Origin of the sequence: Arthrobacter sp. ISL-65 (genome assembly GCF_018613795.1) — a bacterium.
In the GTDB taxonomy this organism is placed as follows: Bacteria; Actinomycetota; Actinomycetes; order Actinomycetales; family Micrococcaceae; genus Arthrobacter.
The window spans coordinates 57,672-111,847 of sequence record NZ_JAGGPN010000001.1 but is presented as its reverse complement, the minus strand read 5'-3'; the positions used below and the strand labels follow the sequence as shown (position 1 = coordinate 111,847).

49 protein-coding genes, 4 tRNA genes, 1 other RNA gene and 1 pseudogene (1 of these 55 only partly in view) are annotated in these 54,176 nt (G+C 66.1%); 33 read left to right on the top strand and 22 right to left on the bottom strand.

Annotated elements, in window-relative coordinates; translation table 11 throughout:
• Positions 1 to 6: 6 nt before the first annotated feature.
• Entirely contained in the window at positions 7 to 1,119 is a 1,113-nt protein-coding gene (locus tag J7I85_RS00535; RefSeq protein ID WP_214845250.1) for an L-idonate 5-dehydrogenase, read from the top strand.
• Between the two features lie 53 nt (positions 1,120 to 1,172).
• Here J7I85_RS00535 and J7I85_RS00530 read toward each other — a convergent pair whose 3' ends face one another.
• Positions 1,173 to 1,913, bottom strand: a complete 741-nt coding sequence (locus tag J7I85_RS00530) for a FadR/GntR family transcriptional regulator (RefSeq protein ID WP_214845206.1) — start codon at positions 1,911 to 1,913, stop codon at positions 1,173 to 1,175.
• Between the two features lie 243 nt (positions 1,914 to 2,156).
• Between J7I85_RS00530 and gndA the strand changes: the two genes are divergently transcribed.
• Together gndA and J7I85_RS00520 are read left to right on the top strand one after the other, a co-directional pair.
• Entirely contained in the window at positions 2,157 to 3,593 is a 1,437-nt protein-coding gene (gndA, locus tag J7I85_RS00525; protein WP_214845199.1) for an NADP-dependent phosphogluconate dehydrogenase, read from the top strand.
• 124 nt (positions 3,594 to 3,717) lie between these two features.
• Positions 3,718 to 4,551 (top strand): oxidoreductase, encoded by an 834-nt coding sequence (locus J7I85_RS00520; protein WP_214845197.1) that lies wholly within the window; start codon positions 3,718 to 3,720, stop codon positions 4,549 to 4,551.
• Between the two features lie 51 nt (positions 4,552 to 4,602).
• Here the strand turns inward: J7I85_RS00520 and epsC are convergent, their stop codons facing one another.
• The 3 genes from epsC to msrA all read right to left on the bottom strand — a co-directional run bounded on the left by epsC (position 4,603) and on the right by msrA (position 6,756).
• Positions 4,603 to 5,187 (bottom strand): serine O-acetyltransferase EpsC, encoded by a 585-nt coding sequence (gene epsC / locus J7I85_RS00515; RefSeq protein WP_214845195.1) that lies wholly within the window; start codon positions 5,185 to 5,187, stop codon positions 4,603 to 4,605.
• A gap of 41 nt (positions 5,188 to 5,228) precedes the next feature.
• The gene (cysK, locus tag J7I85_RS00510; protein ID WP_214845193.1) at positions 5,229 to 6,164 is read right to left on the bottom strand and encodes a cysteine synthase A; all 936 of its coding nucleotides are present in this window, start codon (positions 6,162 to 6,164) and stop codon (positions 5,229 to 5,231) included.
• A gap of 67 nt (positions 6,165 to 6,231) precedes the next feature.
• Complete coding sequence (msrA, locus tag J7I85_RS00505; protein ID WP_214845191.1) at positions 6,232 to 6,756, bottom strand: peptide-methionine (S)-S-oxide reductase MsrA; 525 nt, start codon at positions 6,754 to 6,756, stop codon at positions 6,232 to 6,234.
• 101 nt (positions 6,757 to 6,857) lie between these two features.
• Here msrA and J7I85_RS00500 point away from each other — a divergent pair, with 101 nt between their 5' ends.
• Positions 6,858 to 7,766, top strand: coding sequence for a Nif3-like dinuclear metal center hexameric protein (locus J7I85_RS00500; RefSeq protein WP_214845248.1), 909 nt, complete (start codon positions 6,858 to 6,860; stop codon positions 7,764 to 7,766).
• Between the two features lie 62 nt (positions 7,767 to 7,828).
• Complete coding sequence (locus J7I85_RS00495) at positions 7,829 to 8,566, top strand: zinc ribbon domain-containing protein (protein ID WP_214845189.1); 738 nt, start codon at positions 7,829 to 7,831, stop codon at positions 8,564 to 8,566.
• Between the two features lie 65 nt (positions 8,567 to 8,631).
• Here J7I85_RS00495 and J7I85_RS00490 read toward each other — a convergent pair whose 3' ends face one another.
• The gene (locus J7I85_RS00490) at positions 8,632 to 9,396 is read right to left on the bottom strand and encodes a YaaA family protein (protein ID WP_214845187.1); all 765 of its coding nucleotides are present in this window, start codon (positions 9,394 to 9,396) and stop codon (positions 8,632 to 8,634) included.
• 67 nt (positions 9,397 to 9,463) lie between these two features.
• A complete protein-coding gene (locus J7I85_RS00485; protein WP_251023742.1) occupies positions 9,464 to 10,195 on the bottom strand; it encodes an alpha/beta hydrolase family protein in 732 nt (243 codons plus the stop codon).
• A gap of 241 nt (positions 10,196 to 10,436) precedes the next feature.
• Here J7I85_RS00485 and rnpB point away from each other — a divergent pair.
• From rnpB to J7I85_RS00465, 4 genes are all read left to right on the top strand, one after another.
• Positions 10,437 to 10,828: RNase P RNA component class A (gene rnpB, locus J7I85_RS00480), an RNA gene on the top strand.
• Positions 10,829 to 11,293: 465 nt separating this feature from the next.
• Positions 11,294 to 12,787, top strand: coding sequence for a glyceraldehyde-3-phosphate dehydrogenase (locus J7I85_RS00475; RefSeq protein WP_214845185.1), 1,494 nt, complete (start codon positions 11,294 to 11,296; stop codon positions 12,785 to 12,787).
• Positions 12,788 to 12,902: 115 nt separating this feature from the next.
• A complete protein-coding gene (locus J7I85_RS00470) occupies positions 12,903 to 13,112 on the top strand; it encodes a hypothetical protein (RefSeq protein ID WP_102972241.1) in 210 nt (69 codons plus the stop codon).
• A gap of 130 nt (positions 13,113 to 13,242) precedes the next feature.
• Positions 13,243 to 14,040 (top strand): HNH endonuclease family protein, encoded by a 798-nt coding sequence (locus J7I85_RS00465; protein WP_214845183.1) that lies wholly within the window; start codon positions 13,243 to 13,245, stop codon positions 14,038 to 14,040.
• A gap of 27 nt (positions 14,041 to 14,067) precedes the next feature.
• On the opposite strand, the gene def is transcribed toward J7I85_RS00465, so the two are convergent.
• From def to orn, 3 genes are all read right to left on the bottom strand, one after another.
• Positions 14,068 to 14,640 (bottom strand): peptide deformylase, encoded by a 573-nt coding sequence (gene def, locus J7I85_RS00460; protein WP_214845181.1) that lies wholly within the window; start codon positions 14,638 to 14,640, stop codon positions 14,068 to 14,070.
• A 124-nt stretch (positions 14,641 to 14,764) separates the two neighbouring features.
• Positions 14,765 to 14,837 (bottom strand) — tRNA-His (locus J7I85_RS00455).
• 130 nt (positions 14,838 to 14,967) lie between these two features.
• The gene (gene orn, locus J7I85_RS00450; protein ID WP_214845179.1) at positions 14,968 to 15,639 is read right to left on the bottom strand and encodes an oligoribonuclease; all 672 of its coding nucleotides are present in this window, start codon (positions 15,637 to 15,639) and stop codon (positions 14,968 to 14,970) included.
• Positions 15,640 to 15,881: 242 nt separating this feature from the next.
• Between orn and mptB the strand changes: the two genes are divergently transcribed.
• Positions 15,882 to 17,438 carry a polyprenol phosphomannose-dependent alpha 1,6 mannosyltransferase MptB gene (mptB, locus tag J7I85_RS00445; protein ID WP_214845177.1) on the top strand — a complete coding sequence of 519 codons (1,557 nt, stop codon included), beginning with the start codon at positions 15,882 to 15,884 and terminating at the stop codon, positions 17,436 to 17,438.
• Here the strand turns inward: mptB and J7I85_RS00440 are convergent.
• Entirely contained in the window at positions 17,431 to 18,117 is a 687-nt protein-coding gene (locus J7I85_RS00440; protein ID WP_214845175.1) for a DNA alkylation repair protein, read from the bottom strand. The genes mptB and J7I85_RS00440 overlap by 8 nt on opposite strands.
• Before the next feature lie 144 nt (positions 18,118 to 18,261).
• Between J7I85_RS00440 and map the strand changes: the two are divergent.
• Positions 18,262 to 19,028, top strand: a pseudogene (gene map, locus J7I85_RS00435) (type I methionyl aminopeptidase).
• A gap of 15 nt (positions 19,029 to 19,043) precedes the next feature.
• On the opposite strand, the gene J7I85_RS00430 reads toward map, so the two are convergent.
• Positions 19,044 to 19,649 (bottom strand): GNAT family N-acetyltransferase, encoded by a 606-nt coding sequence (locus tag J7I85_RS00430; protein WP_214845173.1) that lies wholly within the window; start codon positions 19,647 to 19,649, stop codon positions 19,044 to 19,046.
• Positions 19,650 to 19,723: 74 nt separating this feature from the next.
• Positions 19,724 to 20,818 (bottom strand): LacI family DNA-binding transcriptional regulator, encoded by a 1,095-nt coding sequence (locus tag J7I85_RS00425; RefSeq protein WP_214845171.1) that lies wholly within the window; start codon positions 20,816 to 20,818, stop codon positions 19,724 to 19,726.
• A 175-nt stretch (positions 20,819 to 20,993) separates the two neighbouring features.
• On the opposite strand from J7I85_RS00425, the gene J7I85_RS00420 reads away from it, so the two are divergent.
• Genes J7I85_RS00420 through J7I85_RS00405 form a run of 4 tightly spaced genes read left to right on the top strand, consistent with a single transcriptional unit; the run spans position 20,994 to position 24,720 of the window.
• Positions 20,994 to 22,163 (top strand): Gfo/Idh/MocA family protein, encoded by a 1,170-nt coding sequence (locus J7I85_RS00420; RefSeq protein ID WP_214845164.1) that lies wholly within the window; start codon positions 20,994 to 20,996, stop codon positions 22,161 to 22,163.
• A complete protein-coding gene (locus tag J7I85_RS00415; protein ID WP_214845162.1) occupies positions 22,163 to 23,377 on the top strand; it encodes a dihydrodipicolinate synthase family protein in 1,215 nt (404 codons plus the stop codon). Before J7I85_RS00420 ends, J7I85_RS00415 begins: the two co-directional genes overlap by 1 nt.
• Positions 23,374 to 24,231 (top strand): sugar phosphate isomerase/epimerase, encoded by an 858-nt coding sequence (locus J7I85_RS00410; protein WP_214845154.1) that lies wholly within the window; start codon positions 23,374 to 23,376, stop codon positions 24,229 to 24,231. The genes J7I85_RS00415 and J7I85_RS00410 overlap by 4 nt, the downstream gene beginning before the upstream one ends.
• 57 nt (positions 24,232 to 24,288) lie before the next feature.
• Positions 24,289 to 24,720, top strand: coding sequence for an SRPBCC domain-containing protein (locus tag J7I85_RS00405; protein ID WP_214845152.1), 432 nt, complete (start codon positions 24,289 to 24,291; stop codon positions 24,718 to 24,720).
• A gap of 24 nt (positions 24,721 to 24,744) precedes the next feature.
• On the opposite strand, the gene J7I85_RS00400 is transcribed toward J7I85_RS00405, so the two are convergent.
• A complete protein-coding gene (locus tag J7I85_RS00400; protein ID WP_214845150.1) occupies positions 24,745 to 25,227 on the bottom strand; it encodes a lipopolysaccharide assembly LapA domain-containing protein in 483 nt (160 codons plus the stop codon).
• A gap of 440 nt (positions 25,228 to 25,667) precedes the next feature.
• Between J7I85_RS00400 and J7I85_RS00395 the strand changes: the two genes are divergently transcribed.
• A complete protein-coding gene (locus J7I85_RS00395; protein ID WP_251023740.1) occupies positions 25,668 to 26,513 on the top strand; it encodes a hypothetical protein in 846 nt (281 codons plus the stop codon).
• 99 nt (positions 26,514 to 26,612) lie between these two features.
• Here J7I85_RS00395 and J7I85_RS00390 read toward each other — a convergent pair.
• Positions 26,613 to 26,685, bottom strand: a tRNA-Arg gene (locus J7I85_RS00390).
• Between the two features lie 182 nt (positions 26,686 to 26,867).
• Here J7I85_RS00390 and J7I85_RS00385 point away from each other — a divergent pair.
• The 3 genes from J7I85_RS00385 (at position 26,868) to ettA (ending at position 29,787) form a co-directional block, all read left to right on the top strand.
• Entirely contained in the window at positions 26,868 to 27,437 is a 570-nt protein-coding gene (locus J7I85_RS00385) for a single-stranded DNA-binding protein (RefSeq protein WP_214845147.1), read from the top strand.
• 61 nt (positions 27,438 to 27,498) lie between these two features.
• Positions 27,499 to 28,059, top strand: a complete 561-nt coding sequence (locus J7I85_RS24750) for a hypothetical protein (RefSeq protein ID WP_251023752.1) — start codon at positions 27,499 to 27,501, stop codon at positions 28,057 to 28,059.
• Positions 28,060 to 28,104: 45 nt separating this feature from the next.
• Complete coding sequence (gene ettA / locus J7I85_RS00375) at positions 28,105 to 29,787, top strand: energy-dependent translational throttle protein EttA (RefSeq protein WP_214845145.1); 1,683 nt, start codon at positions 28,105 to 28,107, stop codon at positions 29,785 to 29,787.
• An 85-nt stretch (positions 29,788 to 29,872) separates the two neighbouring features.
• Here ettA and J7I85_RS00370 read toward each other — a convergent pair whose 3' ends face one another.
• A complete protein-coding gene (locus tag J7I85_RS00370) occupies positions 29,873 to 30,844 on the bottom strand; it encodes an acyl-CoA thioesterase II (protein WP_214845143.1) in 972 nt (323 codons plus the stop codon).
• 63 nt (positions 30,845 to 30,907) lie between these two features.
• Between J7I85_RS00370 and J7I85_RS00365 the strand changes: the two genes are divergently transcribed.
• Positions 30,908 to 31,570 (top strand): hypothetical protein, encoded by a 663-nt coding sequence (locus J7I85_RS00365; RefSeq protein WP_214845141.1) that lies wholly within the window; start codon positions 30,908 to 30,910, stop codon positions 31,568 to 31,570.
• 37 nt (positions 31,571 to 31,607) lie between these two features.
• On the opposite strand, the gene J7I85_RS00360 is transcribed toward J7I85_RS00365, so the two are convergent.
• From J7I85_RS00360 to pepN, 4 genes are all read right to left on the bottom strand, one after another.
• Positions 31,608 to 32,081 carry a globin gene (locus J7I85_RS00360; protein WP_285289479.1) on the bottom strand — a complete coding sequence of 158 codons (474 nt, stop codon included), beginning with the start codon at positions 32,079 to 32,081 and terminating at the stop codon, positions 31,608 to 31,610.
• A 2-nt stretch (positions 32,082 to 32,083) separates the two neighbouring features.
• Positions 32,084 to 32,746: a mechanosensitive ion channel family protein gene (locus J7I85_RS00355; protein WP_214845139.1), complete on the bottom strand. Its 663-nt coding sequence runs from the start codon at positions 32,744 to 32,746 to the stop codon at positions 32,084 to 32,086.
• A 107-nt stretch (positions 32,747 to 32,853) separates the two neighbouring features.
• Positions 32,854 to 33,333, bottom strand: a complete 480-nt coding sequence (locus J7I85_RS00350) for an OsmC family protein (protein WP_214845128.1) — start codon at positions 33,331 to 33,333, stop codon at positions 32,854 to 32,856.
• 3 nt (positions 33,334 to 33,336) lie between these two features.
• On the bottom strand, positions 33,337 to 35,889 hold the full coding sequence (gene pepN, locus J7I85_RS00345; protein ID WP_214845126.1) for an aminopeptidase N: 2,553 nt from the start codon (positions 35,887 to 35,889) through the stop codon (positions 33,337 to 33,339).
• Between the two features lie 220 nt (positions 35,890 to 36,109).
• Between pepN and J7I85_RS00340 the strand changes: the two genes are divergently transcribed.
• The 3 genes from J7I85_RS00340 to J7I85_RS00330 all read left to right on the top strand — a co-directional run bounded on the left by J7I85_RS00340 (position 36,110) and on the right by J7I85_RS00330 (position 38,665).
• Positions 36,110 to 37,126 carry a hypothetical protein gene (locus tag J7I85_RS00340; RefSeq protein ID WP_214845124.1) on the top strand — a complete coding sequence of 339 codons (1,017 nt, stop codon included), beginning with the start codon at positions 36,110 to 36,112 and terminating at the stop codon, positions 37,124 to 37,126.
• 124 nt (positions 37,127 to 37,250) lie between these two features.
• Entirely contained in the window at positions 37,251 to 37,745 is a 495-nt protein-coding gene (locus tag J7I85_RS00335) for a ribose-5-phosphate isomerase (RefSeq protein WP_214845122.1), read from the top strand.
• On the top strand, positions 37,745 to 38,665 hold the full coding sequence (locus J7I85_RS00330) for a DNA-formamidopyrimidine glycosylase family protein (protein WP_214845120.1): 921 nt from the start codon (positions 37,745 to 37,747) through the stop codon (positions 38,663 to 38,665). Before J7I85_RS00335 ends, J7I85_RS00330 begins: the two co-directional genes overlap by 1 nt.
• Positions 38,666 to 38,868: 203 nt before the next feature.
• Here the strand turns inward: J7I85_RS00330 and J7I85_RS00325 are convergent.
• Positions 38,869 to 38,942 (bottom strand) — tRNA-Gly (locus J7I85_RS00325).
• 139 nt (positions 38,943 to 39,081) lie between these two features.
• Between J7I85_RS00325 and J7I85_RS00320 the strand changes: the two genes are divergently transcribed.
• The 6 genes from J7I85_RS00320 to J7I85_RS00295 all read left to right on the top strand — a co-directional run bounded on the left by J7I85_RS00320 (position 39,082) and on the right by J7I85_RS00295 (position 44,400).
• A tRNA-Pro gene (locus tag J7I85_RS00320) sits at positions 39,082 to 39,156 on the top strand.
• 79 nt (positions 39,157 to 39,235) lie between these two features.
• The gene (gene tig, locus J7I85_RS00315; protein ID WP_214845112.1) at positions 39,236 to 40,627 is read left to right on the top strand and encodes a trigger factor; all 1,392 of its coding nucleotides are present in this window, start codon (positions 39,236 to 39,238) and stop codon (positions 40,625 to 40,627) included.
• A gap of 243 nt (positions 40,628 to 40,870) precedes the next feature.
• Positions 40,871 to 41,485, top strand: a complete 615-nt coding sequence (locus tag J7I85_RS00310; protein WP_214845228.1) for an ATP-dependent Clp protease proteolytic subunit — start codon at positions 40,871 to 40,873, stop codon at positions 41,483 to 41,485.
• Between the two features lie 38 nt (positions 41,486 to 41,523).
• On the top strand, positions 41,524 to 42,183 hold the full coding sequence (locus J7I85_RS00305) for an ATP-dependent Clp protease proteolytic subunit (protein ID WP_102972267.1): 660 nt from the start codon (positions 41,524 to 41,526) through the stop codon (positions 42,181 to 42,183).
• Positions 42,184 to 42,379: 196 nt separating this feature from the next.
• Complete coding sequence (gene clpX / locus J7I85_RS00300; RefSeq protein ID WP_214845110.1) at positions 42,380 to 43,666, top strand: ATP-dependent Clp protease ATP-binding subunit ClpX; 1,287 nt, start codon at positions 42,380 to 42,382, stop codon at positions 43,664 to 43,666.
• Positions 43,667 to 43,785: 119 nt separating this feature from the next.
• On the top strand, positions 43,786 to 44,400 hold the full coding sequence (locus J7I85_RS00295) for a DsbA family protein (protein ID WP_214845108.1): 615 nt from the start codon (positions 43,786 to 43,788) through the stop codon (positions 44,398 to 44,400).
• A 389-nt stretch (positions 44,401 to 44,789) separates the two neighbouring features.
• Here the strand turns inward: J7I85_RS00295 and valS are convergent, their stop codons facing one another.
• A complete protein-coding gene (gene valS / locus J7I85_RS00290; protein WP_214845106.1) occupies positions 44,790 to 47,411 on the bottom strand; it encodes a valine--tRNA ligase in 2,622 nt (873 codons plus the stop codon).
• 83 nt (positions 47,412 to 47,494) lie between these two features.
• Between valS and J7I85_RS00285 the strand changes: the two genes are divergently transcribed.
• Both J7I85_RS00285 and J7I85_RS00280 read left to right on the top strand, forming a co-directional pair.
• Complete coding sequence (locus tag J7I85_RS00285) at positions 47,495 to 47,869, top strand: DUF488 domain-containing protein (protein ID WP_214845099.1); 375 nt, start codon at positions 47,495 to 47,497, stop codon at positions 47,867 to 47,869.
• Between the two features lie 43 nt (positions 47,870 to 47,912).
• Complete coding sequence (locus J7I85_RS00280) at positions 47,913 to 48,704, top strand: SDR family oxidoreductase (protein WP_214845098.1); 792 nt, start codon at positions 47,913 to 47,915, stop codon at positions 48,702 to 48,704.
• A gap of 5 nt (positions 48,705 to 48,709) precedes the next feature.
• Here J7I85_RS00280 and J7I85_RS00275 read toward each other — a convergent pair whose 3' ends face one another.
• Positions 48,710 to 49,756 carry an endonuclease/exonuclease/phosphatase family protein gene (locus J7I85_RS00275; protein WP_214845097.1) on the bottom strand — a complete coding sequence of 349 codons (1,047 nt, stop codon included), beginning with the start codon at positions 49,754 to 49,756 and terminating at the stop codon, positions 48,710 to 48,712.
• Positions 49,757 to 50,069: 313 nt separating this feature from the next.
• Between J7I85_RS00275 and ileS the strand changes: the two genes are divergently transcribed.
• Both ileS and J7I85_RS00265 read left to right on the top strand, forming a co-directional pair.
• Entirely contained in the window at positions 50,070 to 53,390 is a 3,321-nt protein-coding gene (gene ileS, locus J7I85_RS00270; RefSeq protein WP_214845096.1) for an isoleucine--tRNA ligase, read from the top strand.
• Between the two features lie 3 nt (positions 53,391 to 53,393).
• Positions 53,394 to 54,176, top strand: the 5' portion of a protein-coding gene (locus J7I85_RS00265) for a folylpolyglutamate synthase/dihydrofolate synthase family protein (protein ID WP_214845095.1). The gene runs 579 nt beyond the window's last position; the window shows 783 of its 1,362 coding nt (coding positions 1-783); the start codon lies at positions 53,394 to 53,396; its stop codon lies off the right edge, out of view.

Genomic DNA, 54,176 nt, shown 5'->3' with positions numbered 1-54,176 from the left:
GGTCTGATGACACACACAGAAACTTCAACAACACACACTTCAACAGCAGCCGACCTGCCGGTCTCCGGCCCGGCGGTGGTCGCGCACGCGAAGGGTGACCTGCGGATCGACGACGTCCCGCTGAAGGCCCCGGCGCCGGATGAGGCCGTCGTGGAGGTCCTGTACGGCGGGATTTGCGGGTCGGACCTGCATTACTGGCTGCACGGCGCGGCGGGCGAGTCGATCCTGAAGGCCCCGCTGGTGCTGGGCCATGAGATTTCCGGGCGCGTCGTCAAGGCCGCGGCGGACGGGACCGGACCGGCCGCGGGGACGCCGGTGGCGGTGCACCCGGCCACCCCCGGAGCGGGCACGGGCCCGGACGCGCCCCGGTATCCGGCGGAGAGGCCGAACCTGTCGCCGGGGTGCACGTACCTGGGTTCCGCGGCGAGGTATCCGCACACGGACGGGGCGTTCAGCAGGTACGTGACCCTGCCGGTCCGGATGCTCCGGGCCCTGCCAGAGGACCTGGACCTGCGCACCGCCGCCCTGATCGAACCGGCGTCGGTGGCGTGGCATGCCGTGGCAAGGGCCGGGGACGTGGCCGGCAAAACCGCGCTCGTGATCGGGTCCGGCCCGATCGGGGCCTTGGCGGTCGCGGTCCTCAAACGCGCCGGCGCTGCCCGGATCGTCGCGGTGGACATGCACGCCAAACCTTTGGAGATCGCCACGCAGGTGGGCGCGGACGAGGTCCTCAACGCCGCCGACGCCGAGGCGATCGCCAAGGTGCAGGCCGACGTCGTGATCGAATCCTCCGGGAACCACCTCGGCCTGGCCTCCGCGATCCAGGGCGCGGCCCGGGCCGGGACGGTGGTCCTGGTCGGGCTGCTGCCCACCGGCCCGCAGCCGGTCCTGATCTCCCTGGCCATCACCCGCGAACTGGACCTGCGCGGCTCGTTCCGGTTCAACGACGAAATCGACGAGGTCATCACCGCCCTCGCCGACGGCACCCTCAAGATCGGCCCGGTCATCACCCACGACTACCCCGTCACCGACGCCCTCGAAGCCTTCGACACCGCCCGCAACTCCGCCCAATCCGGCAAAGTCCTCCTCAACTTCACGGCTAAACAGAGCCACAGCTAAACAGAGGCACAGCTAAATCCGGGCCAGCGGCGGCCAGTGCCAGCCAAGCGGGGCTAGGCGGACTGCGTCCGCCGCTGCAGCGGGACGAAAACCCTCGGCTGCTCCACCCATACGGGCTCCATTTCCGAGATGGTGCGGCGCATGATCCTGCTCGACGCCTCGCGGGCCTCCGCTGCGTGGCCCTCAAAGATGGCTTCGGCCACATCGAGGTGCCACTGCAGGGTGAGGTCCCGGGGCCGGTCGGGCATGAGGCCGTGCACCGTGCGGCCGGTCAGGGTTTCGGCCACCTGCCCCACGAGGTTGGCAAACATCTCGTTGCCGGAGCCGCTGAGCAGCAGGGAGTGGAACTGGATGTCCAGTTCCAGGAAGCGCGGCACGTCGCCGGCCTGGCCGGCGTCGCGCATGGCCAGGGCCACGTCGAGCAGTTCCTGCCGCAGCTCCTGCGGTGCGTTGACCGCAGCGAGTTCGGCGGCCACGGGCTCGACGGCGGAGCGCAGCTCCGCGAGGGACCGCAGCTGGGCCCCGCGCCCTTCCCCGGCCAGGCGCCAGCGGATTACGAGCGGATCGAACGGGTTCCAGCGGTGCGCCGGCAGGACCTTGATGCCCACGCGTTTGGTGGTCTCCACCAGGCCAAGCGACTGCAGCACGCGGACAGCTTCCCGGATCACAGACCGTGATACCTGCAGTTCGTCCTCCAACTGCTCCGCGAGCATCACATGCCCTGGCGGGAGGCTGCCGTCGACGATTCTGGTACCCAGGTGCTCGACGGCACGGTGATGGAGGCTGGTTGACATAGTGGTAAGCATAATCGGGCCGGGAGGCTTTGTTCCCCCGCAGCCGGTGGAGTCTGGACGCCGCCGGGAGAGGCACGTCATAGACTCTAAACGGCGCGGCTGGAGTCCAAGGAGTGGTCACCCGCTTTCGCCCTCGCCCTCGAATATATATGCTTTATTCACAGCCAACTTTTCTAAAGCGTGTTTCGCAGCACATGCGGGACGCAATGCACACATGTTGCACACACTGAATTGGAGTTTTTGATGTCAGCACATATCGGTGTCACCGGCCTCGCGGTGATGGGCGCCAACCTCGCCCGCAACCTGGCCCGCAACGGCTTCACCGTTGCCCTGCACAACCGCTCGGTTGAGAAGACCGACGCCCTCCTCGAAAAGCACGGCACCGACGGCGACTTCGTGCGCACTGAGACGCTGCAGGAGCTGGTGGACTCCCTGGAGAAGCCGCGCCGCGTGCTCATCATGGTCAAGGCCGGCAAGCCGGTTGACGCCGTCATCGACCAGCTCGTTCCGCTGCTGGAACCCGGCGACATCGTGATCGACGCCGGCAACTCGCACTACGAGGACACCCGCCGCCGGGAAGCCGCGCTGGCCGAGAAGGACCTGCACTTCGTGGGCGTCGGCGTCTCCGGCGGTGAGGAAGGCGCCCTCAACGGCCCGTCCATCATGCCCGGCGGCTCCAAGGAGTCCTACGACGCCCTCGGCCCGCTGCTGGAGAAGATCTCCGCCAAAGTTGACGGCCAGCCGTGCTGCGCCTGGATCGGCACCGACGGCGCCGGCCACTTCGTCAAGATGGTGCACAACGGCATCGAATATGCCGACATGCAGGTCATCGGCGAAGCCTTCGACCTCCTGCGCTCGGGCGCCGGTATTGAGCCCGCCGAACAGTCCAAGATCTTCGCCGACTGGAACAAGGGCGAGCTCGCCTCCTTCCTGATCGAGATCTCGGCCGAGGTCCTCGGCCACGTGGACGCAAAGACCGGCAAGCCGTTCGTTGACGTCGTCGTGGACGCCGCCGGCCAGAAGGGGACGGGCCGCTGGACGGTCATCTCCGCGCTCGAACTGGGCTCCCCGGTTTCAGGCATCGCCGAGTCGGTTTTCGCCCGGGCCCTGTCCTCCCAGGCGGAGCAGCGCAAACTCGGCCAGGAGCTGCTGGCCGGCGAGGAAATCGCCGTCGAAATCCCCGATAACTTCGTCGAGGACGTCCGCCAGGCGCTGTACGCCTCCAAGCTGGTCTCCTACGCCCAGGGCCTGGACATGCTGACCTCCTCCGCCAAGGAGTACGGCTGGGACCTCAAGCTGGACGAGATCGCCTCGCTGTGGCGCGGCGGCTGCATCATCCGTGCAGAGCTGCTCAAGGAAATCACCAAGGCCTACGCCGCGGAGCAGAAGCCGGCCAACCTGCTGTTCGCACCGGCCTTCACCAAGACCATCGCCGAAGCACTCCCGGCCTGGCGCCGCGTGGTTGCCACCGCCGTGCAGCTCGGCATTCCGGTGCCCGTGTTCTCCTCCTCGCTGGCCTATTACGACGGCCTGCGCCGCAAGCGCCTCGCCGCCGCCGTCATCCAGGGCCAGCGCGACCTCTTCGGTGCGCATACCTACGGCCGCGTCGACGCCGAGGGCACGTTCCACACGCTGTGGGGCGAGGACAAGTCCGAGGTCGAGGCAGTGGACACCCACTAGCCACACCCGCGGTGTAACGCAGGAACGGCCGGCCCTCCCGGATACTCTGGGAGGTGCCGGCCGTTCGTGCATCCGGTTCCAGCCGTTCCAGACGACGACGCCGATCCGCCCCTAGGAGTGCCGAGTGTCCCAGCCCGTAGCGATTGTCACCGGAGCCTCCACCGGCATCGGATTCGAGTCGGCCAAGCTGCTCAGCGCCAATGGATTCACTGTCTACGCCGGCGCCAGGCGGGTGGACAGGATGGAACCGCTCAAGGCGCAGGGGATAAGGGTCCTGCCGCTGGATGTCACGGATGACGGGTCCATGCAGAGCCTGCTGACCACGGTACTCCGGGAGCAGGGTCGGATCGATGTCCTGGTGAATAACGCCGGTTTCGGCTCCTTCGGTGCGCTGGAGGAGATGGAGGTGGCCGAAGGGCGCCGGCAGTTCGACGTGAACGTCTTCGGCCTGGCGCGGATGACGCAGCTGGTCCTGCCCTCCATGCGGACTGCCGGGAGGGGCAGGATCATCAACATCTCCTCCATTGGAGGCAAGTTCTATGAGCCGCTTGGCACCTGGTACCACGCCACCAAGTTCGCCGTGGAAGGCCTCAGTGATGCGCTGCGGCTGGAACTGAAGCCGCACGGCATCAGCGTGTCCATCATCGAGCCCGCCAGCACCGTTACCGAGTGGGGCGGGATTGCGGCCGAGGGGCTGCTGGCCAGCTCGGGCGGCGGGCCGTACGCGGCCCAGGCCACGGAGATGGCCGCCGTGCTGGCGTCCACCGAGAGGCCAGCGACGTCCACCCAGCCCGACGTCGTCGCCAGAGCGGTGCTGCAGGCCGCCACCGCCGCCCGTCCCCGGACCCGCTACCCCGTAGGCAGGGGCGCAGTTGCCATCACGGCACTGCGGCGGCTGCTGCCGGACCGCGTGTACGACCTGGCGGTGACGGCGGTGCTGAAACACATCGCCCGCTGAGGCGGCCGGCCACTAACAGCTCCAAAAGGCACAGCCGCCCCACCGCAAGGATCAGATTCGGTATTCGATGTAATACTCAGCCGGGTCCACGGCGGGCTTGGTCTCCCGCTGGGCGTCGCGGTGCCGCCAGCTTGCCGGGATACCCGTCACGATGGACTCGGGCGGTGCGTCCTTGACCACGACGGCGTTCGCCCCCACGGCGCTGTCGTTGCCGATGATGATCGGCCCCAGGATTTTGGCGCCCGCACCAATCGTGACCCGGTCCCCGATGGTGGGGTGGCGCTTGACCTTGGCGAGGGAACGGCCGCCGAGAGTGACGCCATGGTAGATCATGACGTCCTCGCCGATCTCGGCCGTTTCGCCGATGACCACGCCCATGCCGTGGTCAATGAAAAAGCGGCGTCCGATGGTGGCACCGGGATGGATCTCGATGCCCGTCAGGAAGCGTGTGAGCTGCGAAATGAGCCGGGCGGGGAACCGCGTGGACGGGTCCTGCCACAGCTTGTGCGTCAGGCGGTGCGCCCAGATGGCGTGCAGCCCGGAGTACGCGAAAAAGTTCTCAAAAGAACCTCGAGCCGCCGGGTCGTGGGACCGGGCGGCGTCGAGGTCTTCCTTAAGTCTTGCGAAGAAACCCACAAAGATCTTTCTACAGGAAACGGAAAGCGGCTGGCTAAGGTCTAGCCCCGGATGTCGTCATAGAGCACGGTGGAGATGTAACGCTCACCGAAGTCGCAGACGACCGCCACGATCAGCTTGCCGGCGTTTTCCGGGCGCTTGGCCAGTTCGAGGGCGCCCCACACGATGGCGCCGGAGGAGATGCCGCCCAGGATGCCTTCCTTGATGCCGAGCTCGCGGGCTACGGCCACGGAGTCCTCCAAGGTGGCGTCCAGGACCTCGTCGTAGACGTTGGTGTCCAGGAGCTCCGGGATGAAGTTGGCGCCCAGGCCCTGGATCTTGTGCGGGCCGGGGGCACCGCCGTTCAAAATGGCGGAGTCCTTGGGTTCAACGGCCACGATCTGGACGCCCGGCTTGCGCTCCTTCAGGACCTGCCCGACGCCGGTGATGGTCCCGCCGGTGCCGATGCCGGAGACAAAGATGTCTACCTTGCCGTCGGTGTCGGTCCAGATTTCCTCGGCCGTGGTTTCACGGTGGATCTGCGGGTTGGCCTCGTTGGCGAACTGCTGGGCCCAGATGGAGTTCTCCGTGTTGGCGACGATCTCCTGGGCCTTCTCCACGGCGCCACGCATGCCTTCGGAACCCGGGGTCAGCACGATCTCGGCGCCGAAGGCACGGAGCATCACACGGCGCTCGGTGGACATGGTCTCGGGCATGGTCAGGATGACCTTGTAGCCGCGGGCTGCGCCCACCATGGCCAAGGCAATGCCGGTGTTGCCGGAGGTGCCTTCGACGATGGTTCCGCCGGGCTTCAGCGCGCCGGACTTCTCAGCAGCGTCGATGATTGCGACGCCGATACGGTCCTTGACGCTGTTGGCCGGGTTGTAGAACTCAAGCTTGACCGCAACGGTGGCGTCCAGGCCTTCCGTCAGGCGGTTGAGCTTGACCAGCGGGGTGCCGCCCACCAGCTGTGTTACATCGTCGTAGATCCGTGCCATGTGTACTTGCGCCTATCTCTCAGGAAGGAATACTTTGGTCAGCCTAACGAGGGGGTCAGCGCCACTGCTACGCATTAAGCCATGCAGAGTAATATTTCCGGGCCTTGGCCAGCTTCGGGTTAATAATGACCTGGCAATACCCCTGCTCAGGAAACTTGGCGTAGTAGTCCTGGTGGATGTTCTCCGCCGGATAGAACACAGGCAGCCGGCTGACCTCGGTCACAATCGGCCGCGACCACAGCGCCTGGTTCCGTTCGATAGCCTCCTCGAAGAGGATCTTCTCCTCGGTGGTCTCATAGAACATTGACGAGCGATATTGCGTGCCGACGTCGTACCCCTGCCGGTTGAGCGTGGTGGGGTCGTGCAGGGCGAAGAACATGTCCAGGATGACTTCGGCCGGGATGACATCCTCATCGAAGGTCACGGCAACCACCTCCGCGTGCCCCGTGGTGCCGGAGCACACTGAGTAGTAATCCGGGTGGCGTTCATGGCCGCCGGTGTATCCCGAAACCACCGACGTGACGCCCTTCGTTTTCTGGTAGACGGCGTCCAAGCACCAGAAGCAGCCCCCGCCAAGCACAAATGTTTTCATGTCCTCTTCAATGGTTCGCGGGCGCCAATGATTCCCCCAGCCAACCTTAGGGTCATATACCGGGCTGAGGCCAGAGCCGACTGTAGGGTAAAAATATGAGTATGGAACCTGTGAACAGCGACGTTGCAGCGGAACCGGAAGAAGCTCCCGACGCCGCGGAGTCACCCGCCGCTGCTACCCTGGGGCAGCTCATGCTGGCCGTGGAGGAGCTCTGGCCGGAGTCGCTGGCAGAGTCATGGGACGAGGTGGGCCTCGTGGCCGGCCATCCGTCCGCTGAAATCACGCGCGTCATGTTCGCAGTGGATCCCACCATCGAGGTTATCGACGAAGCCATCGAATGGGGCGCGGAGCTGCTCATTACCCATCACCCGCTGCTCCTCAAGGGCGTCACCTCGGTTGCCGCCAACACCCCCAAAGGCCGGGCCGTGCACCGCCTGATCGAATCCGGAACGGCACTGCTGACGGTCCACACCAACGGCGACTCAGCAGTGGGCGGCGTTTCTGACGTCCTGGCCGACGCCCTGGGCCTTGAAAACGTGTCGCCGTTAACTCCTTCGAGAGACGGCCTTCCGGAGGAAGGCATCGGGCGGGTCGGGGACTTGAGCGAGTCCATGACCCTGGGCGATTTCGCCGCGCGGGTTTTCGGCATCCTCCCGGCGGTGGCGGGCGGAGTGCGCGTGTCCGGGGATAAGGACGGCCTCGTGCAGCGGGTCGCGGTGTGCGGCGGGGCCGGGGATTCCCTCTTTGACGAGGTCCGGGCCAGCAATGCTGACCTGTACGTCACCGCGGACCTGCGCCACCACCCGGCCTCGGAAGCCAGGGAGGCTGCCGTCAATGACCGCCCGTACCTCATCGACGTCTCGCACTTCGCCAGCGAATGGCTGTGGCTCCCGGCCGCGGCCGAAGCGCTGGGCAACGTGCTCGCGGACCAGGGCCTCGACGTCGAAATACAGGTCAGCACCACCAACAGCGATCCGTGGGACTTCATACTGACTCCCGGCGGCGACTAGAGTCTAGAAAACCCCAACGGGGTGCCGGCCAGGAGCCGGATGGGATCAAGCGGAGGTAAAACGTGGCCAAGGCAGCACCGGCGGAACAATTGAAGTTGCTCGAGCTCCAGGGCCTGGATGCCCGGCTGAAGTCACTGTCCAACCGCCGCCGTACCCTTGAATCCGATCCCCGGATCACCGATCTTGAGGCTGCCCTCAGCGTTGCCAACGGTGAGCTGGGCGCCGCGAAACTCGCCGTCCATGACGCCGAAGCGGAACTGAAGCGGGCCGAAGCCGATGTGGAGCAGGTGGCGACCCGGATCGAACGGGACGAGGCAAAGCTCAACAGCGGAACCGGTCTCTCCAAGGATCTCGTCGCCCTGCAGAAGGACATTGCTTCGCTCAACAAGCGCCGTTCAGACCTGGAGGACGTAGAACTGGAGGTCCTCGAGCGGTTGGATGTCCTGCGCGAACGTCAGGCAGCCCAGCAGAGCATCGTGGACGACATCCAGGGTTCGTTTGGCGGGATCCGTGCAGAGCTCGACGCGGCGCTGGCCGAGGTCGCTGCCGAGGAGACCGAGGTGGCAGGCAAGCGGGCGGGCTTCGCCGCTGGGCTGGACGCCGGAATGCTTGGAGTCTACGAGAAGACCCTGGCCCGCCGCGGAGTGGGCGCGGCCCGGCTCTTCCACGGCACGTCCGAAGGTTCCGGCATGCAGCTGAGCCCCGGCGACCTGGCCGAGATCAAGGCCGCCTCCGAGGACGACATCGTGTTCTGCCCGGATTCCGGCTGCATCCTGGTGCGCTCCGCCGAGTGGGTCTGACCGCCTCACCCAACTGACTGGCAGTAGATGTCGTTCTGAGCGCCCAAAACGACATCAATTGCCGGCTAGTTGGGCAGGATGATGTTCAGGGCGTGGGCCTTGCGCGCCGTGCCCGGAACGAGTTCGGCCTGCCACTTCTCGGCCGCCGCCTTCCGCAGCTGCTCCGGCGTCGCCGGGGACTTGCCCCGCCGCGTCAGCAGGTGCCGGGCCAGCTCTCCGCGGGTGTGCTTGGCAAAGTGGCTGACCACCTTCCGCGCGCCGTTCACCTCAGTGAACACGTTGACCGCCACGGTGTCTGCCGGCGGGGGAGTCCAGGCGGCGGCGTAGGTGCTGGACCGGCAATCAACCAGGAGCTGGCCACCGGCAATTTCGCCGAGGGCCTCGGTAAGCTGCGGTTTCCAGAATGAGGCAAGGCGTCCGACGTCGGGCAGGGCCGTTGACATGGACAGCCGGTAGGCGGGCACTGCGTCGGCGAACCGGATGGCGCCCCACAGCGCGGAGATGACCAGCACCGAGTCATCCGCCCGGCGCCGCTGTGCCGGCGTCATCGACCTGTAGCCCAGGGCGTCGTACAGCACGCCCGAATACACCTGGTGCGCCGGCGCCGCCGGTTCGGCGTGGAGCCGGGTGTTGCGTTCGACGTCGTCCCTAAGGGAGGCGCCGACGCCCAGCAAGGCGAGGGCGTCCTCATGCGAACTGACTGTCCCCAGCGCGTCGAGCACCTTGGCCCGGTAGGTGTTCAGCACGGGGAAACTCAACGAAGCCCAGTCCATGGCGTCACCGTGGACGGCCGGGGTCTTGCCTTCGGATGGGGGGAGCAGAATCAGCACCGTACGATCTTACCGGCCGGGTCCGCTTGGGATCAGTCGCGGTGCGGATCAGTTGAGGTGCGTGCGTTCAGCCCAGGTGGCGGCCAAGGAAGTCCAGCACGTCCGGGAGGATCGACCGCCAGTACAGGCCGTCGTGGCCGCCGGGCTGAAAGCCTCCCTCCACCCGGCCGGGAAGTCCCGAACGGTACTGGCGCACCGTCGAGGCCAGTTCGTCCTCACTGCCGCAGTCGATCCGCTTGGAAATCGCTGCAAGCCTGGGACGGAGCGCGAAAACGTTGTTCGCCGCGAAATCAGCCGGGCCGTCGAAGGCGCCCTGCATCCCCGCTTCGTAGCTGGACCAGACGGCCGGGCTCATGGCCGCAACGGCGCGAAGTCCGGACACCCTGCCCCGAGACGCCAGAAGGAGGGCGCCGAACCCTCCCATCGACGTGCCGAAGACGCCGACCCTTCCGAGGTCGAACCCCTGCTCGGCCAGGAACGGCAGGAACTCGAGCACCAGCATCGACTGCGTATCGCTGCCGTCGGCGCGGGCATGCCACCAGGAGTCGCCGCCGTCCACGGCAGCAATCCCAAAGGGCTGGCCGCCGTCGTCCAGATGGCGCTGCAGGGCCTGGTCCGCAACGAGGTCGCGCAGTAAAACCTCGCTGCTGCCGCCCAGCCCGTGCAGGAAGACCGCCACCGGCAGCACCTGGTTGGCCTGCTCGGGAAGCGGCACAGCCAGGGACCAGTGCGTGGTGGCCGCCGGGCGGAACCGGGAGCTAAAAGCGCCTGTCCGGATCAATACTGTGGAAGGGGGCAACGCGGAAGGCGACACTGCGGACGGGGGACTCGGCCGGATGGCCGCCGTCGTTGTGGGGCCGGGAACCGGTGGAGGCGGGGCCGTGCAGGCTGACGAGGCGGCTGCAGTCAGGCCGGCAGCGATTCCTGCCAGCTGCAGCATGCGTCGCCGAGGAAAGGACGGCTGGTCCATTTCCCGATTTTAGACCCCGGAACCGGCGGGTGTCCGGCCCCCCAGGAAAGCCCGTAAACTGGACTCCGGATGGGTTGACCAGGCGGCCGCGCGTCACGCAAGTGGCTCGAGGAACGTCCGGGCTCCACAGGGCAGGGTGGTGGGTAACGCCCACTCGGGGTAACCCGCAGGCCAGTGCCACAGAAAACAGACCGCCTGCGTCGCGCCGATTTGAAAGCGGCACGAAGCAGGTAAGGGTGAAACGGTGGTGTAAGAGACCACCAGCTTCCCGGGTGACCGGGAAGGCTAGGTAAACCCCACCCGGAGCAAGGCCAGACAGGACACGTTTGAGGGCTGCCCGCCCGAGTGTCCGGGTAGGCCGCTGGAGGGCGCCGGCAACGGCGTTCGTAGATGGATGGCCGCTACTCCTGTGCTGGCAACGGCACGGGAGCACAGAACCCGGCGTATCGGTCAACCCATCCGCTTAAGATTGAGCTCACGGTCGTGGTTGACGGGACGATATTCTCCGGCTCCGTAGCGAGTGAGGAAGCGTGGTCCAGACGCCAGAAAGCGCTGATCAGCGCATCAGGCGAGTACAGGGCGGACGTTCCCGAAGACGTGCGGGAAGCGCGGAACAACCTCCGCAACGTATCGGGTTGGAGCATTGGCCGCCTCCAGTACGGAGAGAAGTAATGCTGCCCGGCCCGTGGTGTGAGTGATTTCACGGGCTCCGGGGCAAAAGAAGCTCTCCGCCCGCCCTAGAATGGATGGTGAACGTAGAAGTTCTTCCGCCGGAGCTGCGTTCGCAGCCGGCGGTATTTCTTTGCACGTCCAACGGCATCCGGGGTGGACCTAAACCCTGCCGGTGCCAGCTTGCCCTGGATAACTTCCAGTGGCCGCCATCCGGTTTACGAGGACGTAGCCGGTTGAACCAAGGAAGGTAGTTCTGTGAGCCAGACGTCAGATTCTTGTCTTGATACGTGGATGAGCCGTGAGGCGCTCGCCGAGGCCATGATCCCGGTTATCGGCCGGCTGTACCGTGAAAACAACGTGGTTACCTCCATCCACGGCCGCAGCCTGATCAACAAGTCCACCATGAACATCCTGAAGGCGCACCGCTTTGCGCGCCGGATGAGCAAGGATGAGCTGCTCCTTGAGGAGACGGCACCGCTGCTGAACACGCTGGCACAGCTGGACCTGGGTGCCGCTGCCATCGATATTGCCCGCCTGAACCAGAAATTCAAGTCCGACGGCGGGGACCTGACTTTGGAGGAATTCCTCCGCGCCGAGCTGGCTGAGATCGTGGGTAAGCGGGGCGGCGACGACCGCACCAGCACCGACGTCGTGCTTTATGGCTTCGGCCGCATCGGCCGCCTGCTGGCGCGCCTCCTGATCGAAAAGGCGGGCGGCGGCCACGGCCTGCGGCTGCGCGCCATCGTGGTCCGGCGCGGCTCCGACAACGACCTGACCAAGCGGGCCAGCCTGCTGCGACGCGACTCCGTGCACGGCTCCTTCGAAGGAACCATTCGGGTGGACACCGACGCCAACACCATCACGGCCAATGGCGTCCAGATCCAGGTCATCTACTCGGACAACCCGGCCACCATCGACTACACGGCCTACGGCATCAACAACGCCCTGGTGGTAGACAACACCGGCCGCTGGCGCGACGCCGAGGGCCTCGGCCAGCACCTGCTGAGCAAGGGCGTTGCCCGTGTCCTGCTCACCGCACCGGGCAAGGGCGAGCTCAAGAACATCGTGCACGGCATCAACCACCGCGACATCACCGCTTCGGACCCGATCGTGTCCGCAGCCTCCTGCACCACCAATGCCATCACCCCGGTCCTGAAGGCCCTCAACGATAAGTACGGCGTGATTCACGGCCACGTGGAGACGGTCCACTCGTTCACGAACGACCAGAACCTGATCGACAACTTCCACAAGGGCGACCGGCGTGGACGTTCCGCCGCGCTGAACATGGTGATCACCGAGACGGGCGCCGCCAAGGCCGTGGCAAAGGCGCTGCCCGAACTGCTGGGCAAGCTCACGGGCAGCTCCATCCGGGTCCCCACCCCGGATGTTTCCCTGGCCATCCTGAACCTCAGCCTGGAAAAGGGAACCACCAAGGACGAGGTCAACGACTACCTGCGCGAGATGTCGCTGCACTCCGATCTGCGCAAGCAGATCGACTACATCGACTCGCCCGAGGTGGTCTCCACCGATTTCGTCGGCTCCCGCCGTGCCGGCATCGTCGATGGCCTCGCCACCATCGCCAACGACAAGAACCTGGTTGTTTACGTCTGGTACGACAACGAGTTCGGCTACAGCTGCCAAGTGGTCCGCGTCATGGAGGAAATGGCCGGGGTCAACCCGCCGACCTTCCCGGCCAAGGACTCCGAAAAGGATGCCGCCCCGGTCCTGGCCGTGGCAGCCTCGGTCTAACCGGAACCTTTCGTCAGCCCCGTCAGCACAGTTGTGCCGGCGGGGCTGACCCGTTCCCGGGAAGTTCCCGGGCAATTCTCTGGAATCAGGCGGAAATCGGGGACAAACTTGTGTCATGGAACAGAACCCGACCCTCCAGCATGAGACAACCCTGGAACATGCCCTCGATGTTGCAAAGGCCAACCAGAAAGAAGCCCAAAGGCTTCTGGACGAGGCGCGCACGTCACATGCGGCAGGGGAAATAGGCGACGACAGGGTGGCCCAGCTGCAGCGGCTCCTGGATCTCGCGAACACCGATCTTCATCGGGTCATGCGCGAGCAGTAGGCGGCCAGCCCTCCACAGGGCACCTGTCCTCCACACTGTGGATACCCGCACAGCGACGGGTGGTTTCGCCTAGGCTCGTGGATGTGTACCCGCATCCTGCCCGAAACACCCGGCGCCTTGGGACGCGCCTGTGAGCGTCAGCTGGGCCGCTTACCGGCGTGCGCGGCGCCGCTCCCGGCAGGCGTGGGCGGTGCTCGGTGTGGCAGCGGTGTCGGTGGTCGCCGCCACCGTGTGGTTTTTTACGGCGGGCCAGTTCATCGCGGCCGAGCCTGCCGTGTCCGGACCCCGCGAGGCGCCGGTGTTCGATGCCGCCTGGATGAAGCCCGTGACGCCCCCGAACCCGTTGCCGCCGGGCGACGCCGCCGCCGCACTGGAAACCCTGGCAGTGAAGGGCAGGGCATCCGGGAGCGACTATGACAGGTCCGCCTTCGGCCAGGCCTGGCAGGACGCAGACCACAATGGCTGCGATACGCGCAACGACATCCTGCGCCGGGACCTTCTCGACGTCGCCTTCACCGGGGGGTCAAAGTGCAAGGTCGCGTCAGGGACCATGCATGAACCGTACGTGGGGCTGGTGGTCCGGTTCGTCCGCGGCGCAGATTCGAGCAAGGACGTGCAGATCGACCACGTGGTGGCGCTCGGCGACGCCTGGCAGAAGGGGGCCCAGCAGCTGACACTAAAGGAGCGGCAGAACCTTGCCAACGATCCGGTCAATCTCATTGCCGCGGACGGTGACGCCAACCAAGAGAAAAGCGCGTCGGACGCCGCCACGTGGCTGCCGAAGAACAAGGCCTTCCGGTGCCACTATGTGGCGCGGCAGATTTCGGTGAAGGCAGCGTATGGCCTCTGGGTCACCCAGCCGGAAAAGGACGCCATGGCCCGGGTGCTGGACTCATGCCCGCAGCAGCAGACGGTGGTACCGCGGTAGGGCCGCAGCGGCAGCAAACAGGCGGTGTCAGTGGCCGAACGGGTCCGGGTCGACGCCCGGCATCCAGGTCAGGCCCGGGACGCCCCAGCCGCTCTTCTTTGCCTGCTTCATGGCCTTGCGGGCATACCTGTCGATGAGGCGGTTGACGTACAGTTTGCCGTCCAGGTGGTCGTATTCGTGCTGGATGATGCGGGCGAACCAGCCGGTGGCTTCGAAATCCACCGGATTTCCGAGCCCGTCATAGCCCTGGACGCGCACCCACTCGGCGCGCTTGAGTGGATACTGCTCGCCGGGGAAGGAAAGGCAGCCCTCCACTTCCTCGTCCGGATTCGGCAGCGCCCCGGACACCTTGGCGAGGGTCAGCACAGGATTGACCACGACGCCGGCCGGGGGAACGTCGTCCTCGTTCTCGTACTTGTACACGAAGATCCGCTTGCCCACGCCGATCTGCGGCGCGGCCAGACCGACGCCGTTCGCCTTGTCGTTGGTTTCGAACATGTCGGCAATCAGCTGGCGAAGCCCGTCGTCGAACTCCTCAACTTCAGCAGCCCGGCGGTGCAGCACCGGCTCACCCCAGATGGTGATGGGCAGAACAGTCATGTCAGGGGATCCTTCGACGCTTTGCCGGAGTGGAGCCGGCAGGGGTGAAAACCAACAAAGGCCGTACCGGGTTACCGGTACGGCCTTTGTTGCTGGGCGGCAGAAAACTGCCGACCTCGGTGCGGGTGAGCGACGGGGGTTGAACCCGCGACCTCCTGGACCACAACCAGGCGCTCTGCCAACTGAGCTACGCCCACCATGTGCCCTGCAGACTGTCCGGTGTCCCGGCCGTCCGAAATGGCAACGACAAATAGCTTACCTGCTGTTTGGGGATGCTTTTGCCACTTTTGGCTGTTTCGGCAAAATTTTCCCCAAACGTGGCGCAGATTACTTCCCGGACTGCTGTGCTGCGGGCGGCAGAGCGCCTTCCGACGCCTGCTGGTCAACGGCGGAGGGCGACGCCGAGATGCGCTTGGAGATCTTCTGGGCCGTGGCACTGTCCGGTCCGGGGCCGGGCACGAAGACGGCTTCCCGGTAGTACCGGAGTTCGTCAATGGAATCCTTGATGTCCCCGAGGGCGCGGTGGCCGCCGAGCTTCGCCGGCGCCTGGAAGTAGGCGCGCGCATACCAGCGCCGGGCCAGTTCCTTGATGGTGCTGACGTCGATGATGCGGTAATGCAGGTGCTCCACCACCGAGGGCATGTCCCTGCCCAGGAAGACCCGGTCCGTTCCCACCGAGTTGCCGGCGAGGGGCGCCTTGCGGGGGTCCGGCACCCATTTGCGGATGTAGTCCAGCACCAAGGACTCTGCCTCGGCCATCGTTTTGCCGGCCGGAAGCTCGTTCAGCAGGCCTGACCGGGTGTGCATGTCCCGGACGAAGTCGTTCATCTGCGCGAGGGCGGCGTCGTCCGGTTTGATCACCACGTCCATTCCGTCTCCGAGGATGTTGAGTTCGGAATCGGTGACCAGGGCCGCGACCTCGATCAGGGCGTCGTTGACGCTGTCGAGGCCGGTCATTTCGCAGTCGATCCAGACGATGCGTTCGTTAGTAATAGGCACCCGTTTAGCCTACCGTTTAGCCGCGTGCAAGCCTTGGAGAGGCGCTCCGATGCTAATATTTCGGGTACGTGGCATCGCCTCATTGCGGCGGCCGCGTCCCCGGCGTCGACCGTTTTGGCCGGCTGCCCAATTTGGCTGGCCGTTCAGCTTGGCTGCAGATGGGGCAGCACGCCCAAAAGAGATATGCCCAAAAGAGATACGCGCAGAAGAGTTAGGCGCAGAAGAGATTGGACGATCCTGAGATGACGGCGCCTGTGCCTGCGATAGGGGAAACGGCCACCGGCACTTCCATGGACCCGGCCCGGCCGGAAGTGGACAACCCACGCTCGCCAATCCTCGCCGGTTTCATCGGTTCCATGTTCCTGCTCATCGGCTCGCTCGGCGTCGGATGGCTGGCGCCGGTCTCAGAGCTGCGGCGGATGCCCCTATTCATCTGGATGCGCACCGAGGCGTTCGGCGTAGGGCTGTCCATCGTGCTGCTTGCGGTGGGCGGCATGCTGCTGGTCCGGGCCTGGCTCAGGCTCGGCCAGCACGTCCACGTGTGGGGCCGGGAAGCCCGGAAGGCCACACTCCAGGCCGTCGTCGCGTGGGGCCTTCCCATGATGTTCACCGTCCCGCTGTTCAGCCGGGACGTCTACGCCTACATTGGCCAGGGCCGGCTGATGGTCGAGGGCTTCAATCCGTACGAGAACGGCATCTCGGCGCTGTCCAACTACTTCCAGCTGGGAGCGGACAAGATGTGGACCGAGGCCCCGGTTCCCTACGGCCAGGTGTTTTTGTGGATCGAACAATTCGTGGTCTGGGCCACCAACGTTCACCCGGAAGCCAGCATCATGCTGTTCCGCCTCGCCGCGCTGGCGGGTGTGGTGCTGTGCATCGTCTACGTGCCCAAGCTTGCCGAGCTGCACGGGGTCAATCCGCACCGTGCCCTCTGGCTGACGGTGGCGAATCCGCTCTTCCTGACCAACTTCATCGCCAGCGTCCACAACGATGCGCTGATGATCGGGCTGGCCCTCGCGGGCCTCTACTACTGCGCAACCCGGCGGGTCATCCTCGGCATCGTTCTTGTCACGGCCTCCATCGCGGTGAAGCCGATCACCGTGGTGTTCCTTCCGTTTATCGGGTTGCTCTGGGCGGGCAAAGGGGCCAGCTGGCCAAGGAAGTTTGTGTTCTGGGGCCTGACGGCCGGAATCAGCCTTGCCCTGCTCTACGCCATGAGCCTGGTCAACGGCTTCGGGTTCGGCTGGATCAACGGACTCTCAGCGCCCGGCAGTGTCTGGATCTGGTACGCGCCGGTGGGACTGCTTGGCCTGGTGGTCGCCTCCATTTTCAACGCGTTCAGCCTGGACGGCTGGGGGCTGGCCAAATGGGTTTACGACGCCGGCAAGCTCCTTGCCGTGGGCATCGTCGCCTGGCAGATCTTCCGGGGCGAACACGACCGCCTCATGCGCCGCCTGACCCTCGCCTTCGCGGCTGTTGTGGTGCTCGCGCCCATGATCCAGTCCTGGTACGTGGTGTGGCTGATCCCGCTGTTCGCCGTCACGGGCATCCGCGACGACTGGCAGGTCAAGGCCCTGTACTTCATCGTTTCCTTCTTCATGGTCTATGCCATCTCCGACCAGCTGGAAGTCTTCCCCTACCTGCAGACCGACGACCTGGGCCTTGCCCTGGCGCTGGCCCGCAACGCAGCCGCCATCATTGCCCTGCTGTTTGCCCTGTACCTGATCTTCCTGGACCGCAGCACCAAGCTGCTTTTCAGCAAGGCGGACCAGCCCGTGACGACGCGCCCTGTTATCTGACCTGAACGTTTTTCAGGGCTTCCCTGCGCGAGAGCGGACTGAGTGACGGGCCGTTCCGCGTCACGAAATCCAGGACCCAGTTTGGATCGGTTTTGGCGTACTCACGCAATGCCCACCCGATGGCCTTGCGGATAAAGAACTCCCGGTCGGCCAGGTTCGCCTCGATGACGGCAGAGAGCAGCCCGGTGTCCGTCTGGAATTTTGCTCCCAGCTGGGCCGTGATGGACGCCCGCCGAATCCAGAAGTCCCGATCGGCGCTCCACTGGAGCAGTACGCGGGTGAGTTCCTCCCGGTGGGCCTGGAGTAGCGTGCCGACCCGGTGGGCCACGCCGTCTACATAGTCCCAGGACGAGCCGGTCCGGATGATCTCCTCATACACCGGAAGCATCCGCCGGTCTCCGGCCACGCTCCGCAGTCCGGTCAGGTCAATCGCCGCGTAGCGTTCCTCGCGGTAACGGGCTTCGCGCCACAGGACCAGCACCGTTGACCGCAGGTCCTCGGCGGTTTCGAAGGGATGGGCAGCGGCCGCGGCTTTGGTTGTCCTGCGCACCTCCGGCACGCGGACGCCGAGGGACGGCGTTGAGGACTTCATGTAGGCCTGGGCCGCAGTGCCGCGGGTGGGGTCTGCCGCCGCCCGCAGCTCGGAGCGGATCAACGCCAGCACCGCTTCATTTGCCATGGTGTCAAGATAGCCCGTTCAAGGAGCCCGAGGCAGCGGTTGCTGCTGCCGCTGCGGTCCGTGTGGTCCTAGAGTAGGCAACGTATGAGGCGCTGCCCGCAGGGACCCGCCTGCCGCTGGCCAGAGAATTCCAGGAGGCAATCCATGTCCATGATCAAGACGCCCGATGAAATTGCCATGATGCGCGAGGCCGGGCGGGTGGTGGCGAACGCCCTGGCAGCCGTCCGGCAGGCCGCTGCGGTGGATGTTTCGCTGAAGGAACTCGACGAGGTTGCTGCCGCCATCATGGCGGACGCCGGTGCCACGCCCGCGTTCCTCGACTACAAGCCCCGGTGGGCGTCGGTCCAGTTCCCGGGCGTGATCTGCACCAGCGTCAACGACGCCGTGGTGCACGGAATCCCAACGGGTACCGGCTGCGCGACGGGGACCTGCTCAGCGTGGACTGCGGCGCCTTCGTCGAAGGCTGGTGCGGTGACGCGGCCCAGAGCTTCATCGTGGGCACGCCCAGCCAGGAGGACCAGGCACTCATTGAGGCCACGGACGCCGCGCTGGCCCGGGGCATCGATGCCGCGCGGGTGGGAAACAAGATGGGCGACCTCGCCTACGCGATCGGCGGCGCAGCACGCCGCGCCGGCTACGGCCTGCTGGCTGACCATGGCGGCCACGGGATCGGCCGCACCATGCACGCCGAGCCGTCCGTACCGAACGACGGGCGGCCTGGCCGGGGAATCAAGCTGGCGGAGGGGCTTGTGATCGCCATCGAGCCCATGCTCATTCTCGGCGGCAACGGAGACTATTTCCACGACGAGGACGAATGGACGCTGCGGTCCGCCAGCGGCCGCAGGTCCGCCCACAGCGAGCACACGGTGGCTATCACAGCGGCCGGACCGGTGATCCTGACCCTGCCGTGAGGAAGGCTGTTCCGGTCATCCGACCCGCAGCCGCACCACCGCGCGCCCGGGAACTGCGTCACTGACCACCTCAAACCCGGCCGCCAGGAACAGCCCCAGCGTGCCCTGGTAGAGATCGGACGGACCGGCCTTTGGCCGCTGCGCGGGATCCACCGGATACCCGTCCACAACCGTGGCCCCGTTGGCGCGTGCGTGGTCGACGGCGGCAGCCAGCAGGGCCGCTGCCACGCCGCTGCGGCGATGGCCGGGAGCAACGACGAAACAGCTCACCGACCACATGCTCCCGCCGCCGTCGTCGGCGGCCGCGGGACCGGCCGCCTTGAACACCTGGGAACGGAGAATCCGCGGGTAGCACCTCCGCGGCTCCACGGCGCACCAGCCGACTGCGGAGCCGCCGCGGTACGCCAGGACCCCCGGCGCCGGCCCGCCGCCGTCGAACTTGTCTTTCAGCTGTGCCTTGCGGTCAGCGGGCGTCGTGGCAGCAAAGCTGGCTCCCGGAAGGGCAAAGAACCGGCACCAGCAGCGTGACGGTTCGCCGCGGACGCCGAAAAGTTCCTCGACGGCGGGCCACTCGGCGGCCGCCGTGGTGATGCCGCCTGCTGCCCCCTGTGAATCTGTCATGGCCGCCTTCCCTTGCCGCCGGGACTGTCCTGCTGCAGGACTGTGTTTGTTGCCGAAACCGCCTCGTTTCCGGACTAGGAAGCGGGTTCGCCGCCCGGCTCGGTGCTCCGGCGCAGCGTCACCTCGCCCGTGACCCCCACGGTGCCGGCGCCCACGGTGCCGGAACCCGCGCCGGGCACTGCCAGCCTCCCGATCTCCTCCAGGGGCAGGCGGACGGTGGAGAGGGCCGGCCGGAAGTCGCGCAGGGTTTCGATGTCGTCAAAGCCGGCGATGGCGGCGTCACGGGGGATACGCAGCCCCTTGGAGCGCAGCGCGGCGGTGGCCCCGATCGCCATGACGTCGTTGACGGCAAAGATACAGAGCCGGGGCGGTGCGGCGGCTTCAGCACCGGCCTGGCCGCTTCCGCCGTGCGCCCCGATGCGTGCGGCGAGCTCCATGCCCGCCTCATAACCGCCCGTGCGGTCGAATCCGGTGTGCAGGACGTCTGCCGGCGGAAGCCCGGCATCCGCCAGGCCGCGCTGGAAGCCGCGCACCCGGTCGTCGGAGGTCAGGAGGCCCTCCGGGCCGGCGATGATCACGAACTCCCCGGCATGTGAGGCGGCTAGTTCCCGGGCGAGTTCGGCGGCGAGCTCCTCGTTGGGAACCCCAACCACGTGATAGCCCTCGTCGGATTCGGCGCCCACTACGGCGTGTCCCACGACGCCCACCCGGCCGCCGTTGCGGCAGTAGCGGTCAAGCTCGGCGGCCAGTTCGGCGTTGCCCTGCTTGTCGGCGGTCCGTGCAGACCGCGATCCCGCGATCACTATCGAGTCCGCCCGGCGTGCAGCAAAGGCAGCCACGGCCGCGCGCTCATCCGCTGGGCTGCCCGCGGTGGTGGCCAGCAGCACCATCTTGTTCTGGTGCCGGGCTGCGGCCTGGACGCCGCGGGCGATGGCTGCGAAGTAGGGGTCGGCGATGTCGTGCACGATGAGTCCGATGAGGCCGGAGCTCGACTTCGCGAGGCCCTGCGCCTGGGCGTTGGGGATGTAGCCGAGGGAGTCCGCAGCCTTCCGGACACGCTCAGCGATATCAGGTCCGGGGGTCCTGGCGGAACCGTTCAGGACACGGCTGGCAGTGGCAGGGGAGACTCCGGCCAGGCGGGCTACTTCGGTCAGCGTGCTTGCTGCCACAGGCGAAACTCCTCTTCAACGGGCCCCAGCATCGGGAAACTCGGCTGATGACCACATTATCGCAGTTACAGAAACTTCCGGAAAGCGCTTGCCAGATTGGCTGCGCGACTGCACTATGGAAGCAGCGGGAATGCGCTTTCCCAATTTGCTATCCACCACGATTGAATGAGGACTCATGGGCTTCGAAACAAAGACGATCCGTATCGCCATGAACGGCATAACCGGCCGGATGGGCTACCGCCAGCACCTGCTGCGCTCCATCCTCCCCATCCGTGACGCCGGCGGCTTCACCTTGGAGGACGGCACCAAGGTCCAGATCGAGCCGATCCTCGTTGGCCGCAACGAAGCGAAAATCCGCGAGCTGGCCGAGCTTCACAAAATTTCGGAGTGGACCACCGACCTTGACGGCGTGATCAACGACCCCACTGTCGACGTCGTCTTCGACGCCTCCATGACCAGCCTTCGGGCCGCAAACCTGAAGAAGGCCATGCAGGCCGGCAAGCACATCTTCACCGAGAAGCCGACGGCGGAAACCCTCGAGGAGGCCATCGAGCTGGCCCGCATCGGCAAGGAAGCCGGGGTCACCGCCGGCGTCGTGCATGACAAGCTCTACCTGCCGGGCCTGGTCAAGCTCCGCCGCCTCGTGGACGAAGGGTTCTTCGGCCGGATCCTGTCCATCCGCGGCGAATTCGGCTACTGGGTCTTCGAGGGCGATGTGCAGGAGGCCCAGCGCCCGTCCTGGAACTACCGCAAGGAGGACGGTGGCGGAATGACCACGGACATGTTCTGCCACTGGAACTACGTCCTGGAAGGCATCATCGGCAAGGTCAAGAGTGTTAATGCCAAGACCGCCACCCACATCCCCACCCGGTGGGACGAGGCCGGCAAAGAATACAACGCAACGGCAGATGACGCCTCCTACGGCATCTTTGAGCTGGTTACCCCCGGGGGAGACGGCGTCATCGGCCAGATCAACTCCTCGTGGGCTGTCCGGGTCTACCGTGACGAGCTGGTCGAATTCCAGGTGGACGGGACGCACGGATCTGCCGTCGCTGGGCTGAACAAGTGCGTGGCGCAGCAGCGGGCCCACACGCCGAAGCCGGTATGGAATCCGGACCTTCCGGTCACGGAATCCTTCCGCAGCCAGTGGCAGGATGTGCCGGCCAACGCGGAGCTGGACAACGGTTTCAAGCTGCAGTGGGAAGAGTTCCTGCGCGACGCCGTCGCCGGCCGCGAACACCGTTTCGGGCTGCTTTCCGCCGCCCGCGGCGTGCAGCTCGCCGAACTCGGCCTGCAGTCCAGCGACGAACGCCGCACCATCGACATTCCGGAGATCACGCTCTGATGACTTCACTGATCCTTCCCACATCCGACGGCGGGACCCGGGAATACCGCCTCCGTTCCGCCACCACCTGGGCCAAACCGATGGCGCCGCTGACATCGCGCCGCGCCTACGCTGCGGCCCACGTCATCCCCGAAGTCACTGCCGACAACACTCCGGGCGCCCCGGCCCGTCTCGACTGGGACGCCACACTGGCCTACCGGCATGAGCTGTGGTCCTACGGGCTCGGGGTTGCCGACGCGATGGACACCGCCCAGCGTGGCATGGGCCTGGACTGGCCAGCCACACAGCAGCTGATCAAGCGCACGGGGGCGGAGGCGGCCTCCGTGGTCTCCGCCGGCGCCACGGCCACTGCAGGCATGACGGTCCGCGACCTCGTGTCCTGCGGCGCCGGTACCGACCAGCTGGACCTCGCCACACTGCCGGCCGGCGCGGCCGGGCTGCAGGCTGTCCTGACCGCCTACCGCGAGCAGGTCGCCGTCGTCAGCGAGGCCGGGCCCAAGGTGATCTTCATGGCCTCCAGGGCGCTGGCCCACGTGGCGTCCGGTCCCGAGGACTACCTGAAGGTCTACTCCGCGCTGCTCCAGGAAGCCGACCAGCCCGTCATCCTGCACTGGCTCGGCACCATGTTCGACCGCGCGCTGGCCGGTTATTGGGGCTCGGACAGCGTTGACCAGGCCACCGAGACGTTCCTCTCCCTCATCCGCGAGAACGCGGACAAGGTGGACGGCGTCAAGGTCTCCCTGCTGGACGCTTCGCACGAAATCGCGCTGCGGGCGGCGCTTCCCGAGGGCGTCCGCCTCTACACCGGCGACGACTTCAACTACCCGGAACTGATCGACGGCGACGGAACCCTGCACTCGGATGCCCTGCTGGGCATCTTCGCGGCAATCTATCCCGCTGCGTCCGCGGCGCTGCAAAGCTACGACGCCGGAGATGCCGCCAAAGCGCGTGCCATCCTGGACTCCACCCGCGAACTGGGCAAGCACATCTTCAGTGCCCCCACGTTCTACTACAAGACCGGTATCGCCTTCCTGTCCTGGCTCAACGGTAAGCAGCCGGGTTTCCAGATGGTCGGCGGGCTGCACTCGGGCCGTTCCGTGGTGCACCTCGCGAAGACCTTTGAACTGGCCGACGAAGCCGGGCTGCTGAAGGACCCAGCCCTCGCAGCGTTCCGGATGTCCGATTTCCTTCGCATCAACGGAGTGGGAGTATGACCTTCAATTCAGAACCGTCCCCCTTTGCACGGCTTTCCCTCAACAGCGCCACCACCAAGAAGTGGACGCTCGCCGAGGCTGTTGACGGCTGCGCGCGTGCAGGCATCCCCGCCATCGCCCCCTGGCGGGACATTGTTGCCGAGGCCGGGCTGGACAAGGCGGCCAAACTGATCAGGGATGCCGGGCTCCGGGTTTCCTCGCTGTGCCGCGGCGGCTTCCTCACGGCTCCGCACGCCGAAGGGCAGGCGGCAGCGCTCGCGGACAACAGGGCAGCTGTTCTGGAGGCCGTTGCTCTCGATACGCAGGAACTGTTCCTCGTGGTCGGGGGTCTGGTGCCGGGGGAGAAGGATGTCGTGGCTGCCCGCCAGCGCGTGGCCGACCGGCTGGAGGACCTCGTCCCGTTCGCCGTCGAACATGGCGTCCGGCTGGTGCTGGAACCCCTGCACCCGATGTACGCCGCCGACCGCGCGCTCATCTCCACGCTGGGGCAGGCACTGGACCTGGCGGCGCCGTACGACGCCCGGGCGGTGGGGGTCGCCGTCGACACCTTCCACGTCTGGTGGGACCCGGAGCTGAAAGCCCAGATCGAGCGTGCCGGCCGGGAGAACCGGATCGCCTCCTACCAAGTGTGTGACTTCAACCTTCCAATCGCTGCGGACGCGCTGCTTTCCCGCGGCATGATGGGCGACGGCGTGATTGACTTCGCGACGATCGGCACCTGGGTCCGGGACGCCGGCTACACCGGCGACATCGAAGTGGAGATCTTCAACCAGGAGATCTGGGACGCCGACGGCGACGACGTCCTGGCGAGGATGAAGGACCGCTACGCCGAACTGGTGCAACCCTTCGCCTGAACCCGCCCTTACCTCGGTGGCTATCCGCGGGTAGGGTGGCGCCAGGAGGGGAAGCAGATGGACAAACACTTCAGGGACGCCGAGGCGAGCGTTGTTGTCGCAGCGCAGCCGGAGCGAGTGTGGAAGGCGCTGACGGATCCGGCCGACGTCAAGGAATACTTTCTAGGCACGAACGTCACATCGACCTGGCGGGAAGGTGAGCCTGTGACGTTCGAGGGGGAGTGGCAGGGCAAGTCCTACCAGGACAAGGGGACGGTGCTGGAAGCCCGCCCCAACGAACTCCTGCGCATCACCCACTACAGCCCCTTATCAGGCCTGCCCGACGAGCCGGACAGCTACCACACCGTGGAATACGGGCTGGAGCCCGTTGCGGAGGGAACCCGGGTCAGCATCACCCAGGGCAACAACAAGAGTGATGGCGAAGCCGCGGAGTCGGAAAAACTCTGGGGCATGGTGCTTGGCAACCTCAAGGAGTACCTGGAGGACTAGACAGCGCCGCTGGCAACTTGCTGCTTACCGACTTCGGCTGGCTTGCACCCTGCCACGGTGGGCAGCAGCACGCAGCTGGATGATCCGGGCTGCGCCCGCCATGGCCACGAGGACACCTCCACCTACTGCCGCGATGAAGAGGGACATCCCGAGCGACACCGCGCCTTCAAGGCCGAAAAACTTCACCTGGACGAGTTCCTGGTTCTGCAGGATGAAGATGATCAGCAGTACCAGTACCACCAGCGCCGAGGCCACCGCCGCCCAGATCATACCGGCGCGCGTCACGCGCCGGTCAGGCTCTGCCAGCCCGGGCCGCGGTGACGTGGCTCCGTCGTAACCCGGGATCGCGGCCGTACCAGGATGGCGGGCCGCCGGGCCGGTACCCGCCGCCGCTTCGGTCGGTGCCGGGTCAAGAGGCACTGCGGCGCCTGGCTGACCTGCCGCCGGGCTCGCAGGCCGGGGAAGCTCCGGATCGGACGGGTTTCCGCCCGGCTGGCTTTGCTGCATGCGGATGTTCCTTCCTTGATTGTTGGTCCAGGTGGCCGGCCCGTGCACATCACCGGCGCAATCCGATCATAGGCACAGTCGGGCCGAATTAGTAAGCATGCTTGCAATGTGCCACCGTGGGTAATGGCACCCCGCGCCTCAATGAACTCCTGACGAGCGTCCCGGGGGTGTTCTACACTCGGAAGTAGACATACGGGGCGTACTTGTCCGAAGTAGTACACGGCCGCCCCGAAGGGAGGAGCACCCCGATGCGCCGCAATCGTGTTATCGCTGGAACGTCCGCTTTCCTCATAGGCGTCACTGGCCTTTGGGCTGCGTCCCTTGCTCTCGGCGGCGGGGAGGTGCCGCAACCAGCGACGTCTCTCAGCCCGGGTTCGCTACCGTCCCCCAACAAGCCCAGGGTCCCGGCGCCTGATGTTCGGATCGCTGCTGTCGGTGACATGAACGGCGTCAGGAACATTGAGCCTGGTAGCCCGTCCGGCCGGAACGGTGCGGCGATCACCCGGCTCGTGCAGAAGAACCAGATTGACGCGTTCCTGGGGCTCGGGGACTTCCAGTACGACACTCCGCGCTGCGCTGACTACGTGAAGTATTGGACCCCGCTGTGGGGTGGCACGAAGCCCAAGTTGTACTGGGTGTCCGCCCCCAACCACGACTGGCAACCGGGCCGCAACGAAGACCTCGACAACTTCATGAACGGCCAATGCCGTGGTGCCCCGGCGAAGGCTGCGATCAACCGGCAGCGCGGGTTCATCGGGAACGGGGATCCGTACTCAACGGATTTCGGGAACTGGCACTTTGCGTTCCTGTCGTCCGCGCACTGGCGGTACGACCCCGCGAAAGCTGCGGCGTTGACGACATGGCTGGATCGCGACCTCGCTGCTGCCAAGGCGGCGGGTAAGTATCTGGCAGTTGTCTACCATGAACCGTACTTCACGTCGAAGACGGCCGAACATGACCGGGCCGCCGACCACAAGCCGTGGATCGACGTGATGTACAAGCACCGGGTCCGTCTGACCCTGTCAGGGTCACAACACAACTACGAACGCTCATGTCCGGTCAACAACAACGACCAGTGCGTCAGTGACGGGATGACAGCGTTCCAGGTATCCACGGGAGGTATCGGCCTCCGCTCCTTCACGAGCAGTCCGTCGTACATCGTGAAGCGGTTCAGCAACACCCACGGGTTCCTTCGGATGACACTCAAAGACAACGGGTCTTTCACCTGGAACTTCGTTCCAACGTCAGGGACGGGCAAGGATGCAGGTACGCGCTCCGCACCGTAGTAAAAGCCCGGCCTTGGGCAAGCGGTGGATGCAGCTTTCCCAGGCAAAACAGAAGCGGTCCTGACTCGCGTTTGCGCAGGTCAGGACCGCTTTTAGCCGTGCCCCAGGAGGGAATCGAACCCCCGACCGGCGGATTAGAAGGCCGCTGCTCTATCCCCTGAGCTACTGGGGCAACTGGTTTCCCGGCTTCCCGGGTGCCTCAAAAAGTCTACATTGCCTACGGGCCCGTCGGCGGCACCGGGCAGGAACGTTTCGGTTATCCACATACAGCATTGCGTACTTCCCGGCGGTCGCGTCGGCGGTTGATGCTGGAAGTGCCTGCTAGGGCAAGACACTTCGAGACAGGACACCAAGATGAGTGACAACATTACGGTCCGGGGCTTCGTGGCCACGGAGATCCGCAGTTCCACAACTCCCGGGGGCGTTCCCACCGCCTCATTCCGCCTCGGTTCCGCTGAACGGCGGTACGACCGCACGGCCAACGCCTGGGTGGACGGCAACATCAACTGGTTCACCGTCCAGGGATACCGGCAGCTGGCCGGGAACATGGGCTGCAGCATCAAGAAGGGCCAGCGCGTCGTCGTCGTGGGCAAGCTGAAGATGCGCAGCTGGGAGAAGGACGGCCGCATCTACCACGACGCTGAGATCGACGCGGACGCGGTGGGCCACGATCTCAAGTGGGGCACCGCCAACTTCATCCGCAATTCCGGCAACCCCCAGGCCGCTGACGGATTCGGCCCCGCGAACGGCGACCGCAGCGCTTCCGGATCCTCAGGCGTGGCCGGGGGCGGCTCCGACGAGGACCGGGAGGAAGGCGACGAAGCCGACGAAGACCCGGCTGCGGCGGGCATCTTCCTCGACGACGCCGGCGACGAGTTGCAGCTCGACCCTGAAACGGGCGAACTCACGGGAGCCGCTGCCTGAACGCCGGTGGCGTGCGGCACTGCACCCCCTTGGCGGTGCCGCATGGCAGAATGGCAGCGTGATGCGAGCGACGACACTTCAGCGGAACAAAGCGCTCCGCGGCAATGCCACTGGTGCCCGGGGAACTGCCAAAAAGGTTACCGGCCGGCTCGCATTGGCGGTTGTTGTGCTGTCGGCGCTCGGCGCCTGCACGGCACCGGGAGATCCGGCGACCGTGAACCAGACGGCGGAAGGACAGGCCGCTGGAGAACAGGCGGCCACGCAATCGGCAGCATCAGCCTCGGCAAAGCCGTCGGCGCCTGCGGCAGCCACCAAATCCACTGCCGGGGCCACAGCCGCACTGCAGCGGACCATGGCTGACGTCCTGGGAGGCGTAGTCGCAGCCAACCCCAAGCCGGCCACGGCGGAGATCACCTCGGCGCTCACGGCGGCAGGCGTTCCGGCGCGGAACCTGGAGGTCTCGGCAGGGCGCACGCCCACCGGACTCGAGGTCGATTCCATGGAAGCGGCGGCTGTCCAGGCCAAGGAATGTGTGATCGGCCAGGTCCGCGATGGGAAGGTGACGGTGACCGTGCTGCCGGCGCTGTCGAACGGGAAGTGTTTCGTAGGAGCCGCCGGCTGAGCCCGGAATGTGAGATATCACCGCCAACCCACTAGATTTGGAACCATGGCGGAATTTATCTACACAATGACCAAGGCCCGAAAGGCTGTTGGCGAAAAACTTATTCTCGACGACGTAAGCATGTCGTTCTTCCCGGGCGCCAAGATCGGCGTCGTTGGCCCCAACGGTGCCGGTAAGTCCACCATCCTGAAAATCATGGCCGGCCTGGACACCCCCTCCAACGGTGAGGCGCGGCTGAGCCCTGGCTACACGGTCGGCATCCTGCTGCAGGAACCGCCGCTGAACGAGGAGAAGACCGTCCTCGGCAACGTCCAGGAAGGCGTTGGCGAGATCTACGGCAAGATCCAGCGCTTCAACGAAATCTCCGAGGAGATGGCCAGCCCGGACGCGGATTACGACAAGCTCCTCGAGGAGATGGGCCACCTGCAGGAGGCCATCGACTCCGCCGATGCCTGGGACCTGGACTCCCAGCTCGAGCAGGCCATGGACGCCCTCCGCTGCCCGCCGGCCGACGCGGATGTCACATTGCTCTCCGGTGGTGAGCGCCGCCGCGTGGCCCTCTGCAAGCTGCTGCTGCAGAAGCCGGACCTCCTGCTGCTCGACGAGCCGACCAACCACCTCGACGCCGAGAGCGTGCTGTGGCTGGAACAGCACCTCTCCTCCTACGAGGGCGCAGTGCTCGCCGTCACCCACGACCGGTACTTCCTGGACCACGTTGCGGAATGGATCGCCGAAGTGGACCGCGGCCACCTGTACCCCTACGAGGGCAACTACTCCACGTACTTGGAGAAGAAACGGGCCCGCCTGGAAGTCCAGGGCAAGAAGGACGCCAAGCAGGCCAAGCGGCTTACCGAGGAACTTGAGTGGGTGCGCTCCAACGCCAAGGGCCGGCAGACCAAGTCCAAGGCACGTCTGGCACGCTACGAGGAAATGGCGGCCGAGGCTGACCGCACCCGGAAGCTGGACTTCGAAGAGATCCAGATCCCGCCGGGACCGCGCCTTGGCGGAGTGGTGCTTGAAGCCAAGAACCTGCAGAAGGGCTTCGACGACCGCACCCTGATCGACGGCCTGTCCTTCTCCCTGCCCCGCAACGGCATCGTCGGCGTCATCGGCCCGAACGGTGTGGGCAAGTCCACGCTGTTCAAGACCATCGTGGGCCTCGAGCCCCTCGACGGCGGCGAACTGAAGATCGGCGACTCGGTCAAGATCTCCTACGCCGACCAGAGCCGCGGCGGCATCGACCCCAACAAGACCCTCTGGGAGGTCGTCTCCGACGGCCTGGACTTCATCCAGGTGGGCAACGTTGAAATGCCGTCCCGCGCCTACGTCGCGGCGTTCGGGTTCAAGGGACCGGACCAGCAGAAAAAGGCAGGCGTGCTCTCCGGTGGTGAGCGCAACCGCCTGAACCTGGCGCTGACCCTTAAGCAGGGCGGAAACCTGCTCCTGCTCGACGAACCGACCAACGACCTCGACGTCGAAACCCTCAGCAGCCTGGAAAACGCGCTGCTGGAGTTCCCGGGCTGCGCTGTCGTGGTCTCCCACGACCGCTGGTTCCTGGACCGGGTGGCCACCCACATCCTCGCGTACGAAGGTGACGAGGAGAACCCGTCGAAGTGGTACTGGTTTGAAGGCAACTTCGAATCCTACGAGGAGAACAAGGTGCAGCGCCTCGGCCCCGACGCCGCCAAGCCGCACCGCGTCACGCACCGTCGCCTGACCCGCGACTAATCGAGCCGCGGCTCACCAAGCGGTGAAATCTAGCGCTGAGCACGAATAAGGCCGGGCCCGGCCTTATTCGTGTGCCAGAAGTCCGTTAGGCCTTGCGCATCTGGTGCAGCAGGATCTTGGTCTGGACGGCGCCGGCCACCTTGCTCTTGATGTCCGTCGGCACCCGGACCATGCCCTCCTGCGCCACGGATGCCACGTGCAGGCCCTCCCGGTTGAAGATCTTGCCGGTGGCCAGGCCCCGCGCTCCCTGGGCGCTGGGGGATTCCTGCACGTACAGGAGCCACTCATCAACGCGCACGGGACGGTGCCACCACATGGCGTGGTCAAGGCTCGCCACGCTCATGCCCGGCGTGATCCAGCTCAGCCCGTGCCTGCGGAGAATCGACTCAAGCAGTGTGTAGTCGCTGGCGTAGGCCAGCGCGGCGCGGTGCGTGTTGGCGTTGTCCGGCATGGGGCTGAAGGTCTTCATCCACACGGCGTTGCGTGCTTCCTTCTTCCCCGTGGCCGCCACATACAGGGCGGGATCCACATGGCGGATATCGAAGGGCCGTTCGTACGACCAGTGCCGGGCGACGGGGTGATCGAACTTGCCCAGCAGGTCAGCCGTGCTGGGCAGCGTCTCCGGATCCGGAATCCCGGCCGGCATCTCGGACTGGTGCTCAATGCCCTCATCGCCGGCCTGGAATGAGGCGATCATGGACAGAATCGGTGTGCCGTCCTGGTAGGCATGCACGCGCCGGGCCGAGAACGAGCGGCCGTCCCGCAGGCGCTGGACACCGAAGGTGATGGGCTTGTTCGCGTCGCCGGGCCGGAGGAAGTAGCCGTGCATGGAATGGACGGTGCGGTCCTCCTCCACGGTGCGCATCCCGGCGACCAGGGACTGGGCAAGGACCTGGCCGCCGAAGACGCGCTGGTGCGGCTGGCGCTGCGACGGACCCATGAAAATATCCTCGTCGGTGCGGGCGCCTTCCAGCTCGCCGAGGTCTAGCAGTTCGAGGAGGGAGTTCGTGGGGTCATTCGTGGGCAAGGCCTGCAATCCGGCGTCCGCTTCAGTCATGGTTTGACTCTAGACGGCACCCCGGCACCGCTCAACCGAGCCCCAGCCGGTAGTGTTCTTAACGTGTCTGATCTTCTTACCCAGTCTTTCCGCTTCGCCGACCCCCGCGACCTCGCCGATCTGAAGACCTTCGTCACCCGCGCCAAGGCCATCGATGACGGCGCCATCCGCCTGCAGGCGGCCGGCATGGTCCTGGCCGCCTACGTGTGCGTGCTCCGGCCCCGGATCCTGGGGGAGTCCACCCCCACGATTCTCGGCCTGCGCACCATGGGCCTCGCGGAGCCATCGGCCGTTGACGTCACGGTTCCGCTCGCTGCTGTCCTGGACCGGCTGGCTCGGGCGGGGGAGAACGACGCCGATCTTCCGGTCCCGCCGTCGACCGTCACCGAATCATGGGCCGGCGTGGGTGCGCCGCGCAGCGGCTGGGAACTCGTGGACTCCGTGCCCGACGCCGAACTGCGGCAGGCCGCCGAGGCCGGCATCGCCGAGGTGGCCGGCATCGTTCCGGACAAACCCGGAGCCATGATCGTGAACAACGCCCGGGCCGCCGTCTGGGGACGCGGGCTCGAGGGGCGGCACGGGGTTCCGGCCGGAGCGGCGTTCGCCGCCCTTGCCCTGGGATTCCTGGGCGAGGACGAACAGAAGCTCTACCGTTCCGGGCGCTGGTTCCGGCTCAGCGGCAACCGCGGGCACGTGCTGGCACGTACCGGCGCCGGCCTGCTGTAGGCCGCCGATTACCGGCGGCGCGAAGCCGCCGCCGATCTTAGCCCTGCGCCTCGGACGGGCTGTTCACCATCGAGAGCGCGGCGCGCTCCATGTAATCCCACAGCGTTCCCTCATGCAGTGGCGGCAAGTCAAGGGAATCGACCGCCGTCCGCATATGGTGCAGCCAGCGGTCCTTCGCCTCGGGCGTCACCCGGAACGGCATGTGGCGCATCCGCAGCCGGGGATGGCCGCGCTCCTCGCCGTAGGTGGTGGGGCCGCCCCAGTACTGCTCCAGGAACATCAGGAACCGCCGCTTGGCCGGACCCAGATCCTCTTCCGGATACATGGCACGCAGCAGCGGATCGGTGGCCACGCCGTCGTAAAAGACGTCAATGAGCTTCACGAACGTCTCATGGCCGCCGACGGCGTCGTAGAAGTTGTCCGTGTAGCCCGGCTGGCTGAAGGGGTCGTTGCGCATCAGCGGCTGACGGACGCCCGGCTCCGGCGGGGTGGGAAGGGATGGAATGGTCATGGCTATTCTCCGGCCTTCTGCTGGGGTGCGTGCTCGGCATCGGCAGCCGTCGCTTCAGGCTCCGCAGGCGGGACGTAGGTGCCCTGCGAGCGGTTGCCCACACGGAGGATCTCACCGTTGCGGAGGTACCAGATGGCGCCGTTCTCGTCGCGGACGCGCGTGATCCTCAGCCCGATCGACTCCACGACGCCCACCACTTCGCTGGTTTCAATGACGTCGCCAATGCCGTACTGGTCCTCGATGGTGATGAAGATGCCGGCAAGGAAGTCCCTGATCAGCTGCTGGGCGCCAAAGCCGATGGCGATACCGAGGATTCCCACGCTGGTCAGCAGCGGCGCCACGTCGACGTCGAGGTTCTTCAGCATGTAGATGGTGGTGATGACCGCGATCATCACGCCGATGCCGCTCTTGAGGAGCGATCCGATCGTGTTGGCCCGCTGCACGCGCCGCTCATGGTCCAGGGCGCGCAGCGCCGGCGCCACCCAGCGGAAATGCGGCTTCTTGAACAGTGACGTGCCGCTAGCCACACGCTTGGTGATCCTGGCGATCAGGAAACTGGCGATCAGCCACAGGAGTATGCCTGCGCCGAGGCTGATGGCCACGCCGGCAAGGTCCAGTCCGGTGGGTTCCAGTGAGGCCGAGGGTGCTGTGAACATGCTGTACATCTGCAGGAAGGCTCCTTGCTGCTGTCCGGCGGCGGCGGGTCTCCGCGCTTTCCGGGGAGGCCGGCCGCTCTTTGGTCACTTTAAAGCCTAGCGGGGTCTGGCGCTGGCTAAGGACTTCCCGCTGTGGTAACGGGAGCGTGCAGGACGGGGAAATTTACGCTACGGGCAATGAAACACACCTGGTTCGCCTCATGGTGCATCTGTCCGGCCAGCGCGATGTCCCCGGGATCTGCCACCGTCACGTGCGGGCGGAGCGTCACGGTTTCGAACTGGCCGCTGCCGTCGCGGTTCAGCCGCATCATGCCGGTGGCGTTGTCCTCGTAGGACAGGACCACCACGCCATGCCGCACCGCGACGTGCAGGAAGGAGAGCATGTGGCACTGCGCCAGCGCCGTCAGCAGCAGCTGCTCGGGGTTGTAGCGGGACCGGTCGCCGTGGAAGGTGGGATCGGCCGAGCCCTGCAGGACCGGCAGCCCCGGAATCTCGATGTCGTGGTCCCTGGAGTAGTCCCGGTAGGACGACGTGCCGCTTCCAAGGTTGCCGGTCCAGCGGACCGTGAGCGCATAGTGGTGTTCGTCGAGTGCCATTGCCTAGACATCCGCCGCGCGTGCCCGTAGCGCCCGGGCCACGCCGTCGCGGTTTTCCAGCATCATCCGGCGCAGCGCAGCACTCTCCTCCGGCAGCGAGGCCAGGAACCTGTCGGTCCGGTCCACGGTGGACTGGCTGGTCAGCTGCGCCGGGTACAGCCCGACGACGATCTGCTGGGCCAGGGCATTGGTACGGTCGGCAACGATTCCCGGGACCGCCTCGAAGTATTTCTCCACGAACGGCTTCAGCAGCGCGGTGTCCAGCACCCGCGTGAAGCCGGCGACGGCCGAGGCCTGGATGGCGTTGGAGAGCTCGCCCTTGACGACGATTGACTCCCACGCCGCCAACTTGGCTTCCGGGGTGGGGATGGCTGCCTTGGCCAGGGCGGCCGCGTTCTGGCCGCTGGAGGTGTTGTCCTGCTGCAGTTCCGCGTCGATGTCCGCCTGGCCCAGCCTGCCGCCCGCCACGAGGGAGGCCACAAGCTCCCAGCGGAGGTCCTGGTCCACAGTCAGCCCGGCCAGGGTGGCCGAGCCGTCCAGCAGCCCGGTGATCCGGTCCAGCTGCTGCCCGCTGCGCGCCAGAAGCGCGAACGACTTGATGAACTGCAGCTGGGCGTCGGACCCCCCCGGCACGTCCGTGGCGAGTTCCCAGAGCCGGTCGACGGCGGCAACGGTGGTGGCTTCGCGGTGCTCCTCGGCAACGTAGAAGGTCAGCGTGGTGGCCAGCTGCCGCAGCTGCACCAGGATCACCGAGGAATCAGACTCGGAGGCGATGTTGGCCAGGATCAGGTCAACGTATCCGCGGGCGGGGCTTTCCCCGTCCCGTGCAGCGTCCCAGGCCGAGCCCCACACCAGCGTCCGTGGCAGGCTCTCCCGGAAATCCTTCAGGTGCGCCTTAGCGGTGGCCAGGGACTGCTCATCAAGCCGCACCTTGGCATAGGCGAGGTCATCCTCGTTGAGCAGGATGAGATCCGGCCGCTTGAGTCCGGCCAGTTCGGGGACCTCGGTGCGTTCGCCGTCGACGTCCAGTTCCTCACGGTGCACGCGCTCGAGCGTGCCCTCCTCGGTGAGGTCATAGAACCCTACCGCCAGGCGGTGCGGGCGGATGGTGGGCTGCTCGGCAACCGCCGACTGCAGGATGGCGAAGGACCTGATGGTGCCGTCGGCGTCTACCGCCAGCTCCGGCTTGAGCGAGTTCACGCCGGCCGTTTCCAGCCACAGGCGGCCCCACTGGTCCAGGTCGCGTCCGCTGGCCTTCTCCAGCTCCACCATCAGGTCGCCGAGCTCGGTGTTGCGCCAGGAATGCTTGGCAAAGTATTCACGCACGCCGGCCATGAACTGGTCCGGCCCCACCCAGGCCACCAGCTGCCGCAGCACGGAGGCGCCCTTGGCATAGGTGATGCCGTCGAAGTTCACCTCGACGTCCTGCAGGTCGTTGATCTCGGCGAAGATCGGGTGGGTCGTGGGGAGCTGGTCCTGGCGGTAGGCCCATGACTTCTCCACCGAGGCGAACGTGGTCCACGCGCTCTGGAACTTGGTGTTCTCCACCGCGGCCAGGTGCGACATGTATTCGGCGAAGGATTCGTTGAGCCAGAGGTCGTTCCACCAGCGCATGGTCACGAGGTCGCCGAACCACATGTGGGCCAGTTCGTGCAGCACGGTAATGGCGCGGCGTTCCACCTGCGCCTCCGGGACCTTGCCGCGGAAGACGTAGCCTTCGAGGATGGTGACTGCGCCGGCGTTTTCCATGGCACCGGCGTTGAACTCCGGCACAAACAGCTGGTCGTACTTCTCAAACGGGTAGGGACAGCCGAACTGCGCCTCGAAGAACTCGAATCCCTGGCGCGTGAGCTCAAAGATGTTCTCCGCGTCCAGGTACTGCATGAGGGACTTGCGGGCGAAGACGCCCAGCGGCACGACGCGGCCGTCCGAACTGGTGACATCGCTGCGCACCGACTGGTACGGTCCGGCGATCAGCGCAGTGACGTACGAGGACAGGCGCGGCGTCGGCGTGAAGTCCCAGACGGAGCGGGCGCCGCCGTTGTTCCCCGGGGCAGCCGCCACCGGCTCCGGCGTCGGGGAATTGGAGATGACGTCCCAGTGCGAGGGTGCGGTAACGCGGAACCGGAAGGTGGCCTTGAGATCGGGCTGTTCAAAGACCGCGAACATGCGGCGCGAGTCCGGCACCTCGAACTGCGTGTACAGGTACACCTCGCCGTCCACCGGGTCCACGAAGCGGTGCAGGCCTTCGCCGGTGTTCATGTAGGGGGCGTCCGCCACGATGGTCAGTTCGTTGTCCGCGGCAAGGTCCGGCAGCTGGATCCGGACGCCGTCGGACACCTCGGCGGGGTCCAGTTCGCGGCCGTTCAGCGTCACTGTGTGGACGGCATCTGTCACGGCGTCGATGAACGTCGACGATCCCGGCGCCGCCGTGAACCTGACGGTGGTGGCGGAACCGAAGACTGTCTCACCCTTGGTCAGGTCCAGGCTGACATCGTAGGAGTCAACGGCGATCAGGGCGGCCCGCTCGCGTGCTTCGGCGCGGGTCAGATTCATGCCTGGCAAGGTTGTGCCTCCAGAGGTTGTGGTGGCCGGACGGGCCCGGCCCGCCGGCTGCTGCGCACGGTGGTAATGCGTGCGGATGCATCACTGTGAAGCCATTGTTTCATTCCCGGGGCGCTTGGCAAGTTGCGTGGCTCACTTCTGTGGCTCGTTCCCGGGCTCGCTCCCTGTGGAAGTCCTCTCCAGCCGGCCGGCGCAGGGGTAGCGTTAAGGCATGGGAAAGATCCTCGATGCTGTGGACACTAAGGCGCTGCGGTTCGCGATCGGCTTCCCAGTGTTGCTTGCCGCCGGGTTCGCGGTCTGTGCCGTGCTGTTGCGGCCGGATCTGCCGGAACCGCTGGCGGTCATGTGGAATAACGACGGCGGCACCGCCTTCGCGCCGTTCCCCGCCTTCGTGGGCGGCGGGGCCGCCCTGATAGTCCTCACCGGCTGGCTGGTGCTGCTGCAGGCCGTGCCGGTGTCGCGGCCCACCGTGATGCGCCGGATCATGATGGGCGCGGGGCTGACGGTGAGCCTTTTCGTCACCACCGTGCTGGCGGCCGCCCTCGTAGGCCAGGCCGGCGTGGCCGACGCCCGCGAGTCAAGCGTGGACATCATTGTCCTTGCTTCGGGAAGCGGCGCCGCGCTTTCCCTGGGCGTCATCATCGGTTTTGTGTTCAAGGCGGACCAACAGTGGACGCCGGAGGATGACCGTGCCCTGCAGCAGGCCCTGGAACATGAACTCGACCCTGAGCTTGTCCGGGATTCTGTCCGGTTCTGGGTGCACGCGCGAAGTTCGGTTTTCGTGATGATTGCCATCGCCAGCCTGTTTCCCGCCTCGCTGATCGCGATCGCAGTGCCGTGGCTCGGAGCACTGCTCGTGGCGGCCGCCCTGGTGGGTGCCGCGTTCCTGTTCGCCCGGGTCACCGCGGACCGCAGCGGACTGCGCGTTTTCCTCGCCGGCATCCTGCGAGTGATCGACGTCCCTGCCGCCGCCATCTCCGCCGCCCAACCAGCGGACGTCCGCGCCGCCGACTACGGCGGCTGGGGCTACCGCAACCACGACGGAACCGCAGCAGTGCTCGTCAGCAGCGGCCCCGCCGTCGTCGTGCGCAAGACCGACGGCCACAAGCTGGCCGTCAGCGGCGGTAACCCCGACTCCGCCGCCCTTCTCGCAGAGGTCCTGACCCGCGTTGCGGCAAGGGCCCGCCGCGACACGCGCCCGCCGGCCCAGGGTGAAACGGAATCGTAACTGCCGCGCCACCGCCCAGTCGGCTCCCCGCTGGGGGGAAGCACACCGAGTACTCTTGGATCTGTTGATTTGACCTGTACCAGCCCGGCCGCGCCCCGGTGCTCATGACTGAACGGAAGCTACCGTGACAACAAACCCTGCATTTCCGCGGGTCCACATCGCCACCGACCACGCCGGCATGGAGCTGAGCGCCCACCTGGTCAAGCACCTGACGGCGAACGGCTACGACGTGGTGGATCACGGACCCAAGGAATACGACGCCCTGGACGACTACCCGTCGTTCTGCATCAACGCGGCGCTCGCAGTGGTGGCGGACCAGGAATCAGGCATCCACGCGCTGGGCATCGTGCTGGGCGGATCCGGAAACGGCGAGCAGATCGCGGCGAACAAGGTCAAGGGTGTCCGCGCCGCCCTGGCCTGGAACCACTCCACTGCCACGCTGGCCCGCGAGCACAACGATGCCAACGTCGTGGCCGTCGGCGGGCGCCAGCACAGCGTTGAGGAGGCCACGTCCCTGATCGAGGCCTTCCTGCAGGAGCCCTTCAGCAACGACGAGCGGCACATCCGCCGCATCGGCAAGATCGCCACCTACGAAACCACCGGCGAGATCGTCGACTAGTGCCGGAAGGCCACTCGATCCACCGGCTGGCCCGCCAGTTCGGTGACGTGTTCACCGGCGAGCGGCTGGCTGTCAGCAGCCCCCAGGGCCGCTTTGCCGCCGGCGCCGCCCTGCTGGACGGGCACACCTTGGTGCACTCGTCCGCGCATGGAAAGCACCTGTTCCTGCACTTCGAGCACGCACTGGTGCTGCACGTCCACCTCGGCCTCTACGGGGCCTGGGACTTCGGCGGGGACAGCCACTTCCGCGGGGCCTCCAGCATCGGCGCGCCCCGCAGGGTGGGGGAGCGGGAAGTGGCTGATGGCAATGCGTCACCCGAAGGCAATGGCGATCCTGCCTCCGCGGAGTACGCCGGGCCTCCGGCGCCGGTGGGGGCGGTGCGGGTCCGGCTGGTGAGTGACCATGGCTGGGCCGACCTGCGCGGTGCCACCACGTGCGCGGCCATTACCGATGCCGAGGCGGCAGCCGTGCTGGACAGGCTGGGCCCCGATCCGCTCCACAACACCGGCGGCAGCAGGGACGACTTCATCCGGCGCGTCCTGGCTAAGCGGACGCCGCTCGCTACGCTGCTGATGGACCAGAAGGTGATTGCCGGCGTCGGGAATGTCTACCGGGCCGAAATCCTGTTCCGCGGCAGGATCGACCCCCTGCTTCCGGGCCGCGCGCTCACCGCGGACGCCGCCGGGCTCCTCTGGGATGACACCGCTGCAGTGATGGCCGACGGCGTCCGCGACGGGCGGATCATCACCACCACCGCCGGCTTCTGGACCCGGAGCGGCCAGCTTCCGCCGGGGGAGGCGGCGCACTTTGTCTACCGCCGCCACGGCCAGCCGTGCCGGGTCTGCGGCACTCCGGTTGCCCTGGCCGAACACGCCGCCCGCAAACTGTACTGGTGCCCGTCCTGCCAGCAGCCCGCCTGAGCTGACATTCCCGAGGCGAACCGAAACGGGGCACTTTGACACAAGACACGCCGGCCGCCGTCGCACTTCTTGGTTCCCGCGCCACCAAAGTGCCCCACCACGGCTGCCGACGGGCTGCCCGGCTGCGAGCTGCTGCCCAGAGTCGTCGGGATAGCAACGGGGGTAACACAAAAGAGGCCCCTCGACGAGGGGCCTCTTTGATGTGGAGGGGACGACGGGAATCGAACCCGCGTAATCAGTTTGGAAGACTGAGGCTTTACCATTAAGCTACGTCCCCGAGGAAAGCGTTCCGGCGTACTGGCCTTTGGGCTTTTCTTCGGCGGCTGTTCAAGCCGGATATAACTAAACCTAATTCATGCCCCAAGTGTCAAATGTGCAAACGCGGCAGGGATGAACGTAGACTGTCCTGTGCATTACGGGGTGTAGCTCAGCTTGGCTAGAGCGCCTGCTTTGGGAGCAGGAAGTCGCAGGTTCAAATCCTGTCACCCCGACTCTGCGGCCCGGGCCCCAGGCCTGGTCACAACAACGCGTTTGCAGAACCCATCCAACAAAACCAGGAGTACTTAGACCGTGAAGAGCGCTGTCGAGAACCTCACCCCCACGCGGGTCAAGCTCAATGTTGAGGTCCCCTTTGAGGAATTGAAGCCCAGCATCGACGAGGCATACAAGACTGTTGCTTCGCAGATCCAGGTCCCTGGCTTCCGTAAGGGCAAGGTTCCCGCCAAGCTGATCGACCAGCGTGTCGGCCGCGGCTACGTCCTGGAGACCGCCATTAACGAGGGCCTCAACGGCTGGTACCAGGCTGCAGTCCAGGAGTCCGGCATCCACCCCCTGAGCCGTCCCGAGGTTGAGATCACCGAGGTTCCGGATCCTTCCGCCACCGATGGTGAGCTGAAGTTCCAGGCCGAGGTTGACGTCCGCCCCGAGATCGAACTGCCCGACTACGCCGGCATCAAGGTTGAGGTTGCCGCGGCAGAGTCCTCCGACGCCGACGTCGACAAGGCCCTGGACGAACTGCGTGGCCGCTTCGGCACGCTCAAGACCGTGGAGCGCCCGGCAGCTGACGGCGACTTCCTGAGCATCGACATCACGGCGAGCGTCGACGGCGCCGAGGTGGACTCCGCAACCGGGCTGTCCTACCAGGTTGGTGCCGGCACCATGCTCGAGGGCATGGACGAGGCCGTGACCGGCCTGAGCGCTGACGAGGACGCCATCTTCGACACCACCCTCGTGGGCGGCGACCACGCCGGCGAAGCCGCGCAGGTCAAGGTTGTCGTGAAGTCCGTCAAGGAGCGCGAACTGCCCGAGGCGAACGACGACTTCGCCCAGCTGGCCTCCGAGTTCGACACGCTGGCCGAACTGCGCGAGGACCTCGCCAAGCAGGCCGCCGACTCCAAGGTCGTGGAGCAGGGCGTCGAGGCCCGCGACAAGGTCCTGGACAAGCTCGTTGAGCTGGTTGAGGTTCCTGTTCCGGAGTCCGTCGTCGAAGAGCAGCTCGAGCAGCACTTCAAGGCCGAGAACTCCCACGGTGAAGGCGAGCACGACACCGAAGAGCACCGCGCCGAGGTCAAGGCCAACACCGAGCGCGCCTTCCAGAACGAGATCATCCTCGACGCCATCGCCGAGAAGGAAGAAGTGGGCGTCAGCCAGAACGAGCTGATCGACTACATCGTCACCACCGCCAGCCAGTACGGCATGGACCCGAACCAGTTCGCCCAGATCATCGACCAGAGCGGCCAGGTTCCCATGATGGTCTCCGAGGTCCGCCGCCGCAAGGCACTGGCCGTCGTCCTGGGCCAGGCCGAGGTCACCGACTCCGAGGGCAACAAGGTTGACCTGAGCGACTTCGTCCGCCCCGGCGGCGAAGAGGCTCCGGCCGTCGAAGCCGAAGCAGAAACCGAAGCTGAAGAGGCAGCCGCCGAGACCGTCGCGAACGACGATCCCGCGGCCGTGAAGTTCTAGTAGCCGCACGCATCAGCGGCGCCAGCCCCCGGGTCCTCGGATCCGGGGGCTGGCGCGTTAACGGCCGGTGTGCGGCTCCCGCGGGCAATCGTGCGCCGTCAGCGAACAGCGTGATTCCGACGAACAAATCCGCTCCGAAAGCGGTTAGTGTCCAAGTAGTGAAGTTCAGTGATGTCGTTCAGTGATGTCACCGTCACCAGCGAGAGGTAAGTACAAATGTCACAGCAAGCAGCGGCCCCCCGCATGGCAACCGTCGATCCTGCAGCCCAGGACAACTACATCTACAACCGCCTGCTGAAAGAGCGCATCATCTGGCTTGGCTCCGAGGTCCGCGACGAGAACGCGAACGCCATCTGCTCACAGCTGCTGCTGCTTTCCGCCGAGGATCCCAACAAGGACATCTACCTCTACATCAACTCGCCCGGCGGCTCGGTGACGGCCGGCATGGCCATCTACGACACCATGCAGTTCATCCCCAATGACGTCGTTACCGTCGCCACCGGCCTGGCGGCCTCCATGGGACAGTTCCTGCTGTCCTCCGGCACCAAGGGCAAGCGGTACGCCACCCCGAACGCCCGCATCCTGATGCACCAGCCTTCCGGCGGCATCGGCGGAACGGCTTCGGACATCAAGATCCAGGCCGAGCTGATCCTCCACATGAAGAAGGTCATGGCTGAGCTCACGGCGGACCAGACCGGACAGACCGTGGACACCATCCTCAAGGACAACGACCGCGACAAGTGGTTCACCGCCAGCGAGGCGCTCGAGTATGGCTTCTTCGACAAGATCTCGGCGCATGCAGGTTCTGTCGCCGGCGGCGGCGGAACCCAAAACGCTTCATCAAACGGCCAGAGCTAACCGGCAACAAGACAGAACTGAATCCAGGAGCAATGAACATGAACTACAATTTCGGATCGTCTGCCGGTAACCTGCCGACAAGCCGCTACGTTCTGCCGCAGTTCGAGGAGCGCACGCCGTATGGCTTCAAGCGCCAGGACCCCTACACCAAGCTCTTCGAGGACCGCATCATCTTCCTCGGCGTCCAGGTGGACGACGCCTCTGCCGATGACGTCATGGCGCAGCTGCTGGTGCTGGAGTCCACGGACCCGGACCGCGACATCACCATCTACATCAACTCGCCAGGCGGCTCCTTCACCGCCATGACCGCGATCTACGACACCATGCAGTACATCCGCCCCGAGATCCAGACCGTGTGCCTGGGCCAGGCCGCAAGTGCCGCGGCCGTGCTGCTGGCCGCCGGAACGCCGGGCAAGCGCCTCGCCCTGCCCAACGCCCGCGTCCTGATCCACCAGCCGGCACTGTCCGGCGGCCAGGGCGGACAGGCATCCGACCTGGAGATCCAGGCGGCCGAAGTCATGCGCATGCGGACCTGGCTGGAGGATACCCTGGCCAAGCACTCCGGCCGGACGCCGGAACAGGTCAACAACGACATCGAGCGGGACAAGATCCTCACGGCCGCTGAGGCGCAGAATTACGGCCTGATTGACCAGGTCCTCGATTCCCGCAAGATCAAGCCGCAGGCACTTGCCCGCTAGATGCGGGCACATGCCGGGTAAACAGAAGTAACGGGCGCCGGTGCGGTTTAGATTTTTGAACCGCACCGGCGCCCGGTTTCCACCCCTCGGGCCGAATGTGACCTAGAGTGGATGTAAATCATTGCCGGATCCCGGCCGTGGTTAGATGCAACCGGTGCAAAGCTGCCCTTGCGGCAAGATACTAAGGGGTTCACATATGGCTCGGATTGGCGAGAGCGCGGATCTGCTCAAGTGCTCTTTCTGCGGCAAGAGCCAAAAGCAGGTGCGCAAGCTCATTGCCGGGCCCGGCGTCTACATCTGCGATGAGTGCATCGAGCTCTGTAACGAGATCATCGAGGAAGAACTCGCAGAGGTCGCCGATCTGGGCAGTTTCGAACTGCCCAAGCCCCGCGAAATCTTTGACTTCCTGCAGGAATACGTCATTGGCCAGGAACCGGCCAAGCGTTCCCTCGCCGTCGCGGTCTACAACCACTACAAGCGGATCCAGGCCGGGCATGCGCCCAAGAGCGGCACACTGGCCGAGGGCGTCCACCACGACGACGTTGAAATCTCGAAGTCCAACATTCTTCTGATTGGCCCCACCGGCTGCGGCAAGACCTACCTTGCGCAGACCCTGGCGCGCCGGCTGAACGTCCCCTTTGCCGTTGCCGACGCCACCGCCCTGACCGAAGCCGGGTATGTGGGCGAAGACGTGGAGAACATCCTCCTCAAGCTCATCCAGGCCGCCGACTATGACGTCAAGAAGGCCGAACAGGGCATCATCTACATCGACGAGATCGACAAGATTTCGCGCAAGAGCGAAAACCCCTCGATCACCCGCGATGTCTCGGGCGAGGGCGTGCAGCAGGCCCTGCTGAAGATCCTCGAAGGAACGGTTGCCTCGGTTCCGCCGCAGGGCGGCCGCAAGCACCCCCACCAGGAATTCATCCAGATCGACACCACGAATGTCCTCTTCATCGTTGCCGGCGCCTTCGCCGGCCTGGAGGACATCATCGGTTCCCGCTCCGGCCGCAAGGGCATCGGCTTCGGCGCTCCGCTGAACGAGGTCAAGAACACCGACTCCTATGGCGAAGTGATGCCGGAAGACCTGCTGAAGTTCGGGCTTATTCCGGAGTTCATCGGCCGCCTGCCGGTCATCACCACCGTCTCCAGCCTTGACCGTCCCGCCCTGATCCAGATCCTGTCCACGCCCAAGAACGCCTTGGTCAAGCAGTACCAGAAGATGTTCCAGCTGGACGGCGTGGAGCTGGTGTTCGACGACGCCGCCCTGGACGTGATTGCCGACCAGGCCCTGGAACGGGGAACCGGAGCCCGCGGACTGCGAGCCATCATGGAGGAAGTCCTCCTGCCGGTCATGTTCGACCTGCCCAGCAGGGACGACATCGCCAGCGTGGTCATCACCGCCGACGTGGTGGCCAAGAAGGCCCAGCCCACCATGATCACGCACGACGTCGTGGCCAAGCGGCGGAACAAGTCAGCCTAGCCCGGATAAATCGCTGCACCGGAATAAACCGACCCGATTCATCGCTGTCGCTTAAGGTGCCCTGCGAGTATGGCTTTGCGGCGCGCCACACCCCGAAGACTTCCCTGAGGAGATTTGCTGTGTCTGAAACCGCCGCCAACAAGGCCGACTTCTGGTTCGACCCCCTTTGCCCGTTCGCCTGGATCACCTCCCGCTGGATCGGCGAGGTGGAAGGCGTCCGCGACATCCAGACGGAGTGGCACGTCATGAGCCTGTCCGTGCTGAACGAAGGCCGCGACCTCGATCCCAAGTACCGTGACGCCATGGACAAGGCCTGGGGGCCGGTCAGGGTCATCATCGCCGCCCAGGAACAGCACGGTGACCACGTGGTCAAGCCGCTGTACGACGCCATGGGATCGCAGATCCACGACGGCGGGCAGAAGGACTTCTCGATCGTCATCAGCAAGGCCCTGGCCGACTGCGGCCTCCCCGCCGAGCTGGCAGCCGCCGCCGGCTCCGACGAGTACGACCCGCAGCTGCGTGCCAGCCATGAAAAGGGCATCTCCCTGGTGGGCCAGGACGTCGGAACCCCCGTGGTCGCCTTCAACGGCACCGCGTTCTTCGGACCCGTCCTCACCCGCATTCCGCGCGGGGAGGAAGCCGGGAAGATCTGGGACGCGTCGGTCACCCTCGCGGCCTACCCGCACTTCTTCGAGATCAAGCGCAGCCGGACCGAAAGCCCTGCCTTCGACTAGTCCTGGAACGCGCGGCCTGCGGGGCCGCCGTCGGGCAGACAGAGCCCCGGCTTCGGAGCCCCGGCGGAACTACATGAGAGTAGTTCCGCCGGGGCTCTTGCGCATCCGCAGCAGGAGGACAAAGATGGAACTTACCCACTTCGAAAGAAGTGAGACGCAAGAACCAAAGATTCAGTGACAGGCTTCCAACGCAGCCTTCGGCAAAGTTAGAAGCAGACTACCGGTGACAAGGTAGGAAGACCTGAAACTCCAAGGATCTTGCCAGACTGTCAAAGATGTCACCAGACAGCCGAAAAGTCGAAGCCCCACCAACGGCAAAACGCTGATGGGGCTTCCCCTTTGCCCGGAAACATCCGGAACTGCCCGAAATGCTCCGGGCTCACTTCACCTTAGGCCTGTGCAGGCTCCTCGGCCGGAGCCAGTTCCACGTCGCTGACCGTGAGCTCGCCCTCGCCCGTGTTGAGCGAGATTTCCTGCGCGTTGGCCGCTGCCTTGAGGTCCCCGAGCCCTGCCTGGAGCTGGGCCACGAGAGACTCTGTCGCCGTGATCGTCGCCGACAGGACCTCGGTGCGCTGCTTGACCTTGGCCTCCGACTTGGCCTTCCGGATGCCGCTGAGGGCAATGCCCACGGTTCCCAGCATGCCGGTGTCCCCGTCGGTGATCTCCAGCGGCGCCGGCCAGGCGGCGCGGTGCACGGAACCGGCCCGCCACCAGCCCCAGACCTCTTCGGTGGCGAAGGGCAGGAACGGCGCGAAGAGGCGCAGCAGCGAATCCAGCGTGGTGGCCAGGGCAGCGAGAACCGAAGCCTGCTCGGTCTCGCCGGCGGCACCATAGGCGCGATCCTTGATCAGCTCGACGTAGTCGTCGGTGAACTGCCAGAAGAACGATTCGCTGATCTGCAGCGCCCGGGCGTAGTCGTAGTTGTCGAACGCCTTGGTAGCCTGGGCCACGACGTCGGAGAGCTGGGCCAGCAGGGCACGGTCCAGGGGATTGGTCAGGACGGACAGATCGGTGGAAACCACCGAATTCTCCGTGGCGCCCAGGTTCAGGACGAACTTCGAGGCGTTCAGCAGCTTGATGGCCAGGCGGCGGCCGATCTTCATCTGCGCGATCTCGTAGGCGGTGTCCGCGCCCAGGCGCGCGGAGGCCGCCCAGTAGCGGACGGCGTCTGAGCCATACTCGTTCAGGACATCCGTCGGCACCACCACGTTGCCCTTGGACTTGGACATCTTCTTGCGGTCCGGGTCCAGGATCCAGCCGGAGATGGCCGCGTGCTTCCAAGGGGCGACGTCCTGCAGGGCGTCGGCGCGGACGGCGGAGGAGAACAGCCAGGTGCGGATGATGTCGTGTCCCTGGGGGCGCAGATCGAACGGGAACACCTTGGCGAACAGGTCCTCGTCCCGGCTCCAGCCGCCCACGATCTGCGGGGTCAGGGATGAGGTGGCCCAGGTGTCCAGCACGTCAGCGTCACCGGTGAAGCCGTTGGGCTGGTCACGCTGGGACTCGTCGTAGCCGGGCGCGGCGTCGGCCGCGGGGTCCACCGGCAGCAGGTCGTCGGACGGCAGGACAGGGTTGTCGTAGTCCGGGTTGCCCTGGGCGTCCAGCGGGTACCAGACCGGGATCGGCACGCCGAAGAAGCGCTGGCGGGAGACAAGCCAGTCCCCGTTGAGGCCGGCGATCCAGTTCTCGTAGCGCGAGCGCATGAAGGGCGGGTGGAACTCGATGTCCTTCCCGCGGCCGATCAGGCGTTCGCGGCGGTCCTCGTCGCGGCCGCCGTTGCGGATGTACCACTGCCGGGACGTGACCACCTCGAGGGGCTTGTCACCCTTTTCGAAGAAGTTCACCGGGTGGGTGATCTTCTTGGGTTCGCCGTCGAGCAGGTCCGCTGCCGTAAGCAGCTCCACCACGGCCTCCTTGGCGGAGAAGACCGTCTTGCCGGCGATGGCGGCGTACGCCTCGCGGCCGGCGTCCGTGGTGATCCACTCCGGGGTCTCGGCGAGGATGCGGCCGTCGCGGCCCACGATCGCACGGGTGGGGAGCTGGAGTTCGCGCCACCAGGTCACGTCGGTCAGGTCGCCGAAGGTGCAGACCATCGCGATGCCCGAGCCCTTGTCCGCCTTGGCCAGCGGGTGGGCCTTGACCTCGAGCTCGACGTCGAACAGGGGGGACTTCACGGTCTTGCCGAACAGCGGCTGGTACCGCTCGTCGTCGGGGTTTGCCACCAGGGCGGCGCAGGCCGCGAGCAGTTCGGGACGGGTGGTCTCGATGAAGATCTTCTCGCCCTCGGCGGTGAAGAACGGGTAGCGGTAGTACGCGCCTGCCACCTCGCGGTCCTCGAGCTCGGCCTGGGCCACCGCGGTGCGGAACGTGACGTCCCAGAGCGTGGGGGCCTCGGCCATGTAGGCGTCGCCGGCGGACAGGTTGGCAAGGAAGGCGCGCTGGGAGACGGCGCGGGAGGTGTCGTCGATGGTGCGGTAGGTAAGGTTCCAGTCGACGGACAGGCCGAGGGTCTGGAACAGGTTCTCGAAGACCTTTTCGTCCTCGACGGCCAGCTCTTCACACAGTTCGATGAAGTTCTGCCGGGAGACGACGTCGAAGTCCCGCTGGTTCTTCGCCGGCTGCGCCGGCGGCTGGTAGTCCGGGTTGTACGGGATGGCGGGATCGCAGCGGACGCCGTAGTAGTTCTGGACGCGGCGCTCGGTGGGCAGGCCGTTGTCGTCCCAGCCCATGGGGTAGAAGACGTTCTTGCCGGTCATGCGCATGTAGCGCGCCTGCACGTCGGTCTGCGTGAAGGAGAACATGTGGCCCACGTGGAGGGAACCGGAAGCGGTGGGCGGGGGAGTGTCGATCGAGTAGACCTGCTCCCGGGTGGTGTCCGGGTCGAACCGGTAGGTTCCTTCCTCGAGCCAGCGCTGCGTAAGGGCAGCCTCCAGGCCCTCCAGGGCCGGCTTGTCGGGAACGTTGATGGGGGCGGTGGCGGGCGTGTCTGTACCCTGCGTTGATTCAGCCATGGGCCAATTGTTTCATGCCGGGCAGTTGTTTCCTGCCCGTCGGCAGGCGCCTGCAGCCGCACGCCGGGAGTAGCATGCGGCGTATGAGCAAAGCAGGCGCTTCCTTTGCAATCAAACGCATCTATGAGGAACCCGCTGACGACGACGGTTGCCGGGTTCTGGTGGACAGGCTCTGGCCGCGCGGGGTCAGTAAGGAACGGGCCCAGCTGGAGCTGTGGCTCAAGGACGTCGCGCCGTCGCCCCCGCTGCGGCAGGAATTCGCCCACATGCAGGAGCGGTTTGAGGACTTTCGTGCCCAGTATGAGGACGAGCTGGCGGGCAATCCCGCGGTGGACCAGCTCCGGGACCTGGCGGCCGGGCACCGGAAGGTGACGCTGCTGTACGCGGCCAGGGATCCGGAGGTGAACCATGCAAAGGTACTGCTGGAGTTCCTTACAGCACGGGGTTCGCGGAAGTAAACATTGGGCTGGTCCACCCTGCGGTTGGCACTAGGGTGGTGCCATGACTGAGGTTTCCGCAAGCTCTGACGTGTCCACCAACAAGTCCACCAAGAAGGCAGCCCTCGTTACAGGCGCCAGCTCCGGCATTGGCGAGGCCACCGTTCGCGCGCTCCGTGCAGACGGCTGGACTGTGTACGCCGTCGCCCGCCGCCAGGAACGGCTGGCCGCGCTGGAAGCCGAGACCGGCGCCGTCGCCCTCGCTGCCGACATTTCCGAGGACGCGGACGTGGCCCGCCTGTTGGCCGAGGTGACCTCCGCCGGCGGGATCGACACGCTGGTCAACATCGCCGGCGGTGCCCGCGGAGCGGACCGTGTGGGCCAGGCCGTGACCGAGGACTGGGAGTGGATGTACCGCGTCAACGTCCTCGGCACCATGAAGCTCACCCGCGCTTTCCTGCCGATGCTGCGCGAGAACGGCGAGGGCACGGTCCTGAACCTGACGTCCACGGCCGGGCTGGATGCCTACGACGGCGGGGGCGGCTACAACGCCGCCAAGTTCGCCCAGCATGCCCTGACCGGGGCGCTGCGGCTGGAAGAGGCCGAGCATAACGTCCGGGTCGTCGAGATTGCCCCCGGCCTGGTCCAGACCGAGGAGTTTGCCCTGAACCGGCTTGGTGACGCGCAGGCGGCCGGCAAGGTCTACCAGGGCGTGGAAAAGCCCCTGACCGCCGAGGACGTGGCGGATGTGGTGCGCTACGCCGTAAGCGCACCGCACCACGTGAACCTCGACCAGATCGTCATCCGCCCGGTGGCGCAGGCGTCGAACTACAAGCTGATCCGCAAGCAGGCCTGAGCAGGCTAGCCCGCAACCGGCACGTCCAGCGTGGCCAGTACGGCCGCGTGGTCCGTCCCGGGGACGCGGTGCACGGCGTAGCCCGACGCCGGAATGCGCGGACTGGTGACCAGATGGTCGATGGTGATGCCGGGAAGCGCCTGGCCGTCCATCGGCCACGTGGGCATGAACCGCGCCCCCGATGCCGTGCCGACGTCCACCAGCTTCCGGCCCCCCGGGCCGCCGTCGAGCAGCCTGCGGAACTCCGAGTGGTCGTAGGTGGCGTTGAAATCGCCCAGCAGGAGCTGGTTGCCCTGGCCGCCCGCCCCGTCGCGGGCGACCAGCCGGGCCAGCGACTCAAGGTCGCTGCGCCACTGCCCGACCCGGACATCCACCGGCGGGAGGGTGTGCACGTTCGTGACCTCGAGCGTGGCGGCCGCACCACCGGCAGCGGGCAGGGTCACCCGGAAGGTCGGCATCTGGAACGGTGTGTCGGGAATCCGCCCGATGGCTTGGACGGGGTGTTTTGAGTACGTTGCGCTGCCCGAGCCGTTCTCTGATGGGCTGCTGATCCTGTTGGGCAGGAGACCCTCCAGTCCCTCGGCGGCCAGCCGGTCCTCCAGCGCCCGGGTGTGCTCTTGGATGGCGAGAAGTTCCACTCCGTTGTCCCGGACCAGCCGGACGATTTCGGCGGCATCGGCCTTGCCGAAGCGGGAATTGATACTCATCACCGTCAGCGGAACGGTGCTGCCGGGACCGGAGGCTCCGGAGTCCGCCCGGCCTGCACCCGCCCGTCCGGCGTCTGCTATCCCGCCATCCGCCCGGCCCGCATCCGGCGCCCAGAGCCAGAAAAGCTGGGCTCCCAGGAGCAGGACGGCAGCGGCTGTGACCAGATGCCGCCGGCCCAGCAGCGCCAGGGCCAGCGCAAGGGCGGCAGGAATCACCAGCCACGGGGTGAAGGACAGCAGCTGGACCACCGGCGTGGGCCATTCGGCCGGGATGGCACGGAACACCGAAAGCGAAGCGACCGGCACGAGGATGCAGAGCGCCAACACCCGGGCCGAAGCAGTCATGGATCGAGTCTAGGCTCTGGCCGCCGGATGGTTATGGCCGCCCCGGCAACAGCAGTTAGACTGGAGCCAACAGCTTTGACCCGGCCATCACCGGTGAGCTTCCGGAAGAACACCCGGCCCGCCTTGCGGACCAGGGCCAGTAGAACCGGACGGGTAAGCCCGTCACAGCAGCAATGAGCGGCCGTGGTCGAACTCGCTTGGAGTTCGGCAGCGGTAAGTGAGGTGGTACCGCGGTGCCGGTGCAGTTGTAAGACTGCGCACGCGCCGTCCTCGCATCCTGAATTTGTTCACCAGCTCAACCCAGGATGTCGAGATGACGTATTACCCCAAGGCCTCAGCAGCCCCGTCCGGTCCGGGCTCCTCTGCAGGAGTGTCCGCCTCCGTGAAGTTCCCGGAGATCGAAGAGCGGATCCTCAAGTACTGGGACGAGGACGGCACCTTCCAGGCAAGCATCGACCAGCGCAGCGCCGACCTTCCCGGCGGTGCCCCCGGCAGCAACGAATTCGTCTTTTACGACGGCCCGCCCTTCGCCAACGGCCTGCCGCACTACGGCCACCTGCTGACCGGCTACGCCAAGGACCTGGTGGGCCGCTACCAGACCCAGCGCGGCAAGCGCGTGGAGCGCCGCTTCGGCTGGGACACCCACGGCCTTCCCGCCGAGCTGGAAGCCATGAAGCAGCTGGGCATGACTGACAAGACCCAGATCGAGGCCATGGGCATCGACAAGTTCAACGACGCCTGCCGCGCCTCCGTGATGAAGTACGCCAACGAATGGCAGGCCTACGTCACCCGCCAGGCCCGCTGGGTGGACTTCGACAACGACTACAAGACGCTCAACGTCGAGTACATGGAGTCCGTGCTCTGGGCTTTCAAGCAGCTGCACGAGAAGGGCCTGACTTACAACGGCTACCGCGTGCTGCCGTACTGCTGGAAGGACGAGACGCCGCTGTCCAACCATGAGCTGCGCATGGATGATGACGTCTACAAGAACCGCCAGGACCAGACCGTCACGGTGACCTTCCCCGTCAAGGCGGGGGAGTCGGAACTGTCCAAGCAGTTGGCCGGAGTCCAGGCGCTCGCCTGGACCACCACCCCCTGGACGCTGCCCACCAACCTGGCGCTCGCCGTCGGGCGTTCCATCAGCTACGCCGTGCTGCCCGCCGGCCCGAACGGCGTCAAGGCCGCCTCGGCCGAGGCACCCGTCACCGGCAGCTTCCTGCTCGCCGAAGACCTGCTGGGCAGCTACGCCAAGGACCTGGGGTACGACGACGCCGCTGCCGCGGCTGCCGCTGTCAGCTCCACCCACACCGGAGCCGAGCTCGAGGAACTCACTTACGAGCCGCTCTGGCACGACTTCGCCGACACGGAAAAGTACGGCACGGAAAACGCCTGGCGCTTCCTCGTGGCGGACTACGTCACCACCACCGACGGCACCGGCATCGTCCACCAGGCCCCGGCCTACGGTGAGGATGACCAGAAGGTCTGCGAGGAAGCCGGCATCCCCGTGGTCCTGTCCGTGGACGAGGGCGCCAAGTTCCTGCACCTGTTCGCCCACGGCGACCTCCACGACATCGTCGGGCTGCAGGTCTTCGAAGCCAACAAGCCCATCACCCAGGTGCTCCGAGCCCAGGGCCGCCTGGTCCGCCAGGCCAGCTACGAGCACAGCTACCCGCACTGCTGGCGCTGCCGCAACCCCCTGATCTACCGCGCCGTCTCCTCCTGGTACGTGGAGGTCACCAAGTTCCGCGACCGGATGTCTGAACTGAACCAGGAAATCAACTGGATCCCCGGCAACGTCAAGGACGGCCAGTTCGGCAAGTGGCTCGCCAACGCCCGCGACTGGTCCATCAGCCGCAACCGCTACTGGGGCAGCCCCATCCCGGTATGGCAGTCCAGCGACCCCGAGTACCCGCGCACGGATGTGTACGGGTCGCTCGCGGACATCGAGGCCGACTTCGGCCGGCTGCCGCTGAACAAGGATGGCCAGGTGGACCTGCACCGTCCGTTCATCGACGAACTGACCCGGCCCAACCCGGACGACCCCCGCACACCCGAAGAGGGACAGTCCGTCATGCGCCGCGTGGAGGACGTGCTGGACGTCTGGTTCGACTCCGGCTCCATGCCCTACGGCCAGGTTCACTACCCGTTCGAGAACGAGGCCTGGTTCGACACCCACAACCCGGCCGACTTCATCGTGGAGTACATCGGACAGACCCGCGGCTGGTTCTACATGCTGCACATCCTGTCCACCGCGCTGTTTGACCGGCCGGCCTTCCGCAACGTCATCAGCCACGGCATCGTGCTGGGCTCGGACGGGCAGAAGATGTCCAAGAGCCTGCGCAACTACCCGGACGTCTCCGAGGTGCTGGACCGCGACGGTTCGGACGCCATGCGCTGGTTCCTCATGTCCAGCCCCATCCTGCGCGGCGGCAACCTCGTGGTCACCGAGCAGGGCATCCGCGACGGCGTGCGCCAGGTCATCCTGCCGCTGTGGAACGTGTACAGCTTCTTCACGCTGTACACGAATGCCGCTGATGGCGGGAACGGGTACGACGCCCAGCTGCGGTACGACGGCTACGCGGACACCCTGGACCAGTACCTGCTGGCAAACACCGGCGACCTTGTCCGGAACATGACCGCCCAGCTGGACACCTACGACATCTCCGGGGCCTGCGACGAACTCCGCAGCTACCTGGACATGCTCACCAACTGGTATGTCCGCCGCAGCCGCCAGCGCTTCTTCGACGAGAACGCCGACGCCTTCGACGCCCTGTACACCGCCCTGGAAGCCGTGTGCCGCGTGGCCGCCCCGCTGCTGCCGCTGGTCTCCGAGGAGATCTGGCGCGGCCTCACCGGCGGCCGCTCCGTGCACCTCGCCGACTGGCCGGACCCCGAGCTGTTCCCGTCCAACGCCGCGCTGGTCGAGGCGATGGACCGCGTGCAGCAGATCTGCTCCACCGGTTCCTCGCTGCGGAAGGCCGCCAACCTGCGCGTGCGCCTGCCGCTGCAGGAACTCACTGTCGTGGCACCCGGCGCGGATGCGCTGGGCGGTTTCGCCGCCGTCGTCGCCGACGAACTGAACCTGCGCTCGGTGCGACTGCTGGACGCCGCCACTGCCTCCCCGGAGGAGTTCGGCATCGAACAGAAGCTCGTGGTCAACGCCCGCGCGGCCGGTCCGCGCCTCGGCAAGAACGTACAGTTGGCCATCAAGGGTTCCAAGTCCGGAGACTGGTCCGTCTCCGACGCCGGTGTGGTCACCGCGGGCGGCCTTGAGCTGGAGCCCCAGGAATACACGCTGGAGACGGTGGTGGCAGAGTCCGACGGCGGTTCCGCATCTGTCGCGGTCCTCCCTGGCGGCGGCTTCGTGGTCCTCAACACCGAGGTCACCCCCGAGCTCGAGGCCGAAGGCCTGGCCCGGGACATGGTCCGAGCCATCCAGCAGGCGCGCAAGGACGCCGGGCTGAACGTCAGCGACCGGATCAGGACCAGCGTTACCGGGTCGATGGATATTGTCGAGGCCGTGAAAGCGCACGAAAACCTTGTGGTCACCGAGACGCTCACCGTAGAACTTGGCTTGTACTCGAGCGGGGACGACACCGGGCTGCAGATTACTGTCGAAAAAATGGGGGCCTGAAACATGACCGATGAATTCTCCGTGGAGAGCGTCTACGCCGAGCTGCTGAGTCGGGCGCCGGAAAACAAGATGGAGCCCCGGCTAGCGCCGCTGTTCCGCGCCATGGATGTGCTGGGGGAGCCGAACAAGGCCTACCCGATCATCCACATCACCGGGACCAACGGAAAAACGTCCACGGCCCGGATGATCGAGGCCGGCCTGCGCGCCCACGGCCTCAGCACCGGGCGCTACACCAGCCCCCACCTGTCCAAGGTCACAGAGCGGATCAGCCTGGACGGCGAGCCGGTGTCCGACGACACGTTCGTGCGCATCTGGGACGAGATCCGGCCGTACCTGCAGATCGTGGACGACGAACTCACCGCCGAGGGCCAGCCCCGGCTGACGTACTTCGAGTGCCTGACCATCCTGGCCTTCGCCGTGTTCGCCGACCAGCCGGTCAACGTGGCCATCATGGAGGTGGGCCTCGGCGGCATCACCGACGCCACCAACGTGGGCGACGGCCAGGTGTCCGTGGTGACACCCATCTCCCTCGACCACACCGACCTGCTGGGCGACACCACCGAGGACATCGCCTACGAGAAAGCCGGCATCATCAAGCCCGGCGGCTTCCTCGTCAGCGCGGCCCAGCCGCTGGATGCCGCCCAGGTCCTGCTGGAGAAGGCCAACGAGGTGCAGGTGCCGTTCCGCTTCGAAGGCGTGGAATTCGGCGTCGAATCCCGGCAGGTCGCCGTCGGCGGACAGATAGTGACCGTCCAGGGCATCGCCGGCCACTACCCGGACCTCATG

What these genes read in the sequence shown, in the direction of transcription:
- J7I85_RS00535 (WP_214845250.1), top strand. Translation starts at nt 7, where the DNA reads ATGACACACACAGAAACTTCAACAACACACACTTCAACAGCAGCCGAC.
- J7I85_RS00530 (WP_214845206.1), bottom strand. Translation starts at nt 1,913, where the DNA reads ATGTCAACCAGCCTCCATCACCGTGCCGTCGAGCACCTGGGTACCAGA.
- gndA (WP_214845199.1), top strand. Translation starts at nt 2,157, where the DNA reads ATGTCAGCACATATCGGTGTCACCGGCCTCGCGGTGATGGGCGCCAAC.
- cysK (WP_214845193.1), bottom strand. Translation starts at nt 6,164, where the DNA reads ATGGCACGGATCTACGACGATGTAACACAGCTGGTGGGCGGCACCCCG.
- msrA (WP_214845191.1), bottom strand. Translation starts at nt 6,756, where the DNA reads ATGAAAACATTTGTGCTTGGCGGGGGCTGCTTCTGGTGCTTGGACGCC.
- J7I85_RS00500 (WP_214845248.1), top strand. Translation starts at nt 6,858, where the DNA reads ATGGAACCTGTGAACAGCGACGTTGCAGCGGAACCGGAAGAAGCTCCC.
- J7I85_RS00470 (WP_102972241.1), top strand. Translation starts at nt 12,903, where the DNA reads ATGGAACAGAACCCGACCCTCCAGCATGAGACAACCCTGGAACATGCC.
- def (WP_214845181.1), bottom strand. Translation starts at nt 14,640, where the DNA reads ATGACTGTTCTGCCCATCACCATCTGGGGTGAGCCGGTGCTGCACCGC.
- mptB (WP_214845177.1), top strand. Translation starts at nt 15,882, where the DNA reads ATGACGGCGCCTGTGCCTGCGATAGGGGAAACGGCCACCGGCACTTCC.
- J7I85_RS00440 (WP_214845175.1), bottom strand. Translation starts at nt 18,117, where the DNA reads ATGGCAAATGAAGCGGTGCTGGCGTTGATCCGCTCCGAGCTGCGGGCG.
- J7I85_RS00430 (WP_214845173.1), bottom strand. Translation starts at nt 19,649, where the DNA reads ATGACAGATTCACAGGGGGCAGCAGGCGGCATCACCACGGCGGCCGCC.
- J7I85_RS00420 (WP_214845164.1), top strand. Translation starts at nt 20,994, where the DNA reads ATGGGCTTCGAAACAAAGACGATCCGTATCGCCATGAACGGCATAACC.
- J7I85_RS00415 (WP_214845162.1), top strand. Translation starts at nt 22,163, where the DNA reads ATGACTTCACTGATCCTTCCCACATCCGACGGCGGGACCCGGGAATAC.
- J7I85_RS00410 (WP_214845154.1), top strand. Translation starts at nt 23,374, where the DNA reads ATGACCTTCAATTCAGAACCGTCCCCCTTTGCACGGCTTTCCCTCAAC.
- J7I85_RS00405 (WP_214845152.1), top strand. Translation starts at nt 24,289, where the DNA reads ATGGACAAACACTTCAGGGACGCCGAGGCGAGCGTTGTTGTCGCAGCG.
- J7I85_RS00400 (WP_214845150.1), bottom strand. Translation starts at nt 25,227, where the DNA reads ATGCAGCAAAGCCAGCCGGGCGGAAACCCGTCCGATCCGGAGCTTCCC.
- J7I85_RS00395 (WP_251023740.1), top strand. Translation starts at nt 25,668, where the DNA reads ATGAACGGCGTCAGGAACATTGAGCCTGGTAGCCCGTCCGGCCGGAAC.
- J7I85_RS00385 (WP_214845147.1), top strand. Translation starts at nt 26,868, where the DNA reads ATGAGTGACAACATTACGGTCCGGGGCTTCGTGGCCACGGAGATCCGC.
- J7I85_RS24750 (WP_251023752.1), top strand. Translation starts at nt 27,499, where the DNA reads ATGCGAGCGACGACACTTCAGCGGAACAAAGCGCTCCGCGGCAATGCC.
- ettA (WP_214845145.1), top strand. Translation starts at nt 28,105, where the DNA reads ATGGCGGAATTTATCTACACAATGACCAAGGCCCGAAAGGCTGTTGGC.
- J7I85_RS00370 (WP_214845143.1), bottom strand. Translation starts at nt 30,844, where the DNA reads ATGACTGAAGCGGACGCCGGATTGCAGGCCTTGCCCACGAATGACCCC.
- J7I85_RS00360 (WP_285289479.1), bottom strand. Translation starts at nt 32,081, where the DNA reads ATGACCATTCCATCCCTTCCCACCCCGCCGGAGCCGGGCGTCCGTCAG.
- J7I85_RS00355 (WP_214845139.1), bottom strand. Translation starts at nt 32,746, where the DNA reads ATGTACAGCATGTTCACAGCACCCTCGGCCTCACTGGAACCCACCGGA.
- J7I85_RS00350 (WP_214845128.1), bottom strand. Translation starts at nt 33,333, where the DNA reads ATGGCACTCGACGAACACCACTATGCGCTCACGGTCCGCTGGACCGGC.
- pepN (WP_214845126.1), bottom strand. Translation starts at nt 35,889, where the DNA reads ATGAATCTGACCCGCGCCGAAGCACGCGAGCGGGCCGCCCTGATCGCC.
- J7I85_RS00340 (WP_214845124.1), top strand. Translation starts at nt 36,110, where the DNA reads ATGGGAAAGATCCTCGATGCTGTGGACACTAAGGCGCTGCGGTTCGCG.
- J7I85_RS00310 (WP_214845228.1), top strand. Translation starts at nt 40,871, where the DNA reads ATGGCAACCGTCGATCCTGCAGCCCAGGACAACTACATCTACAACCGC.
- J7I85_RS00305 (WP_102972267.1), top strand. Translation starts at nt 41,524, where the DNA reads ATGAACTACAATTTCGGATCGTCTGCCGGTAACCTGCCGACAAGCCGC.
- clpX (WP_214845110.1), top strand. Translation starts at nt 42,380, where the DNA reads ATGGCTCGGATTGGCGAGAGCGCGGATCTGCTCAAGTGCTCTTTCTGC.
- valS (WP_214845106.1), bottom strand. Translation starts at nt 47,411, where the DNA reads ATGGCTGAATCAACGCAGGGTACAGACACGCCCGCCACCGCCCCCATC.
- J7I85_RS00285 (WP_214845099.1), top strand. Translation starts at nt 47,495, where the DNA reads ATGAGCAAAGCAGGCGCTTCCTTTGCAATCAAACGCATCTATGAGGAA.
- J7I85_RS00280 (WP_214845098.1), top strand. Translation starts at nt 47,913, where the DNA reads ATGACTGAGGTTTCCGCAAGCTCTGACGTGTCCACCAACAAGTCCACC.
- J7I85_RS00275 (WP_214845097.1), bottom strand. Translation starts at nt 49,756, where the DNA reads ATGACTGCTTCGGCCCGGGTGTTGGCGCTCTGCATCCTCGTGCCGGTC.
- ileS (WP_214845096.1), top strand. Translation starts at nt 50,070, where the DNA reads ATGACGTATTACCCCAAGGCCTCAGCAGCCCCGTCCGGTCCGGGCTCC.